Below are 48,227 nucleotides of genomic sequence, written 5' to 3'. Positions count from 1 at the left end.
CCCTTATGTAGCAACATCTATCCCCGGCAGATGTAATGACCTTGTAAATAAGGTGGAAAAAGCAGTTTCATTTGATGGGTTCACATTTATAGATGTCCTTTCTCCCTGCCGTCTCGGCTGGCCTCATGAGCCAGAACTCACAATGGAGATTTCACGGCTTGCTGTTGAGACCTGTATCTGGCCATTATATGAAGTAGTGGAGGGAAAGTATAAACTCACATATAAGCCAAAGGAGAAAAAACCAGTAGTAGAGTGGTTAAAACTGCAGAGAAGATTTGCACATTTTTTTAAACCAGAGAACCAGTATCTTCTTGAAGAGATACAGAAAGAGGTTGACAAGCGCTGGGAATCCCTTCTGAAAAAATGTGAGGGATAAAAGATGAACTCTCTTGTAGTCGCCGGGATTTCAATAATACTTTTTATTCTTGCTTACCATTTCTATGGGAGATTCCTTGAAAGAATATGGGATGTGAATCCTGAGAAAAAGACGCCTGCCTTTGAAAGGGAAGATGGTGTTGACTATGTTCCTGCAAAACACTGGCTTATACTTTTTGGGCACCACTTTTCTTCTATTGCTGGAGCAGGTCCTATTCTTGGTCCTGTGATTGCCTGTATGGTCTGGGGATGGTTTCCTGCGGCTTTGTGGATTGTTTTTGGTTCTATTCTTTTAGGTGGTGTCCATGATTTTGGTTCCCTTCTTTTAAGTTTAAGGTATCAAGGAAGCAGTGTAGGGGATGTTACTGAATCAATTATAAATAGAAGAAGTAAAATCCTTTTCTGTTTATTTCTTTATCTGTCCCTTATTCTTGTTGTCGCTGTTTTTGCATCTGTGACTGCCACAACTCTTATAAAAGAACCGCAGATTGTTATTCCTACCTTCGGGCTTGTTTTTATAGCAATACTGTTTGGGTTCCTTGTTTACAGGTTCCGATGGGGATATATATATGCAACATTTATATCCCTTATTCTTCTGGTTTTATTATTTGTCCTTGGACACAGATTTCCTGTGGCATTATGTGGAGATAGTGCTGTAAAATTATGGATTATAGTTCTTCTTTTATACTCTTTTGTCGCCAGTATCATTCCTGTAAATCTTTTACTGCAGCCACGGGACTATCTTTCATCCTTCATCCTTTTTTTCGGGCTTATACTGGGCTATACAGGACTTATTACCTCAAAACCTGTTATACATACTCCTTCTTATATCTCATTTTCTGCAGGGACAAAAGGAACACTCTGGCCTATGATGTTTGTAATCATTGCCTGCGGTGCAATAAGTGGATTCCATAGTTTGGTTGCGAGTGGAACTACATCAAAACAGATTACAAATGAGAAAGATGCCAGAAAGATTGCCTATGGTGGTATGCTTACAGAAGGGGTGCTTTCCATACTCGCTCTGCTATGTGTATGTGCAGGACTCTACTGGAATTCTGGTATTCCTTCAATGGACTACACTTCTCTTATGGCAAAGGGGGACTGGATAGGAACTTTTGCTACTGGATACGGGCAGATTACCTCAAAGATATTGAGTTCTGAAACGGGTAAGATGATAGCAATTGTTATGATAAATGCTTTTGTTCTTACAACACTTGATACTGCAACGAGGATTAATCGTTATATCTCACAGGAACTTTTTGGTTATGGATGGAATATCAAAATTTTTAGAAACAGATACTTCTCTACCTTTATAGTGATACTGATTGCTGGTTATCTTGCTTTCGGTAACTGGCAGAAAATCTGGCCTGTCTTTGGTGCATCAAACCAACTAGTAGCAGCCATAGCCCTATTTGTTACAGGTGTTTTCCTGACTAAAAAAGGGAAGAGAGCACTTACCTCATTTATTCCTGCTATTTTTATGTTTCTTACCACCATTACCGCACTTATATACCAGGCACAGGGATTTTACAGAGACAGAAACTATTTCCTCGGCAATATCTCTGTTTTTCTCGTATGCCTCGCTATTTTCTTTATAAACGAGGGTTTAAGGAAAATGCGGTATTCTAAAATTTCTGTATAGTTATATGATATAATACTTTCACAATTAAAACAGGAAGGGAGACAAATATGGGTAGATTTGAAAAGGAATATCTGACAGAAGAAGAGGTTAAGAAGTTAAAGGAGCTTGGTAGGTTATGCAGAGGTGATATACTTACAATGACAACACTCGCTGCTTCAGGGCATCCCGGTGGTTCAATGTCATCCATAGACATATATCTTACAGTGTTTTCTTATGCAAATGTTGCTCCTGATAGGATAGATGACCCTTTAAGAGATAAAGTTGTTGTAAGTCATGGGCATACATCTCCAGGAGTATATGCTGCACTGGGACGCCTTGGTTTTTTTGATATAGATATGGCTGTTGCAACGTTCCGACTTTCAGGCAGTATATTTGAAGGGCATATAGTGAGAAAGGTACCTGGTGTAGAATGGGGAACAGGAAATCTGGGGCAGGGGCTTTCTGCTGGCTGTGGGTTTGCTCTCGCAGACCGTCTTCATAAAAGAGATACACATATATTTGTATTGATGAGCGATGGAGAACAGACAAAGGGGCAGGTGGCAGAAGCGAGAAGGTTTGCTGTGAAGTATGGATTGAACAATATCACGGTTATAATTGACAATAACAACATACAGATAAGTGGTAAAACAGATAATGTTATGCCCTGCCGTATATGTGCTAATTATCGTGCTGATGGCTGGGAAACATTAGAAGTAGATGGACATAACTTTGAAGAACTTTATAGAGCAATAAAGAAGTCCACAGAGATGTCAGGACCGGTATGTATTATTGCAAATACAGTAATAGGAAAAGGTGTTTCTTTTATGGAAAATGATTATAGATACCATGGTAAGACACTTGATGAGAATTCATATACGAAGGCAATGGAAGAACTTGGACTTCCACCATCTCTTGAAAGATATAAAAAGTTAAGAATACAGAAATGGAACTATCCTGATAGAAAGTTTTATTTTTCTCCGGTTATAAAAAAAGGAACGCCTGTTCTCTATAAAAAGGAAGAGAAGACAGATAACAGGAGTGCTTATGGTAAGGCGCTTGTGGATATTGCAAAAGCAAATAAAGAAAATACAGAATACCCGTTCGCTGTTTTTGATTGTGACCTATCTACATCTGTAAAGACAGACCTTTTTGAGAAAGAGTTTCCTTCTAATTTCTTCCAGGTAGGAGTGCAGGAGCATAATGCTGCTACAATATCAGGTGTTGTATCAACAGATAGGGTAATCAGTTTCTTTTCTGATTTTGGGGTTTTTGGTGTAGATGAGACATTCAATCAGGCACGACTTAATGACCAGAACTACACAAACCTTAAACTTGTATGTACCCATGTAGGACTTGATGTTGGAGAGGATGGGAAGACACATCAGTGTATTGACTATATAGGAACATTAAGAAATCTATTTGGTTTTAAAATTGTTATACCTGCAGACCCTAACCAGACAGACAGAGTTATAAGGTATGTAGCAGGAGAAGAAGGAAACTGGTTTGTGGGTATGGGAAGGTCAAAAACATCTGTGATTACTAAAGAAGATGGTTCTGTGTATTTTGATGAAAATTATGAGTTTAAATATGGAAAGGCAGATATTATAAGGAAAGGTACTGATGGTTATATCATTACGATGGGTACTATTGTGCCGAGAGCAGTAAAGGCGGTAGAGATCTTAAAAGAGAAAGGAATAAGTATAGGAGTTATCAATATGAGTTGTCCGATTGTAATAGATGAGTATGTTATGGAAGAGGGAATGAAGACAGGTCTGATACTTACAGCAGAAGACCACCATATTGATACAGGACTCGGTGCTACAGTATCAATGTATCTCCTTACCAAAAAATATACGGGCAGGTTTTTCAGAAGGGGGATTTCTGATTACGGAAGTTCGGGTGAGCCAGAATATCTATTTAAAAATGAAGGTATGGATGCACAGTCCCTTGCTGATTTCTTTCTGTCCTGTAAATAGGAGGTATCTATGGAAGAGATTTGTAATAAAGAGAAGAATCTAAAGGAGTGTACCTGTAGTTATAGAGGATGTAGTAGGAAAGGACTTTGTTGTGAATGCCTGAATTATCACTGGGCACAGAGGCAACTACCCGGATGTCTTTTTCCACCAGAAGCAGAAAGGACTTATGATAGGTCTCTGGAGTATTTTATTGAGGTCTGGAGTAAAAAATTAGGGAGATGATTGGATGATTTTTCCAGAAGAGCGACTCATCTTTGCTCTTGATATGTTCACTCAAAAAGAGGCAGAGAGATATGTTGAGGAATTGGATGGCATAGTCAATTTCTTTAAGGTGGGGATTATTTTATATACCATAACAGGTCCTGCCTTTGTGGAATATCTTATTAAAAGAAACAAAAAGGTATTTCTTGACCTGAAATTTTATGATATTCCGGAGACAGTCAGGGATGCAGTAAAACAGGTATCTTTATTAGGTGTGGAGTTTCTAACTGTTCATTCACAGCGTCAGGTTATGGAAGCAGCAGTAGAGGGAAAAAGGGGAAGTTTGCTTAGAATACTTGCTGTTACACTCCTTACCAGTATGGATGCTGCTGATGTCGGTACAGGAAAAAGTTCTGAAGAGGTTGTTATTGAACGAGCAAAATTAGCAGCAGAGTGTGGTTGTGAAGGTGTCGTGGCATCAGGGATGGAGGCAGGTCTTATCAAAAAGCAGACAGAAGGTAAACTCCTTGTTGTCTGTCCCGGGGTTAGACCATCCGGTGAGAATAAAGGACTCCATAAAAGGGCTGCTACTCCCTCAGAGGCAATAAGTGCAGGTGCGGATTATCTTGTTGTCGGCAGACCTATAAGGGATGCTGTAATTCCGAGGATAGCGGCACAGGAGATTGTAAAGGAGATACAGAGCGCTTTATAGAAATCTATAAACGAGATATTTAATAGTCCACTGGCAAAAGTCAGAATCAAAGATATATTGAATCTAAATGTACTTTTTACTTCTGGATACCGCCTTCAAAGACACCATCCATAAAAAGTTTCAGTTTTTTACTATGGGCTGAATGTCTCAATTTCTGGATTGCTTTTGCTTCTATCTGTCTTATTCTTTCTCTCGTTAACTGGAAAGTATTTCCTACCTCTTCCAGTGTTCTTTGATAACCTGCTTCATCAAGTCCAAATCTTAAACGTAGAATTTTCTCTTCTCTTTCATCAAGGGTTCTTAATGCCTTTTCTAATTCCTCCCTTAATAATGAATGTCTGGCATGCTTTAACGGGTCAGGATTTTTTCCATCTTCAATAAAATCACCTATGGTTGTTCTCTCTTCATCTCCAACAGGCATATCTAAAGAGACCGGCTCTGGCCTCATAGACCTTTTGATAGTTCTTATTTTATCTATTGATAGATGCATTTTTTTTGCGATTTCTTCTTCCGTTGGTTCATCGTTTTTTGACTGGATGATATTTGCTTCAATCTTCTTCATCTTATTCTGTTTTTCAATCATATGAACAGGTGTTCTTATAACAGCAGAATGGTCAGCAATAGCCCTTGTAATCGCCTGTCTTATCCACCAGGTAGCATAGGTGCTGAACTTGAAACCAGTCCTATATTTGAACTTCTCAACTGCCTTCATCAGTCCTATATTGCCTTCCTGAATGAGGTCAAGAATTGAAAGACGTGGATTGTTATATCTCTTTGCTATGTTTATCACAAGCCGCAGGTTTGAATTGACTAATTTTTCTTTAAGTTGTGCAAGTTCCCTTTCATATTTTTCATATTCTTTTCTATTAATTTTTTTCTGTTTAGAATGTTTTTTAAGTTTACTTTTTGATTCTTCAATCCCTTTGGCTATTTCTATTTCTTCTTCATGGGTAAGTAATGAGTAAGTTCCTGCTGATTTAAGATATGAACGTAAAGGATTTCTTGCTTCTCCGAGGTCTAATTTTTTTTCTCCTTCTTTTTCTATAGGAAATGGTTCTTCTTCGTCAATATCTATATCCCAGTATTCCAGTTCATCAAAAAGTTCAAGAATATCATCCTGGTCTGTCAGGTCTGTGGGAAGGATTTCGTTAATCTCATCCCATGACAGATGTTTCTTTTTCTTGCCGAGTTCTATAATCTCGTGGAACTTCTCTTCCTTTCTGCTTTCTAAACTGGCATTTTTTTTACTTTTCATAACCTACTCCTTTTTCAGTTCAAAAAGTATATTCTGAATGGTTTCCATCTCATTATAATATGGAATACCCAGCTCCTTTTTCTCAGTTATCTTTTTCTTAGTTTCTTCTAATTCTATAGAAAGACAGTACTTATGGATTTTTTTAAGGCAGTCCTGAAATATCTGCTGTTTCTTATCTTTTTCTAATTTTCTTTCCATAATGGTTGTCTTCATAAATGTGCCTGAAAGCCATGTTCCTGTCTCTTCATCCAGATAACTTATAAGATTAGCAGGTGTGATATCAATTTTATTATTAAGGAGTTCTTTTGATGTAAGAGCCACTGCCTCTAATTTTTTTGTTAGCCGTCCCTTCCATTCAAGGAACTCCTGCCAGTATTTATTGTCAGATAGTATTATCTCCATAAGAAGATTTTCAGCAGAGGTATAATATGATTCTTTCTTTTCTCCTTCTTTAACGGTATTTCTAAATTTTTCCTTTTTATTGTCAAGATACCCTCTTAAAAATTTTTCATTTGTATTGAGTTTAAGAGAAAGATTTTTAATATATTCATCCCTTTCAATTTCGTCAGGGATAAGGGATATAAACCTAACAATTTCTTTCGCAATGGATGATTTACCCTTTGGTGTATTAATATCGTATTTTTTTGAGATAACATTCAGGGCAAAATCAATGAAGTCCATTGCCTGTCCCATCACTTTTTTAAATGCCTCTATTCCATATTCATCTATAAATCTATCAGGGTCAAAATTTACAGGTAAAAGACATATCTTTGTTTCAAATCCCATTTTTAATATACTCTCAAGGTTTCTTAAACTTGCATTTATACCTGCCTCGTCAGAATCAAAGGAAAGAAGTATACGTTCAGTAAAACGTTTTATAAATTTTAAGTGTTCATCTGTAATAGCAGTCCCCATAGGTGCCACAACATTTTCAATTCCATTTATATGCAGTTTAATCACATCAAAGTATCCTTCTACGAGAAATACAAACTGTTTTTCTTTGATTGATGCCTTTGCCTGATGAATACCATACAAAATACGTCCTTTATTGAAAACAGCATTTTCTCCTGTGTTTAAGTATTTTGGTTGTTGTTCATCATCCATTGCGCGACCACCAAAACCATTAATTCTTCCCTGTATGTCAAAAATAGGAAATATAATTCTATTTCTGAATGTGTCTATCCCATCTTTGTTTATCAACCCTGCATTGATATAGGGTTCTTTATCAAGTTTTTTCTCTTCTATCTTCTTTACAAGATAGTTCTTTATTCCCGGTGCAAAGCCAAGATGAAAAGATTTTATATCCTTTTCAGTGAGATTTCTGTTTATAAGGTAGTTCATCGCATCACTGCCCTTTGATGAGAAAAGTGCCTCTTTATAACAGTTAGAAGCAAACTCATTTGCTTTAAAAATTTTATCTGTTTTGATATCTTCTGTGTATTCAGATACAGATATTTTAACTCCTGCTTTTTTCGCCGCAATTGCTACTGCCTGAGGAAAAGAGATGTTGTCTATCTTCATAAGAAATCGTATGACATTTCCACCTGCTCCACATCCAAAACAATGGAATATCTGTTTTTCAGGGTTTACAATAAAAGAAGGGGTCTTTTCCTGATGGAAAGGACATAGTGCTTTGAAATTCCTGCCTGTTTTTTTAAGTGTTAGGTATTCAGATATAATATCTACTATATCAATCTTTGAAATTATCTCTTCAAGTTGAGCAGATGAAAAAACCGACTTCCCCATTTTCTTTTGCCTGCCTTGTTTAATAATAAAGGTTATACCTTTATGGATAGTCAGTGTCAAGGGAAGGGTAATTAAAGAATTTTTTCTGGTTTCAATCGAAAATGACAGAAAATTGCAGATTTTAATCTTTAAGTTCAGAAAGGATTAACCTTTCATAACAGCCAGAGGGACCATCCTCGCTATCTTTTTTGATAGACCTGCTCCTTCCACTACTTTTATAACTTCATCTATATCTTTATACGCATCAGGCATCTCTTCTGCAAGTCCTTTTCTACTCACACCTTTTGCCATTATTCCTTTTCCTGCAAGTTCTTCTATAATATCTCTGTTTTTACTTTCTTTAATTGCCTGATGTCTTGACATTGTTCTCCCTGCACCATGACAGGTGCTTCCCCATGTCTCTTCCATTGCTTTTTCTGTACCTACAAGTATGTATGAAGAGGTTCCCATAGTTCCTGGAATGATAACTGGTTGTCCTGTATCTTTATACTTTTCAGGTAGTGCAGGATGTCCTTTGGGAAATGCGCGTGTTGCCCCTTTTCTATGGATGAAAAGCCATCTTTCTCTACCATCAACATTGTGTTTTTCAAGATTACAGATATTGTGGGCAACATCATACACAGTATACATCTCCAATTTTTCCCATGGTGTTTTCAATACATTAGAAAATGTCTCCCTTATCCAGTGAGTTATAATCTGTCTGTTAGCAAAGGCGTAATTGGCTGCTGCATTCATTGCCATTAAGTACTGTTTCCCTTCTTTAGAATTAGCGGGTGCACAGGCAAGTTGCCTGTCAGGAAGTTTAATCCCATAGTCCAATGCAACCTTCCCGAACCTGTCTAAGAAGTCCTCACATATCTGATAACCAAAACCCCTGCTGCCTGAATGGACCATAATGGTTATCTGCCCTTTGAATATACCAAATTTTTCTGCTATTTCTTTATCATATACATCTATCACTTGCTGTATTTCAAGAAAATGATTACCGGACCCCAGTGTGCCTAATTGTGAAGTACCTCTTTCATAGGCGCGGTTGGTTATTACATCAGGGTTAGCATCTTTTTTTGTCCCATAGTCCTCAATACATTCAATATCACTCTGGATTCCAAAACCATTTTTTACAGCCCATCTGGCACCTTCAACAATTACCTTCTCTAAATCCTTTCTTTTCAAAGATAAATTCCCTTCAGAACCAACACCTGAAGGGATATTGGTAAAGAGTAAATTTATCAGATGCTGTAATGTGTCTTTTATATCTTTGTATTGCATATTTGTTCTGATAAGCCGGACCCCACAACAGATATCGTATCCCACAAATCCAGGAACTATCACACCACTTTCTGAATCAAAGGCACCCACTCCTCCTATTGGTGCTCCATATCCCCAGTGCACATCAGGCATAGCCAGACTGTACTTTACAATACCACGGAGTTTAGCGACATTTTCAACCTGTAATGGGGCATTGTCTGAAAGTGCTTTACTTAGAAGTTTTTCAGAGATATAGAGTATCCCGGGTACCCTCATATCTTCCTTTTTAGGTATTATCCATTTATATTCACTAACCTTTTCTATATCTTTTATTTCCATTTTTCTTCTATTATGTTCCAGCCAGATTCTAAACTTTTTTTGCTCATCTCAACAAGTTCGTTTGATGGAAATACCTGTTCTATTCCATAATATAAATTTTTCAGGTGAAAAGGAAAGAAGGAATGATTGATGATATAACCTGTTGCGCCCGTTGCTACCATATTAGTTGTCTTTATACTTCCTAAATTTTCAGCGATTTCACTTGCTTCAATCTTAATTATCTTTGTTCCTGATATATAGGACTTTCCAATAAGGGAAGAGTTTAATATAACAAAGGCATCTTTTTTAAGATAACCATGTAACATCCTGTATGAGTTCTCATCTAAAAAGACGCCTATATCTACTTCAGTGCTTACAGGGGATACAATATCCTCTGCTGAATAGATAACTATGGAGCAATAAACATAACCACCACGCATCTCTGCTCCATATGAGGGTAGACAACTTACATTCATATTCTGTTTTATGGCTGCATAGGAAATGACCTTACCTGCTGTTAATATCCCCTGTCCCCCTGAACCGCCAATGATTATTCTGGTTGCTCTTTTTTGTTTCACTTAAAACTCCTGTATTATATCAATGCCTTAAGTAGAGCATTTCCTTCTTCGCCTTTTGACTTTGCAAACTGTTTTAATTTGGATATGTCTGTTATTCCTTTTTCTATATAGGCACGATAAGCGAGGATAAGTGCTTTTACACCAGAAGATGGTCCGTCAGGATGGCTGTACACAGATGTACCTGCTAAAAACATTTTTCCACCTATTCCGAGATATTTCATATTAAGACCTATATTGTCAGGACCAAGACCACCAGCAATAACTAGTGTCATACCTTCTTTCCCAATCAGTTTTTCTTTTTGAAGACGAGGTAGAATCAATGCCTTTTCTGTTTCGTCAGGTTTCAGATAGCTATTTACAGCAGGCAGTTGCATAAATGCTGACCCGAAATAAGCAGCAAAAAGGTACATTATTGCTGGAGATATTCCCCAGTATGTACTTCCTGTGATGATATTCATTCCAGCAGTATGGCTATAGACAGGGACATCAAATGTTTGGGCAATCTCAGCCATTTTGAGAAAACCACCACTGTAGTACGGAGAGAACATCAATGCATTTGCTCCTGCTTCTATTGCTGCTTTTGCATAGTCCATAATATCTTCTGAATCTGTAGTAATATGCGGTGCAAATAAAAATCTCGGTCCTTTTGGTTTTTCGTTTTCTCGTCCGAGGTCAAACCCTTCTTTTTTCAGGTCTTTTACAACTCGGCTGACAAATCGCGGGATATCTCGGAGAGTAAGATGCATATTTTCATCTGCTTTCGTAAACTTTGCGCCTGCCATTGCTGCCTGAACAACTGCATCAGAAAATAGAGAAGGAGTTAGTCCAGTTTTCGGTTTTACAATAGTACCGATGATAGGTTCATCTTCAGAGAGATTAAGATATTTTCTAATTCTTTTATGTGGCCATAGAATGCCGGGTAGCCGTTTTTTTAATATATCAGGTAGTCGTATATCAATAATTCTTGCCCCGCGGTAGAATGAAAAGGCACTTACAGGTTCACTGGCAATAGCCATTAAAAGTTGAGCGAGAGGGAATTTTTTAATCTGTTTATCAAAAAATTCTAATGGATATGCAATGGTGATTAATCCTGCTTCCAACCTTTCTTTTTTATTATATCCCAGTAGTTTTATAGAGGTTGTCCAGCTCATATTTTCATCATATCGTGCTGGTTTTTTAGTGTTTTCACTACCTTCACTATGCCAGGGTTTTAAAGTACCGTGTTCCATAATCATTTTAGCAGCATTTTTCAATCCATCCATAGGAGTGCCGGTGTTTATAACCTCAAAATAATAATCAACTTCTACATTTGGACCCCGGCTGTTATTCCTTTCCATATTTAATTCTTCAAGTATGCGACTTTCCTCTTCTTCACTGCTTACAGGTTTAACCTGGAAATAAGGATGTTCTATAAAATTTTTGAGATTTTTTCCGGTACCTATAACATTATGCATCTTTAACCTCCATCAATTTTTTATTCAGTCCTGACATATTAAAAGCATGGACATACCTTAATATTGATTGTTTTATACTTCCGAGAATTTCTTTTTCAGGGTCAAACCCATTTTTAGAAATATTCTGGAACATCTTTTCCTTTGTTTCTATAACATCTTCTCTTTCTATATAGTAATGTCCACAACTTACCAGTACTTTATAGCAGAGAGCAGGGTCACTCTTAAAATCTCTATCACTTATATTTTTAATGTTTTCAGGGAGCCACTTTCTCCAGCGGGGTTCAGAAAATACCTTTTCTTTAAGAAGTTCTCTAAATTTTTTACCAGCAGGAGTTTGGTAAGATAATCTTATAAGTGCCTTTGTTTCAGTAACTCCGAATTCAGGTGCTACATTTACAGTGGATATACCCAGAACAGGATGCATTTTCAGGGTCTCTTCATCAAGATAATCAGCATTATGTTCCTTTAATAGACATCCCTGTTCTTTTGCAATAACAGATAATTCTTTAGCAACATCCGGTTGAAAAAATCCATAATTTTCATCTAATTTTGTCAGTGTTCCTGTTTGTCCAACTATTAAATCAGGCAGAGGAAGAGAATTATCTTTCAATTTATTTTTCAGGTTATACAGAAATTTTTGGAATTTTTCTGGCTGTGTCAGTCCACCTTTTATATCTTCTGTTCCGACTTCATAAGATACGGGGGGTATATTATGCTTAATCCGTTCTTTCTCTATAGCCATTATTAAAGAGACCGTGTCTTCAACGATAACATCGGTGCTGTCAGAACCATCTTTAAGAAAGGGATTTTTGGTAGGGTCAATATGTAGAATATCAAAACCAGCATGTAGGTCTGATAGAAATGAGGATATACCGAGATTAAACGCTTTTTCACGTTCTAACTGTTCAGTTAGTTCTCTATCTCTCTGCCATGGTCCACCGTGGTCCCTGCAAAAATAAATTGCTTTTGGGAATCCATATTCTTCAGCCAGTTTTCTTACACCATCAACAAATCTCTGCTGGTTCCATTTATTAAGATAACCACCACCAAGTTCATCTGAATCAATCTGATTACGGCTAGCGATAAGAAATAAAGGGAAATCATATTCATATGCTACCTGGAGTGATGCAATAATTGTACTGGTTGTTACAGGACCTATGCATAAAATACTTATATCCTCTATTGTTTTGAATCTTTCAAAAAGTTGTACAGGGGAGAGGAACTTACCTAACATTTTTATCTCCTAAATTCTCTTTATGTCCACCATGCCTTTGGTTTCGGTTGTCTGATAAGGACTGCTTTTAAGAAATCAATGGCTTTTTTAAGTCCTTCCTCTGTACTCATCAAGCTGTCCTCATGTTCTATACTCAATGTTCCGTCATATCCGACAAGCCGAAGGTTTGAAACAAAAGCATTCCAGAAATCAGCGCCATGTCCATAACCGACGGTTCTGAATATCCATGAGCGGTTTATCTCATCAAGATATGTTTTAGTATCAAGAACACCATTGATAGAAGTATTGTAAGGGTCTATCTTTGTATCTTTTGCATGGACATGATATATAGCACCAGAAAGTTTTCTTACAGCAGCGATGGGGTCTATTCCTTGCCAGAAGAGATGGCTGGGGTCAAAGTTTGCTCCAATTTCTTTACCTGCTGCATCACGTAGTTTAAGAAGTGTTTCAGGATTATATACGACAAACCCAGGATGCATCTCAAGGCATATCTGGTTTACATTATGGTCCCTGGCAAATTTTACTTCTTCTTTCCAGTAAGGAATAACCTCTTTTTCCCACTGCCACTTAAGTATTGTGGAGAAGTCATCAGGCCAGGGGCAGGTAACCCAGTTGGGATATTTTGCATCTTCACTCTCACCGGGACACCCAGAAAAAGTTATAATACGTGGTACTCCTAACTTTTCTGCTAAAAGTATGGTTTTTCTCTGCGCATCTCTGTGAGCCTCTCTTATCTTTTTATCTGGATGGAGTGGGTTTCCATGGCAGGATAGTGCTGATACCTCAAGACCTCTACTTCCTACTGCTTCTTTAAACTTTTTTATCTCATCGGGCTTTTTCAAAAGTATATCAGGATTACAGTGGCTATTGCCTGGATAGTTTCCTGTGCCTATCTCCACTGTATCCAGTCCTAACTCCTTTACCTTATCCAGTGCCTCTTCAAGAGGTCTATCTCCGAATAAAACTAAAAACACACCCAATTTCATTTTACCCTCCTTGTTAGTTTTATTATACCTTATCTAAATAAATTTCAAAACTGATTATTTTTTGGTATAATTTAATACTGGAATAATCAGATAGTTTCTCAGATGTTTCACCAATTGAGAGAAAAGGGGTATCAGGGGCAAGAGTGCCCCTGAATTTCTTATGATGTCCTATAATTTTTTTCTTTCAGGGAAGTTTGCAGGACAGAGAAAAAGGGCAGATAGTTTCCTGTGGTTTATAAGTATATTTTCTATTGCTGGAATTGCTATAGGGGTTATTGCCCTTATGTTGGTAATAGGGGTTATGAGTGGTTTTTCCGGTGAATTGAAGAGAAAGATTATAGGAGCATATCCTTTAATAACAATAGAAGGTAAACCGTATATCTATAATTACAACAGGATAATAGAGAAGGTCTCAAAGGATATCCCTGAGGTTAAAGGTATCTCTCCATATATTTCCACACAGGTTATATATAAATCCCAGAGATATATGATAGGAGGCATATTAAGAGGGGTTGTTCCTTATAGTGAGGATAATGTAACCAATATAGGAAAGTTTTTGAAGAAGGGAAGGATGGATGACCTTTCTGAAGGTGTTTTTTTAGGGAGTGAACTGGCAAAGGAATTAGAAGTTGATGTAGGAGACGAGATATGGATAATCACAGGTATTTTAGCGAGAGAAAAAAGAGCAGTTGTAAAAGGGATAGTTGAATCAGGTATCTATGCGTTTGATTCCTCAATGGGATTTTTTTCACTGGAAAACCCATCTTTAAGTTATGGAAATCTTGTTCATGGAATAGGTATAAGAATAGATAATATATATGCTTCAGAAGATATAGCGAGAAAAATAAGGGAATTACTTGAAGGAGAATATACTGTTTCCACATGGATACAGAAGAATAAAATTCTTTTTGCAGCACTTGCTATGGAGAGAAAAGCGATGTCTATTATATTAGGACTGATTATACTTGTGGCGTCTTTCAATATCTCTTCTACACTTATGATAACTGTTTACAGGAAAGTAAAGGAGATAGGGATTTTGAGGGCACTGGGACTTTCTTCAAAGGATATAGAGAAGATATTTATATATCAGGGATTAATACTCGGAGGTAAAGGGCTGGTACTGGGACTCATTACAGGAGGAGTACTTGCATATCTTTTGAGAAGGTATCAGTTTATAAAAATACCGGAATTTATATATGACCTTTCTCGTCTTCCAGTGGAGATTTCTTTCTCTGATATATGCTGGATTGTAGTATCTGTTCTTGTAATTGTTACTCTTGCGAGTTTATACCCAGCAAGACGTGCTGCAAGGTTAAACCCTAATGAGGCGATAAGAAATGGATAAACTTTCAGGCAGGGATATAACTAAGGAATATCCAGGTGGAATTACTGCATTAAAGAATGTTAGTATAGAAATGAAAAAAGGGGATATAGTGGTATTGATAGGACCATCGGGTTCTGGAAAGACAACCCTGATAAATATACTCGGGTTATTAGATGCCCCAACCAGAGGTAGTGTTTTTCTTGATGGGAGAGAGATTACAGGATTAGCGGAAAAGGAAAAATGTGAGATAATGAACAGGTCATTTGGGTTTATCTTTCAGTTTTTTTATCTCATACCGGAACTTACAGTAATAGAAAATATTATGCTGCCTCTCTGGATAAAAGAAAGGTCCACACGGAGGATTAAAGAGTATTATAAAGCAGCAGAAGATTTACTCGGTGAGTTCAACCTTTTAAAAAGGAAGTATGCATATCCATCACATCTCTCAGGTGGGGAGATGCAGAAGGTTGCTATATGTAGGAGCTTGATATGTAACCCTGAAATAATATTAGCAGATGAACCTACAGGGAGTATTGATAAAGAATCATCTGAGATGTTTTTTAATGTTGTGCAACTCCTTAATAAGAAAAAAGGAATGACATTTTTTATAGGGACACATAACGAAAGATTTTTACAGTTTGCTACAAAAGTAGTATATTTAAATAACGGAGAAATAGAAAAAATAAAGGAGTGAAAATATGGGATTGCTTATATATGTCAATGGGAAGTTAGTCCCTGAAGAAGAAGCAAAGGTTTCTGTTTTTGACCATGGGCTTCTATATGGTGATGGTGTTTTTGAAGGTATCAGGGGATATAATGGAAGGATTTTTAAATTAGATGAGCATCTGGCTCGTTTGTATGCATCAGCAAAGGCAATAATGCTTGATATACCACTTGAATTTTCTGAGTTGAAAGATGCTATTATCCAGACAGTAAGAGCAAATAAATTAAGGGATAGTTATATAAGAGTTGTTGTTACCAGAGGAGTAGGGGATTTAGGACTTGACCCGAGGAAGTGCAAGATTCCAACACTTTTTATTATTGCCAGTAAGATAGAGTTATACCCTGCCGAGATTTATGCAAAAGGACTGGATGTTGTAACTGTAGCGACCAGAAGAAATCTTACTGAATCAGTCAGTCCTGCTATAAAGTCATTAAACTATCTGAACAATATTATGGCAAAGATAGAGGCAAACAATGCAGGCGCTTCAGAAGGACTAATGCTTAACAGTATGGGATATGTGAGTGAATGTACAGGAGAAAATATATTTATTGTATATAAAAAACGACTATTTACCTCACCTATTACTGCTGGTATTCTTGAAGGGATTACGAGAAATACTGTGAAAGAGATAGCATACAATATTGGTCTGGAAGTGTATGAAAGAGATATTACAAGGTATGAGATATTTACCGCAGATGAGTGTTTTCTGACTGGTACAGCGGCAGAAATAGTGCCTGTTATATCCCTTGATGGTAGAACTATAGGAACCGGCAAACCAGGAGAGATAACCGGCAGAATAAGAAAGGAGTATTCGTTATTAACGATGTCAGAGGGTGTTCCTGTATACGAATAATACTGGTAAAAATTACAGAAATAAGGTATAATGTAGTAAAGAACGTAAGAGTAATATTTTAAAAAGTAGTTTCAGGAGATAATACCTCCTGAGAGGGATAAAGATGTTTGAAAGGTTTACAGAAAGAGTGAAGGTACTTTTGGATTCTGCAAGGAAAGAGGCACTTAAATACGGACATAACAGGATTGAGCCAGAACATATCTTCCTCGCTATGTTAGAAGATAACCAGGGTGTAGGGGTCTCTATCTTACACCAGATGGGTATTGACTTTCAGAAATTGAAACAGGAAATAGAAAGGAATATGAAGATAGGTATTCCTGTGTATGTAGGAGAAATTCCTTTAAGTCCTCAATCCAAAAAAGTACTTGAGATGGCGGTTAAAGAAGCACAGTTTTATATGCATACCTATGTAGGTACAGAGCATATACTCCTTGGTATTATTGGTACAGAGGAGACCATTCCTTCAAAGATTCTCAGGGCTTATGGTATTACTTTAAAAAATGCCCGCGAGATATTTGAAGAGGTAATTTTAGATGCAGGACAGAAATGGCAGGGATATGGTAAAACGTCTGCTGCATCCTATCAAAAAAGCCGGGTGAGTGCACTTCAAACATTCGGGAGAGACCTTACAAAACTTGCAGGAGAAGGGAAGCTTGACCCTGTGATAGGGAGAGAGGTTGAGATAGAAAGGGTGATGCAGATTTTGTGTAGAAGAAAAAAGAACAATCCTGTACTTTTAGGAGAACCAGGGGTTGGTAAGACCGCAATTGTTGAAGGTCTCGCGATGAAAATTGTTTCAGGGAATGCACCCCAGATTTTAAAAGACAAAAAGATAATAATGATTGATTTACCCGGTATGGTTGCAGGGACAAAGTACAGAGGTGAATTTGAGCAGAGGATGAAGATAGTCCTTGATGAGATAAAGAATGCAGGTAATGTAATTATATTTATAGATGAGATACACACACTTGTAGGTGCAGGTGGTGCTGAAGGCGCAATAGATGCTTCCAATATATTAAAACCGCCACTTTCCCGCGGAGAGATACAATGTATAGGGGCAACAACACTTGATGAATACAGAAGGTATATAGAGAGAGATGGTGCTCTGGAAAGAAGATTCCAACCAGTGATGGTAAGTCCTTCAACAGTTGAAGAAACAATAGAGATTCTGAAGGGTTTAAAAGAGAAGTATGAGATACATCATAATGTAAAAATTTCAGACAAGGCACTGGAAGCAGCAGCAATTTTAAGTGATAGATACATAACAGAAAGATTTCTACCTGATAAGGCAATAGATTTAATAGATGAAGCATCAAGCCGTCACAGGTTAAAACTTTATAACCCTCCTGAAGAGATAGAGCAGGTGACGGATGAGATTAGAAAAGTTACGGAAGAGAAAGAAGAAGCCATAAAGAAACAGGACTATGAGAAAGCTGCTTCTCTGAGAGACAGAGAAAGAGAACTTAAGAGTAAATTGGATTACCTGAAGACAAACTGGGAGAAACTTATACCTGAAGAGAAAAAAATGATAACAGAGGCAGAGATTGCAGAAGTAGTATCTCAATGGACAGGTATCCCTGTTGCACAGATATGTAAGAAGGAAAAGGAACGACTCCTTGATATGGAAAAGGAGATTCACAGAATGGTTGTTGGACAGGAGGAAGCAATTTCCGCTGTCAGCAGGGCAATAAGAAGGTCAAGGGTAGGAATGAAAGAGAGGAAACGTCCAATAGGCAGTTTTCTCTTCCTCGGTCCTACAGGTGTTGGTAAGACACTACTTGCAAAGGCACTCGCAAAATTTCTCTTCGGGGATGAACAGGCGCTGGTGCAGATAGATATGTCTGAGTATATGGAAAAATTTTCTATCAGTCGTTTAATAGGAGCGCCTCCTGGTTATGTTGGTTATGAAGAAGGTGGGCAACTTACAGAAAAGGTAAGGAGAAGACCATATAGTGTTATACTGCTTGATGAGATTGAAAAAGCACATCCTGATGTGTTTAATATACTTTTACAGGTTTTAGAAGATGGACGGCTAACGGATGGGCTTGGCAGGAGTGTTAGTTTTCAGAATACAGTTCTTATTATGACATCTAATATAGGAACAGAGATTTTTAAAAACAGGTCAGTCCTCGGATTTCAACAGGAAGATAAGGTGGACTATGAAAATCAGAATGAGAGGATAATGGAACAGGTGAAACGTATATTCAAACCAGAGTTTTTAAACCGACTGGATGAGATAATAATATTCCACTCGTTAACAAAAGAACACCTGTATGAAATTGTGGATATAGAACTTTCCAGGGTGAAGGAGAGAATGGAGGTACATCATATAAGCATAGTTGTTTCAAAAAACGCAAAGCAATTTTTGATTGAAAAGGGTACAAGTCCTGAATTCGGCGCAAGACCTTTAAAGAGAGTAATATCCAAATATCTTGAAGACCCACTTTCAGAAGAGATATTGAAGGATATATATCCGGAACATTCCACCATTCTTGTTGACCATTATAATAAGAAAGACAAACTTACCTTTAAACCATTTAAGAAAGGAGAAACCCTTGAAGAAAATAAAAATTCTGCTACTATGCCTCTTGGTTAATTCAGCCCTGCTTTTCTCTCAAAATATTATTAACAGTATAGAAGTATCAGGAAATAAAAATGTAAGTAAAGAGAAAGTGTTAGTTCTAATGAAGATGAAGACAGGAGGACAGTTTAATGAAGGTGTTTTAAGGGAAGATATAAAGAAGATTGCTGAGTCAGGATTTTTCTCAAAGGTCAGTTATGATATCACAAGTAATGAAAAAGGTATTGATATAAAAATTATAGTAGTTGAGAATCCTGTGGTTAGAGGTATTTATTTTAAGGGAAATAAGGTCTTTAAGACAAAGGACCTTATAGAAACTTTAGGTGTTAACAAAGGGGATATATTTAATGAGTTAAAATTACTTTCCGGGATTGAAAAGATAAAGGATAAGTATAAAGAGAAGCAGTTTTATTTTACAGATATTGAGTATGACACAATGGAGAAAGAAGATGGTGTTATCCTGAATATTCTTGTAAATGAACAGGGTAGAAGGTATGTTTCTAAAATTGTATTTAAGGGTAATAAAGTATTCTCTGATAGTCGATTGAGGGGATTGATGAAGGTAAAACAGAGAAATATGCCTTTTATAAGAGGTAGTTTTAAACCGGATGTATTTGAAAAGGATATAAAGACCATAGAAAATTTTTATAAAGAAAAAGGATTTCTAAATGCAAAAGTAGAAGGGAAAGAATCTATAGATACAAAAACAAAAGGAATAAAGATTGAGATTTCAGTAGAAGAAGGACAGAGATATTATCTGGGAGATATAAGGTTTGAAGGAAAAACTCTGGTGGATGAAAAGGAACTGAAAAATAAACTATCATTAAAGAAAAAGGGTGATATTTTTAACAGAAAACTTGCAGATGAAAATGTCAGGAATCTTTCAGTTTTCTATATAAACAGAGGACATCTTAAAGTAAGAGTTAATGAAATACCAATAGCAGGAGAAAAGCCAGATGTAATAAATATTGTTTATTTTATTGAACCAGGAGAGGTTTATACCGCAGGAGAGATTATTGTAAGGGGTAATTATAAGACAAAGGATAAAGTAATAAGAAGAGAAGTGAAGATAACACCTGGAGATAAAATAACTTCTGAAAAACTACAAAAGAGTTTTAATAATCTTTATGACCTTAACTATTTTGACAGGATAAATATATATCCTGAATTTAAGGGGAATAATACCGCAGATATCGTGGTGGAAGTGGAAGAAAAGGCAAAAACAGGGATGTTTCTTATAGGCGGTGGTTATAGTAATGTTGATGATTTAGTAGGGATGATAAGTATAAGTCAGTCCAATTTTGATATTACAAATCCACCTAAATTTATAGGAGGAGGACAGAATATATCTTTTATGGCACAATTAGGGACTGAAGTAGATAGTTATAAACTGAGTTTTACAGAACCATATTTTCTTGATAAACCTGTCTGGTTTGGAGTTGATTTATATAGAATGAGAAGATACTTTTCTGATTACACTGACAAGAGAACAGGTGGTGCATTACGACTGGGGAAAAGATGGGAAAAGTGTTCACTGGGATTTACAGGAAGGATAGAAGATATTAACATTTCTGATATAGATATCCCTTCTATTGTAGGGCAGGAAGGTGATTATCAGAAGAATAGTATCACAGGAACATTCCGTTTTTCTTCTGTTGATAGAAAAAGAGCACCAAACAGAGGAGTTATATCAGAATTTTCCACTGAGTATGCTGGAGATGTTCTTGGGGGAGATATCAGTTTTATAAAACCAATATTAGAAAATGATATTTACAGTCCTTTAGGGAAACTGGTATTTCATAGTAAGACATATGCTGGAGCAGTAGAGGAGATAGGAGATACAGAAGAGATTCCTATATATGAAAGATTTTTTGGTGGCGGGATAGGGACTGTAAGGGGCTATAAAGAGAGGAGTTTAGGACCGATGGACAGCAGTGGTCGTCCATTGGGAGGACAGGCCATCTTTGCCCAGAATTTTGAGTTGATATATCCTTTATATCAGGATATACTTAAAGGAGTTGTTTTCTTTGATGTCGGTAACGTGTGGGAGGACTGGGATAGTATAGATGATTTGCGTAAAGGTGTAGGTGCAGGAATTAAAGTAGTTATACCGTTTCTTAATGCACCACTTGAGATTTATTATGGATATGCTCTTGATAGGAAAGATGATGAACCGGAAGGTAGATGGCATGTAGGTATGTGGTTTGGTTTTTAATTTTGAAAGGAGAGAAAGAATGGAAATTAAAAAAGTAATAGGTTTTTGCATATTAATTTCAGGGATTGTTTTTGCACAGACAGTCAAGATTGGCTATGTTGATGTAAAGGAAGTGTATTATAAATATGATAAAGCAGTGAAATTAGAAGAGGGATTTAATAAAGAGATTGAAAAGGTATCTGAATTAGAGAAGAGTATAAAGAAGATGCAGTCAGAGTACGAGCAGAAAAAGGATATTATGAAGCCGGATGAAAGGATAAAAAAAGAGGCAGAGTTAAAATTGAAGATGCAGGAGTATTCTACTGCTTTAGGTGACTTTAAAAAGAAAATGGATGAGAAACAGAAAGAGACAGAAAAGATAGTAGATGAGATAAAAAAAGAGGTACAGGCATATGGAGAGAAAAATAAATATACTGTAATACTGTCTTCTGCAAGTATTCTTTATTATGGAACGGATGTTATAGACGTAACAGGAGAGATAATAAAGATTATGAATAAGAAAACCGGAGATCAAAAGTGAAACTTACAATTAAAAAAATCGCAGAGATAGTAGAAGGGAATATCATTGGGAAGGAAGATATACTGATTACGGGTGTTTCCGGTATCAAAGAAGCAAAAGAAGGAGACCTTACATTTATAGCTAATAATAAATACAGACATCTTTTAAGGTCAACAAAAGCCTCAGCAGTTATTGTTCCAAAGGATATAAACAACACGGTTGATACATCACTTATCCAGGTTGAGAATCCATCAATTGCGTTTGCAAAAATTGTATCTCTCGTTGGACCTGAACCTGTTAATTTTACCCCCGGAATAGATAAGACCGCTGTTATAGGTAAAAATGTTATTCTCGGGAAGGGAGTGTCCATTCAGCCATATGCTGTAATAGAAGACAATGTTGAAATAGGAGAGGGTTCTACTATAGGTGCGTGTGTATATATAGGACATTATACAAAGATAGGGAAGGATTGTCTTATATATCCCCATGTAATAATAAGAGAAAGGATAAAGATAGGAGACAGGGTTATCATACATCCTGGAACTGTTATAGGTGGAGATGGGTTTGGTTTTGCCACTGTTAAAGGTGTACATCACAAGATTCCTCAGATAGGAACAGTTGAAATAGGAGATGATGTTGAGATTGGTTCAAATGTTACCATAGACAGGGCGAGGTTTGATAAGACATATATTGGAAATGGAGTAAAAATAGATAATCTTGTTCAGATAGCCCATAATGTTTGCATAGGAGAGAATACTATTGTAGTAGCACAGGTTGGTATATCAGGCAGTACTGTTATAGGAAAAAATGTAATAATAGCAGGACAGGCAGGCATAATCGGACATATTACAGTAGGAGATAATGCTATTATAGGAGGTAAAGCAGGTGTAACCAAAGATGTACCTTCTAATGTTCATGTAACTGGATTTCCAGCGAGGGAAAAGTGGGAAGATATGAGAATCCAGGCATATTCAAGGAGAAATCCTGAATTGATGGAGAAGATAAAAAGGTTAGAAGAGAAGATTGAAATGATGGAGAAAAAGATAAAGGAGATGTATGGAGAAGAGTCAGAAGACAATTGAAAGAAGTGTTGAAATTGAAGGGATAGGTCTTCACACCGGAGAAAAAAGTACATTAAAATTTCACCCTGCTGCTGTTGATTCAGGGATTGTGTTTATAAAAAAAGGTGATGGTCATAATGAGATAATAAAGCCGGTTATAGAAAATCTTCTTGATACAGTTAAATTTCCACGAAGAACATCTATAGGAAATGAACGGGTGCAGATTCATACAGTTGAGCATCTTCTGTCTGCTCTTTACTCAATGGAGATAGACAATATAACAATTGAAATAGATGGGGATGAATGTCCTGGTCTTGATGGAAGTGCACGGCCCTTTGTGGATATTATAAAGAAGGCAGGGATAAAAGATTTAAATAAGAGAAAGAATATATTTTCATTAAAAGAACCAGTATATATTTCAGAGAACAACACACATATAATTGCTCTACCATCAGATGAATTGAAGGTTTCCTATATTCTTGACTATCCAGAGACAGCACTCGGTTCTCAATATGCTTCTTATTCTGTTACACCGGATATTTACGAAAAAGATATAGCCCCTTCAAGGACATTCTGTCTTAAAGAAGAGATAGAACCATTAAAGAAGATAGGGTTAGGAAAAGGGTCGGACTATAAAAACACACTGGTAATTGATAAAGATGGAAACCCAATAGATAACCAGTTCAGATTTAAAGATGAACCTGTAAGACATAAAATAAGTGACCTGATAGGAGATATTGCTCTTTTCGGGTCTTATATAGCAGCACATATAATAGGTATAAAAAGCGGTCATTCTATGAATACGAGGTTTATAAGGAAGATGAGGGCTCTTCAAGAAAGAGAGAAGATAATAGATATAAATGATAGAAATTACTGTGCAGAAACTGTTCTTTATGCTGAAGATATATGCAGGATTATTCCTCACAGATATCCATTTTTACTTGTGGACAGGATTATTGAGGTGAATGGTAATAAAGCCATAGGGATTAAAAATGTCAGTATGAATGAGTGGTTTTTTCAGGGACACTTTCCCGGTAAGCCAATAATGCCAGGGGTTTTAATTGTGGAGGCGATGGCTCAGGTGGGAGGTGTTTTGATGCTACAAAAAGAAGAGAATAGAGGTAAACTTGCATATTTTATGAGTATAGAGAATGTGAAGTTTAGAAAAGCAGTCAGACCAGGATGTCAACTACTTTTACAGGTAGAGGTATTGAAAACAAAAGGTAAGGTTGCACGTCTTGAAGGGAAGGCATTTGTAGATGGTAGTATCGTTACAGAAGGGACATTTATGTCCACCATAGTGGATGAATAGAGAGAATTTATAGATTGAAGAATTTTTAAATTCAAGAATTTTTACTTATAACTTATGGCAAAGATACATCCTACAGCAATTATCTCCCCAGATGTTTTTATAGACCCCGATGAGTCCACAGAGATAGGTCCTTATGCTATTATTGAAGGTAATGCAATTATACATAAAGGGTGTAAAATAGGTCCCTATGTCCATATTCAGGGATATACTGAAATAGGTTCCGGTTGTCGTATATTTACAGGAGCGATTATAGGAAGTATGACCCAGGACCTGAAATATAAAGGTGGTAAAACATACTTAAAGATAGGAGAAAATAATACTATAAGAGAGTTTGTTACCATAAATACAGGAACTGCTGATGGCGATACTACTACTATCGGGAATAATAATCTTATAATGGCGTATGTCCACATTGCCCATAACTGTGTTATAGGGAATAATGTAATTATGGCAAATGGCAGTACTCTTGCAGGGCATGTAATAATTGATGACTGTGCAATTATTGGTGGACTTGTTGGTATCCATCAGTTTTGCAGGGTGGGGAGTTATGCTATTATAGGTGGATGTTCTAAAATTACAAAAGATATAATTCCATTTGTTATTGCTGATGGACATCCTGCGGTTCCTTGTGGTATTAACAGGGTGGGTTTGAAAAGGAGAAATTTTCCTTCTGAAAAGATAGAGCACATAGAGGAAATATATAAGGTACTGTTCCGTTCTGGGATGAATGTTTCAGAAGCAGTAGCAGAACTGGAAAAGATGGAAAGAACAGAAGAGATTGCCTATGTTATAAATTTTATCAAAAATTCCACACGTGGTATCGCAAAATGAACCCTTTTTGAATCTTACATAAAATGGATAAAGAACATACAGGTCTTTTTATAAGTGATGATGAGATTTCTGAGTATGTATATAAGAAACTCAAAGATAAAGGAATAAAAGTATACCCTTTTTCTTTTGTTCCCTGCAGTTTTACCATATCTAAAGTTTTTCATACAGGTGATATAACAGGTATTCTGCAATATCTTAAAAAAGAAAATATAAAGAAACTGGTTTTTATAGGGAGAATTCCATCAGATACAATTTTTAAAGAAATCCATCCTTCTTCAGATATATTTTTACAGGGAAAAGAACCCCTATCCGGAGAGGTAATTCTGAAAAAACTTGTAAACTTTCTCGATAAAGAGAATATAGAGGTTATGTCCCTTATAGAAGTGTTAAGGGATGAAATTGTTGAGGAGAAATTATATACAGATGTACCTGTTGATGAGGATGAAAAAGAAGATATAGACAGAGGGATAGAATTTCTTAATAAAATTATGGACTACAGAGTTGGGCAATCTGTTGTTATAAAGAAAGGGATGATAATTGCAGTTGAAGGGATAGAGGGGACAGATGAGATGATAAAAAGAGCGGGAAGATATTGTAATAAATTTGTTGTAGTGAAGATAGCAGGAAGATATAAAGATGAAAGATTTGATATACCGGTCATAGGACCAAACACAATAGAAGTTCTTGCAGAGGCAGGGGGTTGTGTTATTGCTATGGAAGCAGGCAGGAGTATCCTCTTTGATTCTTTAAGAGTAATAAATCTATGTAACAGGAATAAAATAAAACTTATAGGGGTTAAAGGAGTGGAATGATAGTAAAAGAAGGTAAAGAGCAAGTCCTTTCTTATCTTGAGGACTCATCTAATTTTAGGGAAGGGGATGCAGAAAAGTTATATATTCCTGAAAATGAAAAGGAACTTATAGATGTCCTCAGTGATTGTACAGAAAAAAGTGTTCCTGTTACTGTATCCAGTGGTGGAACAGGAACGGTAGGAGGAAGGGTACCGAGGAAAGGTATTATTGTTTCTATGGAGAGATTTAACAGTGTTATTAAGATAGACAGTAAAGAAAGATTAGCAACATTGCAGGCAGGTGTTGTAGTAAATGACTTTCTCAATATTATAGAGAAGGAAAATCTTTTTTATCCACCTTTCCCTACAGAAAGGACAGCTTTCATAGGAGGAAATGTTGCAACAAATGCTTCCGGGGAATACAGTTTCAGATTTGGTCCGACAAGAAGATATGTAAAGAGGATAAGGATGGTGCTTACAAGTGGTAATATCCTTGAAGTAGAAAGGAATAGTATATATGAAAAGGGAGGTGTAATTGATTATGGGATTTTTAAGGTGCCTCTTCCTTCTTACAGAACACCTCCTATAAAGTGTTCTGCTGGCTATTTCTCACAGGAAGGTATGGATGGTATAGACCTTATAATTGGCTCTGAAGGTACACTGGGTATCATTACTGAAGTTGATGTTTATTTAATAGATGCACTTCCCCAGAGGTTCATTGTTATAATCTTTTTAAAGAACCAGGAAGATATCCCTTCTGTTGTAAAAGACATAAAAGATATATGCAGTGAAAAACTTTTTTCCCTTGAGTTTTTTGATAGCGGGAGTTTGAAGTTTTTAAAGAATGATTTCCCCTCAATTCCTGATGATACCTGTGCAATATATGCAGAGAGTGTTTCTACAACAGAAGAGATGGAAAGATGGATGAATATTGCAGATAAGTATAATTCAGTGGACACATGGTTTGCTGAAGACAGTAAAAACTATGAAAAACTGATTGACTTCAGACATCGGCTTCCTGAAAATATAAATGCATATTTTAGAAAGATAGGGATTGTTAAAGTAGCAATGGATATAGCGGTTCCAGAGGAAGGTTTTTCTGAGATGTATGCTTTTTATAGAAAAATTATGAAAAGTGAAAAAATGCATTCTATACTTTTTGGACATATAGGAGAAAATCATCTACACTTTAATTTATTTCCCGGATCCGATGAGGAAAAGATAAAAGCAAAACAGATTTATGAGATATGTGTAAAAAAGGCACTTTCATTAGGTGGAACAGTTGCAGCAGAACATGGGATAGGAAAGATAAAGCATAAATGGCTTGAAATTATGTATGGAAGAGAAGGATTGAAAGAGATGGCTGAGATCAAAAAGATATTTGACCCATACTGTATATTGGGACTTGATAACATTTTTCCGGAAGAACTATTGAGAGGAGGAAAATGGTTATAAAAGATAAGCAGAGGATATTGTTTATAGGAGACAGTATTACAGATTGTGGAAGGAGAGGTGAGTTTGCACCACTGGGCAATGGGTATGTAAAATTTTTCAATGACATCCTTATTGCCCATTATCCCGAGCGAAAAATAGAAATTATCAACAAAGGTATATCAGGTAATTCAGTTCGGGACCTTCAAACTAGATGGGAAGATGATGTTATACATAATAAACCCGACTGGTTGAGTATTCTTATAGGAATAAATGATATCAACAGGGCTTTAGGAAAAGCAGTGGGTTGGGAAAATTTTACAATTAAGGACTATATTGCCTGCTATGATAATATCCTTAAGAGAACACAGGAGAAACTTCCCTGCAGGATAATACTGCTGGAACCATTTTACATAAGTGTGGATAAAAAAGAAGGTTGGCGTGGTCTTGTTTACAAAGAACTTGCTCTTTACAGAAAGGCAGTTGCAGATTTAAGCAGGAAATATAATACAATACTTGTGAAATTGCAGGATATGTTTGATAAGCAGTTAAAATACAGAGATAGCGAGACATTCTGTCCAGAGCCGGTACATCCAAACCAGACAGGACATCTTTTAATAGCGAATACTATTTTCAATGCATTGAAAAAATGAAAGGGATTATTGATTTCCATACACATGCATTTCCTGATAATCTTGCTGAGAAGGCAATAGGAATGCTTGAAAGAGGAGGAAAGATTCCTGCAAGATTGGATGGGAAAATTTCTTCATTATTATCTTCTATGGATAGATGTGGAATAGAAAAGAGTGTTATATGTTCCATCGCTACAAAACCATCCCACTTTGATTCTATCTTGAAATGGTCAGAATCCATAGCAAGTGAGAGAATAATACCTTTTCCATCAGTCCATCCTGATGACCCTGATATGATTGAGCACATTGAGATTATAAAGAAGAAGGGATTTAAGGGAATAAAACTACATCCTTATTATCAGGACTTTAATGTCAATGATAAAAAGATGTTTTCTATATATAAGAAGATAGAGGATGAAAATCTTATACTTGTTTTACATACGGGTTTTGATTTTGCCTTTGAAAGAGTAAAAAAGGCAGACCCTGAAAAAATTTTAGAGATAAAAAAGGCATTTCCATCTCTTAAACTGGTTACTACACACTTAGGTGCCTGGGAGGACTGGGATGAGGTTAAAAGATTACTGTTAGGGAAGGAGATTTATATGGAAATTTCTTTTGCTCTGGACTTCCTTGATAAAAAGAGTGCAAAAGATATTCTTATGAATCATCCTGATGACTATATACTTTTTGGAACTGACTCACCATGGACTGACCAGGAACAGACCCTTAAACTATTCAGTGCTCTTAATCTTCCTTCCAACCTTGAAAAGAAAATTTTAAGAGAGAATGCCATTACTTTACTCTCTTCTCTATGATTGATATTGATAAAAATTACATCCTGTTATAAAATAACATCAGATTTTTATTATCTTTAACTTTTGAGTTATTATTATGAAAATTATCGCGTTTTCAAATCAGAAAGGTGGGACAGGTAAAACCACCCTTTGTGTAAATATCGCTGCTGCTCTTGTAAAAAATGGGGAAAGGGTATTAATTGCTGACCTTGACCCACAGGGCAATGCCACTGTTAGTGTTGGAGTTCATCTGAAACCAGAAGACCTTACAATGTCTGAATTGTTAATTAATAATGCACGGCTTGAAGATGTTATGGTAGATAGTTATCTGCCGGATTTATCTATCATTCCTTCTGACACCAACCTTGCCCACATTGAAGTGGAACTTATATCAAAAAGCAAAAGTCAGTTTTTTCTTAAGAAAGCAATGGAAAAGAATATAGATGTAATTAACTCTTTTGATTTTGTTTTTATTGATTGCCCACCATCTCTTTCTCTTCTTACAGTTAACGGGTTATGTGCATCTGATTTTGTTATAATACCTGTTCTCTGTGATTACCTTTCGCTTGAAGGACTTTCCCATATAATAGAGACAGTTAAAGAGATAAAAACAAAACTCAACCCTTCACTTGAAATACTCGGTATTCTTACTAATATGATTGACAGACGACTTCGTATAACAGAGGAGAGCATTTCTTTACTTAAAAAAGAATTTGGTGATATGATTTTTAAAAATGGCATAAGTATCTGCAGTAGATTAAGAGAAGCACCATCTTTCGGAAAGGCAATTTTTGACTACGCAGGTAATTCCGCAGTTTCGGATGACTTCCTTAATGTTGCGAGAGAAATAAAAAGGAGAATAAAATGAGCAGATTAGGACCGCAGGTCAAAAAACTTTTTGATGCTTCTGGAAAAGAAAAGGTTAAAGAAATAGAAAAAGGTAGTGAGAAAAATAAAAAATATACATTTATCCTTCCTGTGGACTTAATGAAAAAGGTAAAACACAGTGCAGTAGAGCAGGATAAAACTATTTCTGAATGGTTGACAGAGGCAATAAAAAAGGGCTTATCTGGTTGACATATATTCTGTGAAATGGTAAAATTTTAATATGCCTACAAAAAAAGAAGTAATCAATATTATATCCAATATTGGTTTGTGGGATAGAAAATCAATAGAAGCAGCACTTGAAGAGCAAGAATCTACAGGTAGTCCATTAAAAGAGGTCTTTCAGAACAGGGGAATGCTCCCATTTGGTGAGGTATCCCCTTCTTTTTATTTTCAGTTAGGAATAGTTCAGAGAGAACTTCCCCCGAGAGAAATTCCTTCAGATATTTTAAATACCATTCCACCGAAAATAGCGAGAGAGCACAGAATTGTTCCATGGGATAAGAGAGATGATGGAAGGTTTATTCTTGTTTCAGATGACCCTATAAATATACTTGCTGCTGATTTTTTCAAAAAACTCATAGCAGTTGATAACATAAAAGAGATTGAGGTTATGATAACCTTTCCTGCAGAGATGGAACAATTGTTAGAAAAATATTATGGAAGAGATACAATGGAGGATTTAACACAGATGCTTCAGGAAGCAAGCAGTGCTACTATAGACCTTGACCTTCCTGAAGCAGAGGTTGCGGGAGAGGATGAAGAGACACTTGCTTTACAGGCGCCAGTAGTTAAGATATGTAACCTTGTTTTTGTTGAGGCATTAAGACGTAGGGCAAGTGATATACATCTTGAGCCACTTGAAAAAAAATTCAGGGTGAGGTTTCGTATAGATGGTGTACTTTATGAGGTAGTATCACCACCTAAAAGGATAGAAAAGGCAGTTATAGCCAGGATTAAATTGATGTCAAAGATGGACCTTGCAGAGAAACGTCTACCTCAGGACGGCAGAATAATGTTAGATATAGGAGGTAAGCCCATTGACTTCCGTGTTTCTACTCTTCCAGGTATTTATGGAGAGAGTGTTGTTTTAAGAATCCTTGATAAGACATCTATGTTAAAGGGACTTGGAGAACTGGGTTTCCTCCCCGATGACTTTGAAAAATGGCAGGGACTATTGAAATATTCAGCGGGTTTGATACTTGTAACAGGTCCTACCGGTTCAGGTAAAACAACAACACTTTATGCTGCTTTGAGTGCCCTAAATACAATGGATAGAAAACTGATGACTGTGGAGGAACCGGTTGAGTATCAGATAGAAGGGATAAACCAGACCCCTGTAAATTCAGAGATTGGGCTTACATTCTCTGCTGCATTAAGGTCATTTTTAAGACAGTCCCCTGATGTTATACTGGTTGGTGAAATACGTGATTTTGAAACAGCAGATATAGCAGTTAGAGCAGCCCTTACAGGACATCTCGTATTCAGTACCCTTCATACAAACGATGCTCCCGGAGCAATTACACGTCTTATAGATATGGGGGTCCCTCCTTTTCTTATTGCATCTTCTGTACAGGGCGTTATGGCACAAAGATTGGTGAGGGTTCTATGTTCTTACTGTAAGGAAAAAATAGAGCCGGATGAGGATATGAGAAGGAAATTAAGAATAGAAGAAGGGGAAGAAGTTAATGTATGCAGGCCAAAAGGATGTAATGAATGTAATTTCACCGGTTTTCGTGGCAGGTTAGGTATATTTGAGATATTTGCAATGAATGATGAACTGAGAGAACTTACATTAAGGAGAGTTGGGACAGCAGAATTGAGAGAGGTTGCCCGCAAATACGGGATGCGTATGATGGTAGAAGATGGATATATAAAAGTAAAGAAAGGGATAACAACACTTGATGAAGTTTATAGTGTAACAGGAGAAAAAGGTGCCTAAAAGAATAGAGGAACTGCTTGAATTACAGGTAAGGGAAAATGCAGCAGACCTGCATCTTAATGTAGGTATTCCTCCTATGTTAAGATTGCATGGAGGACTTACAAAAATAGGAAATGAGCCACTTACTCCAGATGATACTGTAAACTATATGAAGGCAATAACGTCAAGGGAACATCAGGAGGAACTTCAAAAAATAGGTGGTACTGACTTTGGTTTCGCTTTCAAGGATCTTGCGAGGTTCAGGGTGAGTGTGTTTAAGGAGAGGGGAAATGTTGCAATGTCCCTGAGATTGATCCCATATAGATTCCTTACGTTTGACCAGATAGGACTGGATGAAAAGACAATGAGATATCTTTTAACCAGGCCGAGAGGACTTATTCTTGTTGTTGGTCCTACTGGTTCTGGTAAGACCACAACACTCGCATCTATGATTGACTGGATAAATGAAAACCTTGATAGACATATTATTACTATAGAGGACCCGATAGAATATTATCACTCTCATAAGAGGTCTATTGTTACTCAGAGGGAGTTAGGGGTTGATGTACCTACATTTGAGGAGGCACTGAGGAGAGGTTTAAGACAGGACCCGGATGTCTTCCTCGTTGGTGAAATGCGTGACCTTGCAACTATAGAAGCGGCGATTACTGCTGCAGAGACAGGACATATTGTATTCGCTACACTACATACCACAGGTGCTGCAAGAACAGTGGATAGAATTGTTAATGTTTTCCCTGTCGCTCAGCAGGAGCAAATCAGGGTTATGCTATCTGTTTCAATACTTGCCATTATTTCTCAAGTTCTTCTAAAAAGGGTTGATAAACCAGGAAGGGTTGCTGCTTTTGAACTTATGATTGCTACAAACTCTATCCAGAACCTTATACGTGAAAGAAAGACATACAGAATTGTTTCAGAAATCCAGACAGGTGGTAAATTGGGTATGGTAACAATGGATTCCTTCCTTATGCGACTTTTCAGGGAAGGGAAGATAAACCTTGAGGATGTTCTTACATTCTCATATGACCCGAAGTCCGCAAAGGCAGAACTGGCTGCAGAAGGACTTATAGATAAAGCAATGGTAGATTTAGAGGCAGAAGGAATGGCAGATATGAAGATGGAAGGTGATAGAAATGGCTGAAAGGAAACTGTTGGGAGAGATGTTAATTGAAGAAGGAATTATTACAGAGAAGGAGCTGAGAGAGGCGCTTGAAATACAGAGAAAGACAGGACATTTTCTTGGCAGAATTCTTGTAGACCTCGGATATGTTGATGAAAGAGACCTCAAACGTGTTCTGAGTATTCAGGCAGGTATAGAGATGATAGACCTGAAAAATACTGTTATAGATAGAAGGGCTGTAGAGGCATTTCCTTCAGCACTTGCCAAGACATACAATGTTGTCCCTGTTAAATTAGAAAGGGATGTTTTAACACTTGCAGTGGGTGATACACTGAGTTTAAATATACAGGATGATATATCCTTTGTCCTCGGATATAAAACAAAGATGGTACTTGCAGATGAAAGCGATATAAAAGAGGCAATAGAGACACACTATGGTAAAGAAATAGAAACCATAGATGACCTTATAAAGTGGCTTGCACAGGATGTAGAAGAGATGGAAGAATTAGAATCAATTGCAAGTCAGGGAGAATATGCTACCATAACTTCATTAGAAGAGATTGCTTCCCTTCCTCCTGTGGTGAAACTTTTTGACCTGATACTACTTCAGACAGTAAGGGATAATGCTTCAGACCTTCATCTTGAGCCATTTGAAGATGATTTCCGTGTGAGATATAGGGTGGATGGGATGCTTTATGACCTTGTTCATCCACCTAAAGGACTTGCTTTCGCACTCTTTTGCAGATTTAAGATTATGGCAGGAATGGATATTGCTGAGAGGCGGTTACCTCAGGATGGAAGAATTGAACTATCTGTTATGGGCAGGGCAGTGGACCTGAGAATTAATACTGTACCCACTGTTTTTGGAGAATGTCTCGCTGTAAGGGTTCTGGACAGGGCAAAGACAATTTTTGAACTGGAGAATCTCGGTTTAAGTCAGGATAATCTTGAGAGAGTAGACAGTATTATAACAAAGCCCAATGGTATCATACTTGCAACAGGTCCAACGGGTTGCGGGAAGACAACAACACTGTATGCAATTTTAAGGAAACTTAATACCCCTGATGTAAAGGTAATTACTACTGAAGACCCTGTGGAATATATGCTTGAGGGGGCAGTGCAGGTACCTATAAGAGAAAGGATAGGACTTACATTCGGGAGATGTTTGAGAAGTATATTGAGACAGGACCCTGATATAATTTTAGTTGGAGAGGTTAGGGATTTTGAGACAGCACAGATGGCAATCCAGGCATCACTTACAGGTCATATTGTTCTAAGTACATTACATACAAATGATGCTCCAAGTACTATAATGCGATTGATAGATATGCAAATAGAACCGTTCCTCCTTGCTTCTACTATAGAAGGTGTTATTGCCCAGAGGTTGGTCAGGGTATTATGTCCGAGGTGTAAGGAGGAATATCGTCCTTCAAAAACAGAATTACTTGAAATACATTTACTAGAAGAGAGAGCGATGGGGATGAAATTCTTCAAACCTAAAGGATGTGCTTTCTGCAGGGGGGGATATAAAGGAAGGACAGCCCTTTTTGAAATACTTATACCTTCAGAGCCATTCTGGCGTGCTGTAATTGAAAAACGTCCTTTGGGAGAGATAAGAAGGGTTGCTATTGAAGAGTGTGGGATGAAAGCATTACTTGAGGATGGACTTGAAAAGATAAATGAGGGTATAACATCTATAGAAGAGGTTGCGAAAGAAATACATGGATATTAAGTAAAAGGGGATTTATATGCCACAGTTTCAATATAGTGGAATGGAGCCCGGTGGACAACCGGTAACTGGGACAATAGAGGCATCACAGGTTCAGGAAGCGGTAGCGAAACTTAAAGGGATGGGTTATTTTATTACAAGTATCTCTCCTGTAAAGGGGAGTGTTGCTACAGGGAAAAAAGATACAGGCAGACAGACAACTACTGCAAAACCTTCAAGTGCAAAAAAATCAGCAAAGGGGAAAGGTGCATCAGCAGGTATTTCTCTCGGTCCACAGAAAATAAAGCCAAAAGAACTGATGATAATTACAAGGCAGTTAGCAACACTTATTGGTTCAGGACTTCCACTTCTCAGGGCTTTAAGGGTTTTAAGAGAACAGAGAAAAGGTGCACCCAATGCAATCCTTTCTAAAGTGGCGGAAGATATAGAAAGCGGGGCTCTGTTTTCAGAAGCACTTTCAAAACACCCGAGGAGTTTCCCCAAGATATATGTTGCAATGGTAAGGGCAGGGGAGGCAGGAGGAGCACTGGAAGCGGTTTTGAACCGACTGGCTGAGTTTATGGAAAAAGAGGCAAAACTGAGAGCAAAAATCAAGTCTGCTATGGCATATCCAATGGTCATAGTGGTAGTTGCATCTGGTATACTTACATTCTTAATGTTGAAAATAGTACCAACATTCATACAGATATTTGAAGATATGGAAGCAGGAGAACTTCCTGCACCTACAGTCCTTTTAATGAAAATTTCAAAACTTTTTACTCAGAGGTTTTATTTAATTATTATTTTTGTAGTTGCTATGGTAATTCTTTTTAAGGTACTTAACAGGGTTAAATTTACAAAGTATTATATTGATACGATGAAACTACGTATACCTGTCTTCGGTCCAGTTATTTCTAAAACAATAGTGGCAAGGTTTGCACGAACATTTGCCACACTAATTACCAGTGGTGTCCCTATACTGCAGGCACTTCAGATAGTCAGGGATACAACAGGAAATGACGTGATTGCAAAAGGTATAAATGAAATAAGGAACAGGGTAAGAGAAGGAGAAGGGATTGCAGGTCCAATGCTCAGGTCAAAGGTTTTCCCTGCAATGGTAACAAATATGGTGGCTGTTGGAGAGGAAACAGGTGCTATGGATGCTATGCTTGAAAAAATCGCAGAGGCATATGAAGCAGAGGTAGATGCAGCAGTTGCTGCTATGACATCTATGCTTGAGCCGATATTACTTGTAGGTATGGGTGGTGTAGTTGGTTTTATTGTTATTTCTTTGTTTTTACCACTAATTAAACTTGCGATGGGACTGTCTGGAGGAGGTGGTGGATAACAGTAAAAGGAGATAGAAAATGGATAAAAAAATTTATGAGCGAAGGATAGAGAAAGGGTTTACACTGATAGAGCTTCTCGTAGTAATAGCAATAATAGGTATCCTGGCAGCACTGCTTTTACCTTCACTTTCTCAGGCGAGAGAGAGGGCAAGAAGAACTACCTGTATGAATAACTTAAGACAGTTTGCTATGGCTTATGAGATGTATGCTGATAATTTTTTTGAAAGGTTCCCCGACAGAGAGTATGCCCTTTATGGTGGAACAAAGACCATCTATCCTTATTATATCAACTCCAATCAGGTCTTCTGGTGTCCAAGTTCTGTAGTGAGGGGACTTCCTAAACCAGATGGTTCTATAACAGGTACTTTGACTCTCGATAGTAATGGAAACCCAACAGGAGGGAGTAGATGGAGTGATTATAGAAACCAGTGGTATGCATCTTACTCTTTTGTCTTCGGGCTCACAGCGGGCAATAAGTCATCAAGACCAGTGCCACTGATAAGTGACAGAGGAATTTATTTTACCGGAGATATATCTATCTATAAAAATCTTCCTTCTGATACCAATCCTTTGACAGGCAACCATAATGCAGGAATGAATGTTTTATATCTTGATGGTAGTGTAAACTGGGTGAATATACAGAACATTGACTTCTCAATAGATAAGGATGATGGAACTCCACATATGGGAAATGTAGCAGCAAGACCTAATGGATATTCCATCGTTATCAATGATAGTGATGAAGTAACAGAATGGAGTGAGTAAAAAATTGGAGGGAAAATGTGTAAAAAAATTTTAAATGGATTATCTGGATTTCAGAGACAGCATACAGAGGTTGGTTTCACATTGATAGAATTGCTTGTGGTTATGGTTATTATAGCGGTTCTTGCAGGACTTCTAATGCCTGCTATAAGAAAAGGGCGAGCCAAGGCACTTATAGATAAGGCAGAAGCAGAGATGGCAGGACTTGCAAGTGTTATTACTATGGCAAGGTTAGAGAGCGGTTTTTATGTAAGGTTGTGTGATTTAGCAGATTCAACCCTTGCAAATAGTACTCATACTGGATATCCATACGGGAGAGGAACTTTACCATATACTCCCACAGGAAATCCTCCTTCAGATGGAAGTTATACATTTGTTTTCTATAATGGGACAGAGGATACAACATCTTCCGAATCAGAGATAACTTCAGGAAATAAGTGGGCAGGTCCATACCAGGTATTCCAGACAAAATTCACATATAAGCCAGATAACGGTTATACCCCCTCTTTAGGCACAGGTGTAACTGGATGGAATTTAAGTGTCGTTCCTTATGGCACTCCATTAGACCCCTGGGGAAGAACATATCTTATTGCATATAATTCTACTTCCAAAACGATGATTATTTATTCCGCAGGTCCTAATGGAAAAGTAGAAACAGCAGCAGGAGCAATACTTGCAGGTGATGGTGATGGAGATGGTTCTCCAGATACACAAAACTGTGATGATATAATTTATCAGTTCAGGTAATTACCCATCTAATGAACATCAAAGATGCATTCTTCCTTGGACTTATTCAGGGGATAGCAGAGTGGTTACCCATCAGCAGTTCAGGACATTTAGCAATATTTCATAATATATATGGACTTAAAGGCAATATCTCTTTTGATATATTTCTGCATATTTCTTCTTTGTTTGTAATTATTATATTTTTCCAGAAAGATATCAGGGAATTGTTGAATGTAATATTAAAAAGAGATTTTGATTCATACAATTTCAAACTAATCCTTTATATCTCTTATGCGACTGTTATTACAGGTATTATAGGATTTCTTTTAAGACAATATATTGAAGGAATAACAAAAGAATATCTACCCTATACATATCTTTTTACTTCTTTTTTACTTTTTCTTTCTGCAAGGAAGAGAGTTCAACAAAAGATAGATATCAAAAGGGCATTATTTATTGGGTTTATGCAGAGTGTTGCACTTTTACCTGGTATTTCCCGTTCAGGTGCAACAATTTCTGCAGCAAAGATAACCGGAGTGGAAGAAGGAGAAGCGTTCAGGTTTTCTTTTCTTCTTGCTATACCTGCAATTTTAGGGGCAGTAGTATTAGAAATAAAGGAGTTTGAAAGAATACCTCTGCAGATACTTATAGCAGGATTTTTCACTTCCTTTTTTGTAGGGTTTGTTTCTCTATGGTTCTTAAAAAGAATTGTATCTAAGGATAAAATATATATGTTTGGGTTTTATACACTGGTAGTGGCTATTGTCTTATTTATCTTATAAATGATATACTTGAATATACATTAACACTTTTCTGAAAGGGAGGATTATTGTAATGAAGATTGAGAATGCATTATCTTCTGAGTATGAATATATCCAGAGATTTTTAGAGGATGTGTATGGACACAGTTTTAATTATTTCCCTGCTGCTTATCCTTATGTATGGAAGAAACATACAACTGATTTTAAGAATATATTTGTTATAAGAGAAAAAGGGAAGATTGTATCTCTTGTCAGGATATTTCCTCTGAAAACCATTCAGAACGGTGTTGAAATAGACCTTGCAGGTATAGGGTCTGTCTCAACACTTTACTCTCACAGAGGGAAGGGATATATGAGTTTGTTACTCCAGCATACATTTGAAAAGATGAAACAGGAAGGATTCCCTCTTTCTGTATTAGGTGGTGATAGACACAGATACAATAACTTCGGATATGAGAATGCAGGTAAGGTAATTGAACTGGAGATATTCTCAAGGGGATTGAAAAAATATGGGGTTAAGGCATTTCCTGCATTGAGATATGATAATACTGATAAGAAAATTCTCCATAAGATAATGGGGCTTATTGAAAGAAGTAATTATAGAAAAATAAGGACTGTCAGAGAATTTGAAGAGGTTTATAGGAAACAGGGTATCAATGTGTATTATACAGTAAAGGGTATGGATTTTGCTTTTGTTGTGGTATCTGCAATAGAGGTAATGGATTCTGGAATGAAAAGTATTGTAGAATTTGGAGGAAAGCCAGAACTTATTGCAGGCATTCTCCAGCACCTTGTAGAAAGGTTCGGGTTTACAGGTTTTAAGATTTGTTTCCCTGATTTTACAGAGATTCCTTCAGATTTCATATCCTTTGCCTCTTCCTGGGATATAAGGTCAGGGATGATGTTAAAAATTATCAATCTGAAAAAGACACTTGAAGGCCTTTCAAAAAGAGATGACTTTTTATTCCCTGATGATAAAGAAATAACGTTAACTATTAAAGATAGAGAATCTGTAATTATAAGTAAGAAAGATGGTATCCTTAAAATAGAAAATGGTAGAGGTGAAAATGAAATATCTCTTACAGAAATAGAGATGGTTCGTCTTTTATTCGGGACTTTTTTCTGGGTTCCTGAAAAAACAGATAAAAAAGTTATAGGGATATTAAGACAGTTTTTACCGATGAGCATATATCTTCCATATCTTGATTTGATATAATAAAAGATATAAGGAGGTGTAGAAAAATATATATGACAAGTAGAGAAAGGATTATAGCAGTAATAAGAGGTATGATGCCTGACAGGGTTCCAGTTTCTCTTTACAAAATAGACCCTTTTGAAAAGGATAGTTTCTGGGTACAGCATAAAAGTTTTGAGAAACTGCTTTCTGCAGCGAAAGAATACCAGGATACATTTCATCTGTGGCGACCGAAAACAGGGTTTTTCTTTTCAGCACCGGGGAGCATTGAGACAAAAGTAGAAGAATCTCAGGATACTCCGCTTTCAAAGACAGTAAAAATTTCTGTAGAGACACGTAGAGGGCTTTTAAGTCGGACAGCCAGGACATCAATGACAAGTATGCATCTATGGATTCAAAAACCATGGATTGAAAGTGAAAGAGATATATTAAAATTTCTTGAACTCCCCTATACACCGTTTAAACCAGACCTTACAGAATTTTTCCAAATAAACAGTGAACTTGGAGATAGAGGGATAGGAGTGATTGCCCTCCCAGACCCTCTGGCTGTTATATATGAACTTTTCGCACCAGGAGATATGCCTCAGTTCATACTCTCTACACCTAAACTCATATACAGATTACTTGATGAGATGCAGAAACGGTTGATCAACCTTTATAGATTTATTTCTACCAGTGTTGCCAATACTGTTATAAGAATAAGGGGAGCTGAATATGCTGTGCCTCCTCATCTTCCCCCAGAGTATTTTCCTGATATAAAGAAGGTTTTTAGCGAACTTGTTCTGAGATATGATAGAGAACTGATAGATATACTGAAAAGAGGAAATAAAAACTATATATGCTATCACTGGCATGGCGATATTGAAAAACTCCTTCCTCTGGTACTTAAGTTAGGTATAGATATACTTGAACCAGTTATAAATACATCAGATACACCTAACTATATATTAAAGATAAGAAAGATAACAGGAGATGATGTTGTTCTTATGGGCGGGCTTATGGCAGAAGAACTTGAGTTCAGGGAGACATCAGAGATTGTTGCTATGACAAAGGAAGCGATTATTCAGGGAGGCAGAAAAGGAAGATTTATCCTTATTCCTTCAGGAATCCCTGAGTCAAGTCCTATCTCTAATCAGATGGAAAAAAATTATATAGAGTTTCTCAAGACAGGTGTTGAGTTCGGGAAATATCCTCTTTTGTAATCTATAAGCCACACAACCGAGCTTAAACACATCTTACAATGCGCATTTACTACATTATACTATGGTAGATTCTGTCCACCAGTTCCATTGTTTTAACACTATCGCCGAAATGTGTCTGTGGCAATTTTTTGTCTCTAATACACTCTATAAAATGTCTGTTTTCATCGTAGAATCCGGCAAATTTGAACAACTGGTCACTTCCTGCTATTTCTTTTGCTTTAATTATTTCTCCTTCGTTTGAACCATCTTTATAAACCACAGCACTTTCTTCAGGGTCTGCAAATGCACATATTCCTTTTCCATGCATCTCCACATTATATATCCTTTTACCGGATACCCAGTTTGCAGATAGAAATCCAGATGCACCACTTTCAAAATCAATCATTGCATAGAAACAATTATCATATGAGGCATCAATACTTCTTACAATACTGGATATCTTTCTGGGTTCACCAGCCATCCATCTTAATATATCAACTGAGTGTATAGCATCGCACGAAAGTATATCAATAGCCCCATTATAATAAGGTGGTTTGTCTATATAATTTTTGAAAAAATTTGCCTGACAGTGAAGAATTCCACCTCTTTCATCTATTCTTTTTTTTGCTGCTTTAATAACAGGGGAGAATCTTCTCTGGAATCCGGTCATCGTCAAAGCTCCTTTTTTCTCAGCAAGATTAGCCAGCTGTCTTGTCTGTTCTTTTGTTATACCAGGGGGTTTCTCTACAAATATATGCAGGCCCAGTGAAAGACAGTAGGCCGCTATATCAAAGAGATGGTGCGGAGGCATTATTATATATACTGCATCAGGAGATGTTTTTTCTATAAGCTCTTTATAATTAGTAAATGTCTTTTCAATCTTATATTTTTCTGCTGTTTGTCGCATTTTTTCTTCTATAAGGTCAGATATACCAACAATTTTTGCTATCTCAATCTCTGCAAGTGAAGGGTAATGAACAGCGTTTGCCATTCCCCCAGCACCTATAAAAGCCACCTTTACTTTATCCATTTATATACTCCTCCTTTTCTATTACCTTTTTTATTTTGTTGATAGTGTTTTCAAGGTCTTTGTTTATGAATCGGTAATCATACATAGATAGAAGTACTTTTCTCTCTTCTTTCGCTGCTTCTAATCTTTGCTGTATTTCTTCCTCTTTTAATCCTCTTCTTTCTCTCATTCTTCTTTCCTGTTCTTTTAAAGATGGGGGAAGAACTCCTATAAGTACTGCTTCTGGAAATAATTTCTTTATACTTCTACCTCCCTGTGTGTCAATGATTAAGAGTGCTTGCTTTCCTTTAATAATAGCAGATGTAATATCGTTTTTAGGAGTTCCATAATAATTACCATAAACCATAGCCCATTCTGCAAAATCACCTTTTTCAATCATTTTTTTAAACATTTCAGGACTTATAAAACGGTAGTCCTTTCCATCTTTTTCCCCTGCCCGCGGTTTTCTCGTGGTACAGGTAATTATTACTTCTATATTCTTTAACTGCTCTTTAAGTTTCTTTGCAATAGTTGTTTTGCCTGTGCCTGATGGTGCTGAAATAACAAAGATTTTCCCCCGATTAGACATTGGATATGACCTAATCTTTATCTATTCCTAACATCTTTCTTCTTTTAGGATTAAAAGCACCTTCCTGTTTAATACATCTAATTGCCCTTTCTGCTATACTTGTAAAATTACCTGACTTAAGTTGTTTCTCCCATTGTTCTAATGCCTTATCAACCTGTCCGTTAAGTTCATATGAGTGTGCGAGAACATTGTCCACATAAGCAGGATGTGGAAATTTCACTGCTTTCTCAAGATATTTAACAGCATTGGGGTAGTCCTGTCCTTTGTGGTAGTATGTCCAGCCAAGTTCAAAGTATACATCATATTTTTCAGGATTGTAAGAAACACCTTTTTTAAGAAATTTTATACCATTTTCATACCATTTTATCTGTTCTAATGGAATAGAGACAATTACTTTAGCAGTTTCTATTACGTTTTGGTATTTTTTATTTCCTTCAAATTTTTTCAGTTCTTCCATATATCTTGTAATCTGTGCTTTTCCTTCAGGTATTTCCTTCTCTTTAAGCCATTTATTATAATATGCAGAGAGGTCTTCTTTCATTTTCCGGGCACCGTCAACAATATCAATAACTCGTTGTATCTCTCTTTTTTCTGCACTATTAAATCCTTCAACCATTTCTTTGAATTTTTTATAAGTTGCTTCCGAATCATTTGCTATATCAGCAAAGATGTTGTATGCCATATGCCATCCACCTACTGCCCATACAGTTACATATTCTGGTTGCAACCAGCTTACCGCATCAAATAGAGGCAACATTTTATAGTGTTGTCCTTTATGCCAGTAGTCCTCTATATTTAACCACAAAAGGTCAGCTGCAATTCCTCTAAACCCACTTAAAACTAAACTTCCAGCCATCTGACCTGGCATAAGAAGCATTCTACTTTCAAGATTCTCTATAGTTCTTCTATAGTTAATTTTTACCTGTAGAAGTCCTAACGGAATGTAAAGTAAGATAGCGATTAAAAGAAATACTCTATTAAGTTTCCTGTTCATACTTCCCTCTTATTAAAGAAATAGATGCCTATTAATACCACAATTGCTATGTATATAATTCCGTAAAGAAAGGTTTGTCCTACATACTGCCAGGATACAGGTACTCCTACAACTACTTTGTCTTTGATATTAAAATTTTCATAATTTGGAATGACGGTATATAACATCTCACCGAGGCCTTTTAGAACAATGTTTTCCACTCTTTCAAGAAGAGATTTACCATAAGATATAAGATGCCCAACAATATAAAGGAAGAAGGAAAAGATGATATTGAATGCATCTGTTGCAAATGTTGCTACTGTGAGTGTAATTGAGCCAATAAGTACAAGTTCAATAAAGATGAGAAATACAGTTTTAAATGTTTCTATATCTGGTGGACTTTTTTTAATCAGCAATAATATAATGAAAAAGATACTCATAAGGATAACATTTAAGAGTATAATCAGTGACTGTCCTATCAATTTTCCGACTACAAAATTACTTCTCGTGATAGGTTTGGAAAGGAGGGTATAAATGGTCCGTTTTTCTATCTCTCCTGAGACAGCGACGAGTGCTGTAAATATAGCAATAAGAGCACCAAAAAATTCAATAGTAGAAAAACTTACATCTTTTATCATCTTAATTTCATCTTCTGCTGCAAGAAAGGAAAAGAATCTGGAAGCACCTATAACTACGAGTGCAACTACAAGCAGGATGTAAAATGTTTTTTTCCTTAATGACTCGTGAAAAGTATTAAGTGCTATAGTCCATACCTTCTTCATTTTTTTCTCCCTTTTTATCCTTCTTTTTTTTCTATATCAAACTTTTCAATGGTTTTGACAAATAGTTCTTCAAGGTTTTCTGCCTGATATTCTTTCATTAATCCATTAAGTGTTCCTGATGTTAAAAGATAACCTCTGTGGAAGATGGCTATTCTTGTACATACCCTTTCTACCTCTGATAGAAAATGGCTTGAAAGTAAAATGGTTTTACCCGCTTTATTCAATTTTATCAACAGGTCTCTCGTTTCTTTACAACCGATGGGGTCAAGTCCTGTGGTCGGTTCATCCAGAATAAGGATTTTAGGGTCATTTATTAAACTTGCTGCAAGTCCTATCCTTTCAAGCATACCTTTAGAATAATGCCTTAGAGATAGATTTCTTGCGTCATATAAACCCACCAGTTGTAGAAGTTCTTCGGTTCTGCTTGATATAGTGGACACAGGAATATCAAAAAGTTTACCATAGAACTTCAGTATTTCTGGACCTGTAAGATAATCATAATAATAAGGATTTTCAGGTAAAAAGCCGATATTCTTTTTTGCTGTTACAGAGTATTGGTTTTCTCCCATTATACTTATCTCTCCTTCAGTAGGGAATGCAATACCTAAGAGAAGTTTAAGACAGGTGGTTTTACCAGAACCATTTGGACCAAGAATCCCAAAGATTTCTCCTTCTTCAATACTCATTGTTGCTTTGTTTAATGCAATTACTTCTTTATTTTTACTCAATCTATATACTTTGGTTAATTCTCTGGTTTCTATAATTGCCATTTAGCCCTCCTGACTTAATTTATATATAGTCCTATTCTACTAAATCTTTTAATGGATGTCAAAACTTGTAAAGGTTTTCCACTATATATGATAAAAGTGCTCCTTTCTCCCCGAAGAAAGCAATATCATTTTTCATTTCCTTGTACAGTAATGATAAACTACGTTTTAATACTTCTACATTGCCCTCTCCATCTTCCATGTCGTCCCTTATCTGGAAGGCAAGCCCAAAATTACTGCTGATATTCAACATTTTCGTTTGAATCTTTTTATCAAACCTTTTGAAGAAAAGTGGTGCTGAAAAACATAGCTGGAATAATTTTCCTGTTTTCATAATATCAATATTTTTCTTTAAAGTCCCTGATATTTTTTTGTTCTTATACATAATGTCAAATACCTGTCCTCCTGCCATCCCCTCTGAGCCAATAGCATCAGCGGTTGCTTTTATCAAAGGAACATTACCTGTTTCTCCAACAAGTTTTAAACCGAGTGTTAAAAGTGCATCTCCTGCAAGTATGGCAACTGCCTCACTAAATTTTTTGTGGCAGGTTTTTTTCCCCCTTCTGAAGTCATCATTATCCATCGCAGGCAGGTCATCATGTATGAGGGAAAAGTTATGTATTAATTCAATACCACATGCAACAGGTAATAGTTTTTCTTTTTCTATCTTTAACATCCCGCCAACAACCAGTACAAGAAGAGGTCTTAATCTTTTTCCGCCTGAAAATACACTGTACCTCATTGCCCTGTGAAGCAATTTTGGCTCTGTGTTTGCTGGTGGTAAAGTTATATCTAAGTATTTTTCTATTGTTTCTCTGTATCTTTTTAATTCAATTGTACAATCTAATTTTTTGCTCATAGTTATATTTTCAATTCATACTTTATATATCTTTTCCATCCTTTCACTTCCAAATCCACAGAGAATCTCCTGTGGCACTGTATTTAACTTTTCTGCCATCTCTTCAATCTCAAGGTTATCTCCAAATACCTGTAGTGTATCTCCTATTCTGATATTTTTGCCTGTTGTATCAACGAGTGTCTGGTCCATACAGATATTCCCAACAATTTTTACCTTCTGGTCTTTCCATAAAAAATAAAATTTGTTAGAAAGCCCTCTTTTTAGTCCATCTGCATATCCGATACCTGTAGTGGCTATCTGACTTCTCCTTTTAGTTTTATAAGTGAGGCCATAACTTAAAAAAGTATCTTTAGGCACCTGTTTTGTATAAAGTACTCTGCAGAATCCTTTCAACGCCCGTTCAAAGGATAATTTCTTATGCAGGTGTCTTTCAGTATAGACACCGAAAAGTAAAAGACCAATTCTTACCATATCAAAATTTCTGTATGCCTCAGGCAGGTTAAGTATAGCAGGTGAGTTTGCTATATGTTTTAAGGGGATGTGAAACTTTTCTATATTTTTTAATGTATCCGTAAATCTCTTCAACTGTATTTTTGCATATGTCTTATCCTTCCAGCTGGCTGTTGCAAAATGTGAGAATATACCTTCAATGGTTATACCTTTTATAGATGCCACTTTTTCTAAAAACTCTGGTGTATTTTCTGGTTTAACGCCTATCCTGCCTAATCCGGTATCTACTTTAATATGTACTCTTGCTGTTCTCTCTCTCTTTTTTATTGCTTTCTCTATTGTTCTAAGCACCTCATCACTGAAGAGTGTAATATGGATATTGTTTGTGATAAGTGTTTCAACATCACCGGGTATTACAGGTCCCATAACAAGCACAGGTTTTTTTATTCCAGATTCTCTTAACTCTACTGCTTCTGATGTTGTTGCCACACCAAACATTTCAACATAATCTTCTATCGCTTTTGAAATTTTGCACATTCCCATCCCGTAGCAGTTTCCTTTAACACATGCCATAAACTTTTTCCCTGTATATCCTTTTATTATTTCAATATTTCTTATTATTTTCTGTATATCAATCTCAATCCATGCCCTTTTTTCCATCGCTATTCCTTTCTTTGGTCCTTCCTGTTAGTTCAAGTATCCCTACAATAGAGAGAATGATAAATACCTGAAATAGAACCATAAGCCCGCCAAATATATTTAAACTGCCGAGTAAGAGTGCACCCATTCCTGTACAGAGTGTCAAAAGGTATATAAATAAAACTGCCTGTTTATTTGTCATACCTAAGTCAACGAGACGATGAGAAAGGTGGTTTCTATCTGCCTGAAATACAGGAATGCCTCTTTTTCTTCTTATCCATATAACAGAGAGTGTATCAAAGAATAAAATAGAAAATACAACTAAAGGAGCAAATATGGGTAGAAATGTTTGATGTTCTTGGTATTTATAAAATGTTAGAAGGATAGAAGCAGTTCCGAGGAAATATCCTAAAAATGCACTTCCACATTCACCCATAAAAATTTTTGCAGGTGGGAAGTTATGTTTTAAAAACCCGGCAATACTTCCTAAAAAAACAGCCAGTATAGTTGCAACAAATAACTGTCCCATCCTTACTGCAAATACAAAAAGGATTAAACCGCTTATAAAAGCAACACCTCCACTCAAACCATCCATATTATCCATAAGGTTAAAAGTATTCATCATAAGAATAAGCCAGAAGATGGTTAGAAAAAAAGATGGAATAGTATTGGTTAGAGATAAACGAATGCCTGCAGCAAAGATGATTATAGAGGCACATATCTGAAGAAATAATTTCTGCTTCGCTTTTAATGTTTTTACATCGTCCACTATACCAAAGGCAACGACTATTCCTCCACCGAAGAGGATTGCCAGTAATTTCCCCTGTACACTTTGAATCCCTGCTATGTATTCTGATAAATAGGAAGTAAAAAAACCGGACCTGATAGCAGTTATTCCTGTTAAGATGGTGATAAGAATTGAAAAATAAATACCAAGTCCTCCTAACAGAGGCATGGGAATTTTATGGACACTTCTCTCTGAAGGAATAGATATTATATTAAAATGCCGTGCAATTATTTCTGCCAATGGTGTTAAAAAAAATGACAAAAGAGCACCTGTTAAAAAAACTATGATATATACATATGGCCACATCGTATTAGTCAAAAAAAATAGATTAATCTTCTATTTTGCAATATTTGCCAGGAGATGATAGAACAGTATGAAGAGTAAAAGCATTATAAGAATAAAGACAGTCAACCCTATCATTCTCGGTGTCCAGAATTTTTCTCTTCCATACTTTTCTTCATAGTAGTTCCCTACTATCTGTGCTATCTCTTCCGGGCTTTTTCCTTTTATTTTTTCTTTCCAGTCGTCAGAATTAAAGTCAATATTATTATTCATCTTTCCTTGATTTTTGTTTTCTTATGTATTATATTATCTTAAAATTTTACATAAGTAAAATCAAAAAATAAAGGAGGAAGAGACGGATGGGACAAGTAAGAATTGGAGTTATTGGTGTTGGAGGTATGGGAACAGGACATTGTAAAAGTATAAAGGAATTAGAAGAGGTAGAACTTGCCTTTGTATGTGATATAGAAGAAGAGGTAGCTGAGGTAAAAGGGAAAGAATTTGAAGTCCCATTTTTTACAGATTATAAGAAAGCAATAAAGAGTGGACTTGCTGATGCCATTATTATTGCTACACCACACTGGATTCATCCTGAGATAGCGATATATGCCTTCAAGAATGGGTTACATGTACTTTCAGAGAAACCGATAGCAGTTACTGTTTCTGATGCAGATAAAATGATAAAGGCAGCAAAAAAGAGTAAGAAGGTCTTT

At 36.5% G+C, this 48,227-nt stretch carries 46 protein-coding genes and 1 pseudogene; 31 read left to right on the top strand and 16 right to left on the bottom strand.

Annotated elements, in window-relative coordinates; all coding sequences use genetic code 11:
* From N3D17_03400 to pyrF, 5 genes are all read left to right on the top strand, one after another.
* The coding region (locus tag N3D17_03400) for a pyruvate ferredoxin oxidoreductase (protein ID MCX8082432.1) at positions 1 to 376 on the top strand (376 nt) is incomplete at its 5' end.
* 3 nt (positions 377 to 379) lie between these two features.
* On the top strand, positions 380 to 2,017 hold the full coding sequence (locus tag N3D17_03395) for a carbon starvation protein A (GenBank protein ID MCX8082431.1): 1,638 nt from the start codon (positions 380 to 382) through the stop codon (positions 2,015 to 2,017).
* Positions 2,018 to 2,064: 47 nt separating this feature from the next.
* Positions 2,065 to 3,972: a transketolase gene (locus tag N3D17_03390; GenBank protein ID MCX8082430.1), complete on the top strand. Its 1,908-nt coding sequence runs from the start codon at positions 2,065 to 2,067 to the stop codon at positions 3,970 to 3,972.
* 9 nt (positions 3,973 to 3,981) lie between these two features.
* Positions 3,982 to 4,194 carry a DUF6485 family protein gene (locus N3D17_03385; protein MCX8082429.1) on the top strand — a complete coding sequence of 71 codons (213 nt, stop codon included), beginning with the start codon at positions 3,982 to 3,984 and terminating at the stop codon, positions 4,192 to 4,194.
* A gap of 4 nt (positions 4,195 to 4,198) precedes the next feature.
* Positions 4,199 to 4,885, top strand: a complete 687-nt coding sequence (pyrF, locus tag N3D17_03380) for an orotidine-5'-phosphate decarboxylase (protein MCX8082428.1) — start codon at positions 4,199 to 4,201, stop codon at positions 4,883 to 4,885.
* 76 nt (positions 4,886 to 4,961) lie between these two features.
* Here the strand turns inward: pyrF and N3D17_03375 are convergent, their stop codons facing one another.
* The 7 genes from N3D17_03375 to N3D17_03345 form a co-directional block, all read right to left on the bottom strand.
* The gene (locus N3D17_03375; GenBank protein ID MCX8082427.1) at positions 4,962 to 6,140 is read right to left on the bottom strand and encodes a sigma-70 family RNA polymerase sigma factor; all 1,179 of its coding nucleotides are present in this window, start codon (positions 6,138 to 6,140) and stop codon (positions 4,962 to 4,964) included.
* Positions 6,141 to 6,143: 3 nt separating this feature from the next.
* Positions 6,144 to 7,886 (bottom strand): DNA primase, encoded by a 1,743-nt coding sequence (gene dnaG / locus N3D17_03370; GenBank protein ID MCX8082426.1) that lies wholly within the window; start codon positions 7,884 to 7,886, stop codon positions 6,144 to 6,146.
* 144 nt (positions 7,887 to 8,030) lie between these two features.
* A complete protein-coding gene (locus N3D17_03365) occupies positions 8,031 to 9,473 on the bottom strand; it encodes an RtcB family protein (GenBank protein ID MCX8082425.1) in 1,443 nt (480 codons plus the stop codon).
* Positions 9,464 to 10,030, bottom strand: a complete 567-nt coding sequence (locus N3D17_03360; protein ID MCX8082424.1) for a 2-oxoacid:acceptor oxidoreductase family protein — start codon at positions 10,028 to 10,030, stop codon at positions 9,464 to 9,466. The genes N3D17_03365 and N3D17_03360 overlap by 10 nt, the downstream gene beginning before the upstream one ends.
* A 14-nt stretch (positions 10,031 to 10,044) precedes the next feature.
* A complete protein-coding gene (locus N3D17_03355; GenBank protein ID MCX8082423.1) occupies positions 10,045 to 11,484 on the bottom strand; it encodes a RuBisCO large subunit C-terminal-like domain-containing protein in 1,440 nt (479 codons plus the stop codon).
* On the bottom strand, positions 11,477 to 12,718 hold the full coding sequence (locus N3D17_03350; protein ID MCX8082422.1) for a class II D-tagatose-bisphosphate aldolase, non-catalytic subunit: 1,242 nt from the start codon (positions 12,716 to 12,718) through the stop codon (positions 11,477 to 11,479). The genes N3D17_03355 and N3D17_03350 overlap by 8 nt, the downstream gene beginning before the upstream one ends.
* Positions 12,719 to 12,738: 20 nt before the next feature.
* Complete coding sequence (locus N3D17_03345; GenBank protein ID MCX8082421.1) at positions 12,739 to 13,704, bottom strand: sugar phosphate isomerase/epimerase; 966 nt, start codon at positions 13,702 to 13,704, stop codon at positions 12,739 to 12,741.
* 160 nt (positions 13,705 to 13,864) lie between these two features.
* Here N3D17_03345 and N3D17_03340 point away from each other — a divergent pair, with 160 nt between their 5' ends.
* The 25 genes and pseudogenes from N3D17_03340 (at position 13,865) to N3D17_03220 (ending at position 40,398) form a co-directional block, all read left to right on the top strand.
* Complete coding sequence (locus N3D17_03340; protein MCX8082420.1) at positions 13,865 to 15,049, top strand: ABC transporter permease; 1,185 nt, start codon at positions 13,865 to 13,867, stop codon at positions 15,047 to 15,049.
* Positions 15,042 to 15,722: an ABC transporter ATP-binding protein gene (locus N3D17_03335; protein MCX8082419.1), complete on the top strand. Its 681-nt coding sequence runs from the start codon at positions 15,042 to 15,044 to the stop codon at positions 15,720 to 15,722. The genes N3D17_03340 and N3D17_03335 overlap by 8 nt, the downstream gene beginning before the upstream one ends.
* A 4-nt stretch (positions 15,723 to 15,726) precedes the next feature.
* Entirely contained in the window at positions 15,727 to 16,605 is an 879-nt protein-coding gene (ilvE, locus tag N3D17_03330; GenBank protein ID MCX8082418.1) for a branched-chain-amino-acid transaminase, read from the top strand.
* A 103-nt stretch (positions 16,606 to 16,708) separates the two neighbouring features.
* Positions 16,709 to 19,201, top strand: a complete 2,493-nt coding sequence (locus N3D17_03325; GenBank protein MCX8082417.1) for an ATP-dependent Clp protease ATP-binding subunit — start codon at positions 16,709 to 16,711, stop codon at positions 19,199 to 19,201.
* On the top strand, positions 19,161 to 21,401 hold the full coding sequence (gene bamA, locus N3D17_03320; GenBank protein MCX8082416.1) for an outer membrane protein assembly factor BamA: 2,241 nt from the start codon (positions 19,161 to 19,163) through the stop codon (positions 21,399 to 21,401). The genes N3D17_03325 and bamA overlap by 41 nt, the downstream gene beginning before the upstream one ends.
* Before the next feature lie 19 nt (positions 21,402 to 21,420).
* Complete coding sequence (locus N3D17_03315) at positions 21,421 to 21,921, top strand: OmpH family outer membrane protein (protein MCX8082415.1); 501 nt, start codon at positions 21,421 to 21,423, stop codon at positions 21,919 to 21,921.
* Entirely contained in the window at positions 21,918 to 22,982 is a 1,065-nt protein-coding gene (gene lpxD / locus N3D17_03310) for a UDP-3-O-(3-hydroxymyristoyl)glucosamine N-acyltransferase (GenBank protein MCX8082414.1), read from the top strand. The genes N3D17_03315 and lpxD overlap by 4 nt, the downstream gene beginning before the upstream one ends.
* Positions 22,957 to 24,273: a bifunctional UDP-3-O-[3-hydroxymyristoyl] N-acetylglucosamine deacetylase/3-hydroxyacyl-ACP dehydratase gene (locus tag N3D17_03305; GenBank protein ID MCX8082413.1), complete on the top strand. Its 1,317-nt coding sequence runs from the start codon at positions 22,957 to 22,959 to the stop codon at positions 24,271 to 24,273. Before lpxD ends, N3D17_03305 begins: the two co-directional genes overlap by 26 nt.
* Before the next feature lie 54 nt (positions 24,274 to 24,327).
* On the top strand, positions 24,328 to 25,104 hold the full coding sequence (gene lpxA, locus N3D17_03300; GenBank protein MCX8082412.1) for an acyl-ACP--UDP-N-acetylglucosamine O-acyltransferase: 777 nt from the start codon (positions 24,328 to 24,330) through the stop codon (positions 25,102 to 25,104).
* Between the two features lie 23 nt (positions 25,105 to 25,127).
* On the top strand, positions 25,128 to 25,916 hold the full coding sequence (locus N3D17_03295; GenBank protein ID MCX8082411.1) for an LpxI family protein: 789 nt from the start codon (positions 25,128 to 25,130) through the stop codon (positions 25,914 to 25,916).
* Positions 25,913 to 27,349, top strand: coding sequence for an FAD-binding oxidoreductase (locus N3D17_03290; protein ID MCX8082410.1), 1,437 nt, complete (start codon positions 25,913 to 25,915; stop codon positions 27,347 to 27,349). The genes N3D17_03295 and N3D17_03290 overlap by 4 nt, the downstream gene beginning before the upstream one ends.
* On the top strand, positions 27,340 to 27,978 hold the full coding sequence (locus tag N3D17_03285; protein MCX8082409.1) for an SGNH/GDSL hydrolase family protein: 639 nt from the start codon (positions 27,340 to 27,342) through the stop codon (positions 27,976 to 27,978). The genes N3D17_03290 and N3D17_03285 overlap by 10 nt, the downstream gene beginning before the upstream one ends.
* Positions 27,975 to 28,772 carry an amidohydrolase family protein gene (locus tag N3D17_03280; protein ID MCX8082408.1) on the top strand — a complete coding sequence of 266 codons (798 nt, stop codon included), beginning with the start codon at positions 27,975 to 27,977 and terminating at the stop codon, positions 28,770 to 28,772. The genes N3D17_03285 and N3D17_03280 overlap by 4 nt, the downstream gene beginning before the upstream one ends.
* Positions 28,773 to 28,848: 76 nt before the next feature.
* A complete protein-coding gene (locus N3D17_03275) occupies positions 28,849 to 29,619 on the top strand; it encodes an AAA family ATPase (GenBank protein MCX8082407.1) in 771 nt (256 codons plus the stop codon).
* The gene (locus N3D17_03270) at positions 29,616 to 29,828 is read left to right on the top strand and encodes a hypothetical protein (GenBank protein MCX8082406.1); all 213 of its coding nucleotides are present in this window, start codon (positions 29,616 to 29,618) and stop codon (positions 29,826 to 29,828) included. Before N3D17_03275 ends, N3D17_03270 begins: the two co-directional genes overlap by 4 nt.
* A 31-nt stretch (positions 29,829 to 29,859) precedes the next feature.
* A complete protein-coding gene (locus N3D17_03265; GenBank protein ID MCX8082405.1) occupies positions 29,860 to 31,578 on the top strand; it encodes a GspE/PulE family protein in 1,719 nt (572 codons plus the stop codon).
* Entirely contained in the window at positions 31,571 to 32,716 is a 1,146-nt protein-coding gene (locus tag N3D17_03260) for a PilT/PilU family type 4a pilus ATPase (protein MCX8082404.1), read from the top strand. The genes N3D17_03265 and N3D17_03260 overlap by 8 nt, the downstream gene beginning before the upstream one ends.
* The gene (locus N3D17_03255) at positions 32,709 to 34,427 is read left to right on the top strand and encodes an ATPase, T2SS/T4P/T4SS family (GenBank protein ID MCX8082403.1); all 1,719 of its coding nucleotides are present in this window, start codon (positions 32,709 to 32,711) and stop codon (positions 34,425 to 34,427) included. Before N3D17_03260 ends, N3D17_03255 begins: the two co-directional genes overlap by 8 nt.
* Before the next feature lie 16 nt (positions 34,428 to 34,443).
* Positions 34,444 to 35,751 (top strand): type II secretion system F family protein, encoded by a 1,308-nt coding sequence (locus N3D17_03250; protein MCX8082402.1) that lies wholly within the window; start codon positions 34,444 to 34,446, stop codon positions 35,749 to 35,751.
* A gap of 19 nt (positions 35,752 to 35,770) precedes the next feature.
* Positions 35,771 to 35,878, top strand: a pseudogene (locus tag N3D17_03245) (prepilin-type N-terminal cleavage/methylation domain-containing protein).
* Positions 35,852 to 36,517 carry a DUF1559 domain-containing protein gene (locus N3D17_03240; GenBank protein ID MCX8082401.1) on the top strand — a complete coding sequence of 222 codons (666 nt, stop codon included), beginning with the start codon at positions 35,852 to 35,854 and terminating at the stop codon, positions 36,515 to 36,517. The pseudogene N3D17_03245 and the gene N3D17_03240 overlap by 27 nt, the downstream one beginning before the upstream one ends.
* A gap of 15 nt (positions 36,518 to 36,532) precedes the next feature.
* Complete coding sequence (locus N3D17_03235; protein MCX8082400.1) at positions 36,533 to 37,261, top strand: prepilin-type N-terminal cleavage/methylation domain-containing protein; 729 nt, start codon at positions 36,533 to 36,535, stop codon at positions 37,259 to 37,261.
* A gap of 11 nt (positions 37,262 to 37,272) precedes the next feature.
* The gene (locus tag N3D17_03230) at positions 37,273 to 38,022 is read left to right on the top strand and encodes an undecaprenyl-diphosphate phosphatase (protein ID MCX8082399.1); all 750 of its coding nucleotides are present in this window, start codon (positions 37,273 to 37,275) and stop codon (positions 38,020 to 38,022) included.
* A gap of 52 nt (positions 38,023 to 38,074) precedes the next feature.
* Complete coding sequence (locus N3D17_03225; protein MCX8082398.1) at positions 38,075 to 39,217, top strand: GNAT family N-acetyltransferase; 1,143 nt, start codon at positions 38,075 to 38,077, stop codon at positions 39,215 to 39,217.
* A 32-nt stretch (positions 39,218 to 39,249) separates the two neighbouring features.
* A complete protein-coding gene (locus N3D17_03220) occupies positions 39,250 to 40,398 on the top strand; it encodes a hypothetical protein (GenBank protein ID MCX8082397.1) in 1,149 nt (382 codons plus the stop codon).
* Between the two features lie 49 nt (positions 40,399 to 40,447).
* Here the strand turns inward: N3D17_03220 and N3D17_03215 are convergent, their stop codons facing one another.
* The 9 genes from N3D17_03215 to N3D17_03175 are packed head-to-tail and all read right to left on the bottom strand — an operon-like array spanning position 40,448 to position 47,787.
* Entirely contained in the window at positions 40,448 to 41,407 is a 960-nt protein-coding gene (locus tag N3D17_03215) for a Gfo/Idh/MocA family oxidoreductase (protein MCX8082396.1), read from the bottom strand.
* On the bottom strand, positions 41,400 to 41,975 hold the full coding sequence (gene gmk, locus N3D17_03210; GenBank protein ID MCX8082395.1) for a guanylate kinase: 576 nt from the start codon (positions 41,973 to 41,975) through the stop codon (positions 41,400 to 41,402). The genes N3D17_03215 and gmk overlap by 8 nt, the downstream gene beginning before the upstream one ends.
* A gap of 10 nt (positions 41,976 to 41,985) precedes the next feature.
* Positions 41,986 to 42,969, bottom strand: coding sequence for a hypothetical protein (locus N3D17_03205; protein ID MCX8082394.1), 984 nt, complete (start codon positions 42,967 to 42,969; stop codon positions 41,986 to 41,988).
* Positions 42,966 to 43,730 (bottom strand): ABC transporter permease, encoded by a 765-nt coding sequence (locus N3D17_03200; protein MCX8082393.1) that lies wholly within the window; start codon positions 43,728 to 43,730, stop codon positions 42,966 to 42,968. The genes N3D17_03205 and N3D17_03200 overlap by 4 nt, the downstream gene beginning before the upstream one ends.
* Before the next feature lie 14 nt (positions 43,731 to 43,744).
* Complete coding sequence (locus N3D17_03195) at positions 43,745 to 44,500, bottom strand: ABC transporter ATP-binding protein (GenBank protein MCX8082392.1); 756 nt, start codon at positions 44,498 to 44,500, stop codon at positions 43,745 to 43,747.
* Positions 44,501 to 44,558: 58 nt separating this feature from the next.
* Positions 44,559 to 45,356 (bottom strand): polyprenyl synthetase family protein, encoded by a 798-nt coding sequence (locus N3D17_03190; GenBank protein MCX8082391.1) that lies wholly within the window; start codon positions 45,354 to 45,356, stop codon positions 44,559 to 44,561.
* Between the two features lie 15 nt (positions 45,357 to 45,371).
* Positions 45,372 to 46,466: an alanine racemase gene (gene alr / locus N3D17_03185; protein MCX8082390.1), complete on the bottom strand. Its 1,095-nt coding sequence runs from the start codon at positions 46,464 to 46,466 to the stop codon at positions 45,372 to 45,374.
* Entirely contained in the window at positions 46,444 to 47,550 is a 1,107-nt protein-coding gene (locus N3D17_03180) for an undecaprenyl/decaprenyl-phosphate alpha-N-acetylglucosaminyl 1-phosphate transferase (protein MCX8082389.1), read from the bottom strand. The genes alr and N3D17_03180 overlap by 23 nt, the downstream gene beginning before the upstream one ends.
* An 18-nt stretch (positions 47,551 to 47,568) precedes the next feature.
* Positions 47,569 to 47,787 (bottom strand): hypothetical protein, encoded by a 219-nt coding sequence (locus N3D17_03175; protein ID MCX8082388.1) that lies wholly within the window; start codon positions 47,785 to 47,787, stop codon positions 47,569 to 47,571.
* An 86-nt stretch (positions 47,788 to 47,873) separates the two neighbouring features.
* Here N3D17_03175 and N3D17_03170 point away from each other — a divergent pair.
* Positions 47,874 to 48,227: Gfo/Idh/MocA family oxidoreductase (locus tag N3D17_03170; GenBank protein ID MCX8082387.1), on the top strand; the 354-nt coding region annotated here is incomplete at its 3' end.

The sequence above is a fragment of the bacterium genome (assembly GCA_026414725.1).
Classification (GTDB): domain Bacteria; phylum Ratteibacteria; class UBA8468; order B48-G9; family JAFGKM01; genus JAAYXZ01.
The sequence above is the reverse complement of the archived record's forward strand: the minus strand, read 5'-3'. Positions and strand labels throughout refer to the sequence as shown.

Coding starts and splice junctions, on each gene's coding strand:
- N3D17_03395 (MCX8082431.1), top strand. CDS start 380: ATGAACTCTCTTGTAGTCGCCGGGATTTCAATAATACTTTTTATTCTT.
- N3D17_03390 (MCX8082430.1), top strand. CDS start 2,065: ATGGGTAGATTTGAAAAGGAATATCTGACAGAAGAAGAGGTTAAGAAG.
- N3D17_03385 (MCX8082429.1), top strand. CDS start 3,982: ATGGAAGAGATTTGTAATAAAGAGAAGAATCTAAAGGAGTGTACCTGT.
- pyrF (MCX8082428.1), top strand. CDS start 4,199: ATGATTTTTCCAGAAGAGCGACTCATCTTTGCTCTTGATATGTTCACT.
- N3D17_03375 (MCX8082427.1), bottom strand. CDS start 6,140: ATGAAAAGTAAAAAAAATGCCAGTTTAGAAAGCAGAAAGGAAGAGAAG.
- dnaG (MCX8082426.1), bottom strand. CDS start 7,886: ATGGGGAAGTCGGTTTTTTCATCTGCTCAACTTGAAGAGATAATTTCA.
- N3D17_03365 (MCX8082425.1), bottom strand. CDS start 9,473: ATGGAAATAAAAGATATAGAAAAGGTTAGTGAATATAAATGGATAATA.
- N3D17_03355 (MCX8082423.1), bottom strand. CDS start 11,484: ATGCATAATGTTATAGGTACCGGAAAAAATCTCAAAAATTTTATAGAA.
- N3D17_03350 (MCX8082422.1), bottom strand. CDS start 12,718: ATGTTAGGTAAGTTCCTCTCCCCTGTACAACTTTTTGAAAGATTCAAA.
- N3D17_03345 (MCX8082421.1), bottom strand. CDS start 13,704: ATGAAATTGGGTGTGTTTTTAGTTTTATTCGGAGATAGACCTCTTGAA.
- N3D17_03340 (MCX8082420.1), top strand. CDS start 13,865: ATGATGTCCTATAATTTTTTTCTTTCAGGGAAGTTTGCAGGACAGAGA.
- N3D17_03335 (MCX8082419.1), top strand. CDS start 15,042: ATGGATAAACTTTCAGGCAGGGATATAACTAAGGAATATCCAGGTGGA.
- ilvE (MCX8082418.1), top strand. CDS start 15,727: ATGGGATTGCTTATATATGTCAATGGGAAGTTAGTCCCTGAAGAAGAA.
- N3D17_03325 (MCX8082417.1), top strand. CDS start 16,709: ATGTTTGAAAGGTTTACAGAAAGAGTGAAGGTACTTTTGGATTCTGCA.
- N3D17_03315 (MCX8082415.1), top strand. CDS start 21,421: ATGGAAATTAAAAAAGTAATAGGTTTTTGCATATTAATTTCAGGGATT.
- N3D17_03305 (MCX8082413.1), top strand. CDS start 22,957: ATGGAGAAGAGTCAGAAGACAATTGAAAGAAGTGTTGAAATTGAAGGG.
- lpxA (MCX8082412.1), top strand. CDS start 24,328: ATGGCAAAGATACATCCTACAGCAATTATCTCCCCAGATGTTTTTATA.
- N3D17_03295 (MCX8082411.1), top strand. CDS start 25,128: ATGGATAAAGAACATACAGGTCTTTTTATAAGTGATGATGAGATTTCT.
- N3D17_03290 (MCX8082410.1), top strand. CDS start 25,913: ATGATAGTAAAAGAAGGTAAAGAGCAAGTCCTTTCTTATCTTGAGGAC.
- N3D17_03285 (MCX8082409.1), top strand. CDS start 27,340: ATGGTTATAAAAGATAAGCAGAGGATATTGTTTATAGGAGACAGTATT.
- N3D17_03280 (MCX8082408.1), top strand. CDS start 27,975: ATGAAAGGGATTATTGATTTCCATACACATGCATTTCCTGATAATCTT.
- N3D17_03275 (MCX8082407.1), top strand. CDS start 28,849: ATGAAAATTATCGCGTTTTCAAATCAGAAAGGTGGGACAGGTAAAACC.
- N3D17_03270 (MCX8082406.1), top strand. CDS start 29,616: ATGAGCAGATTAGGACCGCAGGTCAAAAAACTTTTTGATGCTTCTGGA.
- N3D17_03265 (MCX8082405.1), top strand. CDS start 29,860: ATGCCTACAAAAAAAGAAGTAATCAATATTATATCCAATATTGGTTTG.
- N3D17_03255 (MCX8082403.1), top strand. CDS start 32,709: ATGGCTGAAAGGAAACTGTTGGGAGAGATGTTAATTGAAGAAGGAATT.
- N3D17_03250 (MCX8082402.1), top strand. CDS start 34,444: ATGCCACAGTTTCAATATAGTGGAATGGAGCCCGGTGGACAACCGGTA.
- N3D17_03235 (MCX8082400.1), top strand. CDS start 36,533: ATGTGTAAAAAAATTTTAAATGGATTATCTGGATTTCAGAGACAGCAT.
- N3D17_03230 (MCX8082399.1), top strand. CDS start 37,273: ATGAACATCAAAGATGCATTCTTCCTTGGACTTATTCAGGGGATAGCA.
- N3D17_03225 (MCX8082398.1), top strand. CDS start 38,075: ATGAAGATTGAGAATGCATTATCTTCTGAGTATGAATATATCCAGAGA.
- N3D17_03220 (MCX8082397.1), top strand. CDS start 39,250: ATGACAAGTAGAGAAAGGATTATAGCAGTAATAAGAGGTATGATGCCT.
- N3D17_03215 (MCX8082396.1), bottom strand. CDS start 41,407: ATGGATAAAGTAAAGGTGGCTTTTATAGGTGCTGGGGGAATGGCAAAC.
- gmk (MCX8082395.1), bottom strand. CDS start 41,975: ATGTCTAATCGGGGGAAAATCTTTGTTATTTCAGCACCATCAGGCACA.
- N3D17_03205 (MCX8082394.1), bottom strand. CDS start 42,969: ATGAACAGGAAACTTAATAGAGTATTTCTTTTAATCGCTATCTTACTT.
- N3D17_03200 (MCX8082393.1), bottom strand. CDS start 43,730: ATGAAGAAGGTATGGACTATAGCACTTAATACTTTTCACGAGTCATTA.
- N3D17_03195 (MCX8082392.1), bottom strand. CDS start 44,500: ATGGCAATTATAGAAACCAGAGAATTAACCAAAGTATATAGATTGAGT.
- N3D17_03190 (MCX8082391.1), bottom strand. CDS start 45,356: ATGAGCAAAAAATTAGATTGTACAATTGAATTAAAAAGATACAGAGAA.
- alr (MCX8082390.1), bottom strand. CDS start 46,466: ATGGAAAAAAGGGCATGGATTGAGATTGATATACAGAAAATAATAAGA.
- N3D17_03175 (MCX8082388.1), bottom strand. CDS start 47,787: ATGAATAATAATATTGACTTTAATTCTGACGACTGGAAAGAAAAAATA.